Raw genomic sequence first — 46,113 nt, 5'->3', positions numbered from 1 at the left:
TCGGCGGGCCGATCGTGCTGATCTGGGACAACGTCAGCACCCACCTCGACGCCCGGATGCGCGCCCTGATCGAGGCGCGTCCGTGGCTGACGGTGTTCTACCTGCCGACCTACGCACCCGACCTCAACCCGGTGGAGATGGCGTGGTCGCACCTCAAACGCAGCCTGGGCAATCTGGCCCCCTGCACACTCGACGAACTCGCCAAGGTCATCCGCAGCCGACTCAAGCAGATGCAGTACCGCGCCAGCCTCCTGGACGCCTTCCTGGCACACACCGGCCTGATCACGAACCCGAGATCGACATGAAACCTCAAACTTTCAATCTCTGTAGTGCTTGGCTGTCGCCGGTATGACTGGGCGTTGGGTGCGATCTGTTGGAGTGGCGGCTCTGTGACGTTAGAACTCCCTATTTTGGTATTGGGTGGATGGTGCTTTGACTAAGTGCCCCCGATGGGGTCGGGGGCACTGGTTTCGGTTAAGAGTCGCCGTTTTCCAGCAGGCGGTCGAGTCTGATGCCCAGGTCGATCATCTCGCAGCGGAGTGAGTCGAGGGCTCGCACGAGGTCGGAGTGCGAAGTTTTGAGATAGTCGTTGAGCTGGCAGCGAACGCCGGCCACCTCGTCCCCCCACGCTGCGAAATCTTCGGCTACGTCGGCTCGGAGTTCGGCGATGTCCGTTCGGAGGGCGGTGATGATACTCACGGTTGCCGTGCGGTCCGTGTCGGCGATCAAGCACGCCTCCAGAGCCTCAACACGCAGTTTCAGACCGAGGATCTCCGTCTGCACGTCCACGCATTCCTACCTTTGCGGTAGTCGGGAGAGACACCGGCCTCTCATGTCCGGGTCTCGCTTGCTGTTGTCCATGGTCGCAAGCAGTTGGGGGTGCTGCGGCACGAGCGATCGGCGGCGGGAGTGGGTTTGTACTCCTGCGTGTTGAGCCGTTCATCCCGGAGCCCCAGCATGTCCGATTTGGCCAGAGTTTCGGGGGGAAGAAAACTGCCCCTGAGGACACCTGAGTCGTAGCCGTTTTGTCTGTTGTGTGTGGAATATGAATATAGGGGCGTGATTGGCGCGTTCGTCTGGTTTGGCTTTGATGTGGAGAACGGAGGTCGGGTCGATGCAAGGGGTTGCGAGGGCGGTTGTCGTCGTGGGGGGAGATTTCGTCGCCGTGAGAAGGGAATCTGTGGCTCGCGGTTTTGATGACAAATAGCGATGCTAGTTCCCTTGATGGCTCTTGGCGTGTTCGTTGGCTGGTTTCGGTTTACTGTGCACTGGTCGGTGTGTTCCCAGGCATTAGTGGGTGGCGTTCAAAGGTTCGGGGAATTATGGGAGAGTGGGATCTGGTATTCTCTCGGTTGGGGCTGGGTGAAGTCGCAGATAAATGTGGCTCCAGTTCGATGCTTCTGGTATCTGTGGATATGTGTCGATTGAATCTGGCTAAATCGGTCGATTCGGGTGATGCTGCTTAGTCTGCCCCGTATCGGGCAGAGGCGTCTGCTATGGCGATGACGATGAAGAAGGCGCTGCTGCGGACTGGTGTGGCCAGCGCTGTAACAGCGGTCGTGGGATCAGTCGGAACGAATCCTCACACTCGGTGGTATCGACGGCTGCGGAAGCCTGGCTGGCAGCCGCCGGCACAGGCGTTTCCGCTGGTGTGGACGCCGCTCTACGCGCTCATCGCCTTCGGGGGCGCGCGGGCGCTGTCGCAGGGGGACGGGCAGCAGCAGAAGGCCGTCGAGCGGACTCTGGCTGGAAATCTGGCACTTAACGCGACGTGGTCTGCGATCTTCTTCCGGGCGCGTTCGCCTCGATGGGCGTTGGCCGAGATCGCGGCGCTCAACGTCTCGAATGTCATGCTCGTCCGGCAGGCTATGAAGGTCGATCGTGTGGCAGGGGCTGTCCTGTTGCCCTACGCGGCGTGGACTCTGTTCGCGACGGCTCTCAACGCTTCCATCGTTCGGCGCAATCGCTGATCGTTGGGGTTGAGTTGGTGGTCTGACTCTGCATCAGGGCGTGATGTGTGGGGCCTTACGGCTCCAGAGGGGGTGCCGTTGGTGTGGCTGTGGTTGTCGACGGAGTCGCGCCTTGGGCGCGGGGGCTTGGGTTAGGTGAGCTGGCGTAGGGCCTCGGTCAGGGCTGCCAGGCGGGCCGGGGAGGCCAGGCCTGCGTGGTACAGGTGGAAGTCGGTGGCGCCGGCCTTGGCGTACGTTCTGAGATGGTCGGCCAGAATCGATGCGTCCGCTGGGCGTGGGGGGAGCGCGAGGACGTAGGCGCCTACGCGCTGGGTGGGCGTGGTCAGGGTGGTCAGGTGAGTCAGGCGGGATGCGTCCTGGCTGGGATCGCCCCAGCAACTGGCTATCAGGACGTCGGCGGCGGGGTCACCTGACGGGAGAGCGGCGAAGGCGCCGGTTGCCCAGGGGTCCGGGTTGGCGTGCAGGGCGATGGGGATGTTCGGGGCGATTTCGCGGATGGTTGTCAGGAGACGTCGGCGCAGGGTCGTGGAGAGTTCGACGCGGGTGGTGCGTACCTCGTCTGCGAGGGGACCGAGGGCTTCTTCCACGGTGAGGAGGCCGGAGGTCGGGAGGGTGCGGTCGAGGACCGCGCAGACTCTCGCCCTGGTGGGCTCCGGATAGCGAGGGGCGCAAGATGCGCAGAAGCAGAGGGAGAGCAGGTCGGAGTCCACGGTGGTCCAGTCGGCGCCGAACGTCTTTTCGTGGACGCTCTGGTGGCCGAAGCCCATCGGACCGCAAGCTTCCAGGATGAGACCGTCGGGCGCGGCGAGTGTGAGGGTTTCCCTGACGAGGTGGTCGCAGTAGTCGAGGACGTCGTCGTGGGCGGGGCACAGCGCGTACGGGTACGGGTCGCCGAAGGCGTTCCGGACGATCAGGTCCGGGTTCGCGGTGCCCAGTTGGGAGTTGTGGGTCAGGACCGTCCAGGCGTGAACCTGGAGGCCGACCGATTTGAGGGCGTCCCTCGCCTGCAGGTAGGCGTCGGCCGGTGTCCAGGTCGGGGACGCCGGGAGCAGCCGGGACCAGGCGGACGGGCGTACCGGGAGGTAGAAAGCGGGGTACGGGGCCTCCAGGACGCGGTGTGACGGGTGGTACGGAGTGGCGGCCCGGGTCGAGTGGTAGCTGGCGGCGAGGGCGATCGCGTCAACACCGAGCGCGGCGAGGCGGTCGGGTGCGGACGGGTCGCCGACCACGTCCCAGGGGTAGACGTAGGCGATTTTCATGGGACCCACTCGGCTCCTGAAGGGATTAGGCGGCTGTGATGGGCGGCTGTTGTGGGGTTGCGTTGGCTTGCTCTGTGATGGAGCGGCCCAGGTAGGGCGGCCGTGATGGGCGGCTGGGTTGGGAAGTGGAGCGGGTGGCTGGCGGTCGTGGTGCTGCTGTTCCAGGACGGCGACTGAGGGCTGCTGTGGAGCGGGGGTGGAGGGTTACCAGCGGCGCCAGAGTTGAGCGGGAGCGGGGAGGGGTTACCAGCGAGGGCGGGTGGGGGAGAAGGTTGGGTCGAAGCGTTGCATGTACGTCGTGTCGTCCCGTGCCACGATTCCGCACTTCTCGTACTGCTCGTGCATGCGGGCCAGGGCGTCGCGGTCGAGTTCCACGCCCAGGCCGGGGCCGGTGGGAACGGGGACGGCGCCGTTCGTGAAGCGGAGCGCGCCGGGCGTGATCACGTCCTGGCCGTCCTGCCAGGGGGTGTGGGTGTCGCAGGCGAACGTGAGGTTCGGCGTGGCGGCGGCGAGGTGGGTCATGGCGGCCAGGCTGATGCCGAGATGGGAGTTGGAGTGCATGGACAGCGACAGGCCGAACGTCTCGCACAGGTTGGCCACGTGGGAGGAGCGGACGAGGCCGCCCCAGTAGTGGTGGTCCAGCAGGAGTACGCCGATCGCGCCGGCGGCGATGGCGGGAGGCAGGTGGTCGGGGGTGACCACGCACATGTTCGTGGCCAGGGGCATGGGGACGGAGGCGGCGACCTCGGCCATGCCGGAGATGTCGGGAGTGGGGTCTTCCAGGTACTGGAGCATGCCGTCGAGTTCGCGCCCGACGCGGATGGAGGTCGCGACGGTCCAGGCGGCGTTCGGGTCGAGGCGGAGCGGCACGCCGGGGAACGCCTCGTACAGGGCCTTGATCGCGGCGATCTCCTCGTCCGGCGGGTGGACGCCGCCCTTGAGTTTGATCGACTTGAAGCCGTACTCCTGGATGAGGAGGGCGGCCTGCTCGACGACTCCCGCCGGGTCCAGTGCGGCGCCGAAGCGGTCCGGCTTGTCGCCGGGGTGGCCGGCCCACTTGTAGAACAGGTAGGCGCTGTACTCGACGGCGTCGCGGACGCGGCCGCCGAGCAGGTCGACGACGGGCACCCCGGCCGCCTTGCCGCGAATGTCCAGGCAGGCCACCTCGAAGGCGGCGAAGACCCGGTCGACGCTCTTCTCCTTGGTCGCGACGCCGGTCAGGCCGTGCAGGTCGGTGACCACGTCGCCGACGGTGGCGGCTACGCGGGCGTACATCGCGTTCATGGCGTGGACGTCCAGCCCGACCAGGGCCTGCGCGCACTCGCGCACCTTGCCGAGGTGGCCGAGGTCGCCGTAGGTCTCGCCCAGCCCGGTCAGGCCCTCGTCAGTGACGACCTCGACAATGGTACGGAGGGCCCATGGTTCGTGGACCCCGGCGGCGTTGAGGAGGGGTGGATCCCGGAATGCGACCGGTGTGACGTGGATCTCCCTGATGATCATCTCGACCGCCGTCCATGTATGTGAACAAGAGACAGATTTGTGGACAAGTATCCAGAACTGTAAGAATCGGGCTGAAGAAGTGTCAAGACTCCGAAGGGCCATTCGATGATCTACGGACACGACCCCAGGACCGGCCAGACCGTGGGCGACGCCCTGCCAGAGACCGACACCGCCGGGGTCGACTTGGTCGTTTCCGCCGCTGCGGCGGCCGGGCAGGCCTGGCGGGCCACCCCGGCGGCCGAGCGGGCACAGGCGCTGGAGGCCGTCGCCGACGCACTCGCCGCGCACGTGGACGAGCTGTGGCAGCTCGCCGACCAGGAGACCGCGCTCGGCGAGGCGCGCCTGCGCGGCGAGGTCGCGCGGACGGCGGGGCAGTTCCGGCTCTTCGCCGAGGTGATCAGGGATGGCGGTTACCTTGAGGCGATCATCGATCATGCCGACGGCTCCCTGACGCCGCCGCGGCCGGACGTGCGGCGGATGAAGCACGCGCTGCCGGGCGTGGTGGCGGTGTTCGCGGCGAGCAACTTCCCGTTCGCGTTCTCGGTGGCCGGCGGCGACACCGCCTCGGCGCTGGCGGCCGGATGCGCGGTGGTCGTCAAGGCGCACCCGGGGCATCCCAACACCTCCGAGCGCGTGGCGAAGATCGTACGGGAGGCGCTGCCGTACCCGGATCTGCTGGGGCTGGTCCAGGGCATGGGGGCCGGGGCGGACCTGGTCCAGCATCCGCTGGTGGTGGCGGCCGGGTTCACCGGGTCGGTGGCCGGGGGCAAGGCGATCCAGCAGCTGATCGACGAACGGGAGACGCCGATCCCGTTCTACGGCGAGCTCGGGAGTGTCAACCCTGTGGTCGTGCTGCCGTCCGCGCCTGTGGACAAGGTGGCGGCCGGGTTCGCGGGGTCGCTGACGCTGGGGGTCGGGCAGTTCTGTACGAACCCGGGGCTGATGTTCGTGCCCGAAGGTGACGGGCTGCGCAAGGCGATCGTGGAGGCGGTCGAGGGGACGAGCGGCGGGCCGATGCTGGCCGAGCGGATCAGGGACGGTTACCTGGGCGCGATCGAACGGCTCGGCGAGCTGCGGCTGCTGGCCGAGGGCAAGGCCGGAGAGGGGAGCTGGGCGGTGACGCCGAAGGTGTTCACCGCTGACCTGGACACCTTCGCGGAGAAGCTGCCGGAGATCGGGGAGGAGTGCTTCGGGCCGGCGTCGATCGTGGTGACGTACCGCGAGGTGGGGGAGCTGCGGGCGGTGCTCGAACGGCTGGACGGGTCGCTCACGGCCACTGTCCACGGCACCGATCCGGACGAGGCCGGCGAGGTTGCCGAGGTGCTCGGGCGCAAGGCGGGGCGGCTCATCTGGAACGGCTGGCCTACGGGGGTCGCGGTGTGCTGGGCGATGCACCACGGCGGGCCCTGGCCGTCGGCCACCACGGCGTCCACCTCGGTCGGGGCCACGGCGATCGAGCGGTGGCTGGCGCCGACGGCTTACCAGGACTGGCCGGAGGCGTTGCTGCCGGATGAGCTGAAGGAAGGCAACCCGCTGGGGATCCCGCGGCGGGTGGATGGGCGGCTGCAGCTCGGGGGCTGATGGCGGCTGGTGGCTGCTGATGGTGGACGGCGGCGCGCTGATGCCTGCTGATGGTGGACGGCGCGCTGGCTGCTGCCGATGGCGGGCGGCGCGCCGATGGCTCCTGGTGGCTCACGGCTCAGACCGGCTCGTGGTTCCTGGCTCGTGGTTCCTGGCTCGTGGCTCCTGGCTGGTGGCTCGTGGCTCCTGGCTCGTGGTTCCTGGCTCGTGGCTCGTGGCTCGTGGCTCCTGGCTCCTGGGTCGTGGCTCCTGGGTCGGGGCTCGTAGGTGGTGGGGCCGGGCTCACGGTGCACGGCTCATGGTCTGAGGGCTCGTGTCACAGGCTCGTGGTCGTGTCTCCTGGTTCACGCCTTCTGGCGAAGGGTCGTGGGTAGTGGCGGTTGGAGAGAGTGCTGGGGAAGAGGGGAAGCGGGTCAGGTGCCTGCTATTTCCAGTCCCGCCGCCACGATCCGCTCCAGCCGTTCCACATGCTCCGCCGTCGGGTCCACCAGCGGCGCCCGCACCCCGCCGACCTCCAGCCCGCGCAGCCGCACCCCAGCCTTGACCAGCGACACCGCGTACCCGGGCACCAGGTCGCGCAGCTCCACCAGCGGCAGGTAGAACCCGGTCAGCAGCCGCCGCACGAGCACCTCGTCCCCGGCGGTCAACGCCTTGTGGAACGCGATCGCGATCTCGGGCGCGAACGCGAACACCGCGCTCGAGTACAGCGTCACCCCGAGCCCCCGGTAGGCGGGCATGGTGAACTCGGCGGTCGGCAGCCCGTTGAAGAAGGTGAAGTCGCGGTGGCCGGCCTCCCGCACCCTCAGGATGATCCGCTGCAGCAGGTCGAAGTCGCCCAGGCCGTCCTTGAAGCCGATGATGTTCGGCACCTGGGCGAGTTCGGCGACGGCCTCGGGGGTGAAGCGGGCGTTGCCCCGCTGGTAGATGATCACCGGCAGTTCGGCGGCGGCGGCCACGTCGCGGACGTACCGGACGAGGCCGGCGGCGGGGGCGTTGACGAGGTAGGGGGGCATGAGCAGCAGTCCGTCGGCGCCGCGTGCGGCGGCCTCGCGGGCGATGGCGCGGGCGGCGGGCAGTGTGCCGCCGGCCCCGCCGAGCACGGGCACCCGCCCCCCGGCGGCGGTGACGGCGGCGGTGACGGCCCGCCCGTACTCGCCGGGGTCGAGGGCGTTGAACTCGCCGGTGCCGCACGCGGTGAACACTCCTCCCGCCCCGGCCGCGACCCCGTCGGCGACGTGCCGGGCGAGCACCGCCTCCGCGAGCTCGCCGGCGGCGTCGAACGGGGTCACCGGAAAGAAGAGAACGCCATCTAGCCGCATCAACGGTCCTTCCCTAGCGGATGCCCTCCCGGCGGAGGGTGGCAGCGAGCTTGCGGGTGTGCTTGATCACCGCTTCGGTGACCCGTTCGACGTCGGTGGGCGGCAGGGCGGCGGGCATCGAGCAGCTGATGGCGTCCGTGGCCGGGATGCGGTAGTCGACGGCCACGGCCACGCAGGCGACGCCGGGGGTGCCCTGTTCGCGTTCGCAGGACCAGCCCCGGGTGCGCACCTGGTCCAGCTCGCCGGTGAGTTTGCCCAGGTCGGTGATGGAGTGCTCGGTGAGTCCAACGAGGGGGTCGGGGAGCAGGGCCACGACCTCGTCGTCGGTGAGCTGGGCGAGCAGGACCTGGCCGAGCGCGGTGACGTGGGCGGGCAGCCGCCGGCCCACCCTGGGGATGACGTGCGCGGCCTCGCGCGACTCCCTGGTCGCCAGGTAGAGCACGTGCGCGCCGTCCCGGCGGGCGAAGTGCACGGTCTGCCCGATCTCGTCCCGCAGGTCCTCCAGGGTTTCCTGGGCGAAGGGCAGCGCAGGATCCTTGTCGAGGTACGCCGTCCCGGTGAGCAGCGCGTGCGGCCCGATCCCGAACGCCGAGCGGGCCGAGTCGGTCTCGACCCAGTTGAGCTCGACCAGCGTGCGCATGAGGGCGTGCAGGCTGCTGCGCGGGAAACCGGTGCGCTGCTGGAGCTCCGACAGCGTCAGGGTCTCGTGCGACTCCGCCAGCGCTTCCAGGATGCGTACGGTCCGCTCGGCGGACTTGACCAGCTGGGGCTCCATACTCGTCCCATCTCACTCCACAATGCCGACACATCCAGCATATGGGATAGCGTCCAGATACATGGACGCTATCCCTTGACCGCCCCGCTGGTGAGGCCGCGCATGAACTGCCGCTGGAGGGCCAGGAACGCGATGATCGACGGCAGCAGCGCCAGCAGCGAGGCCGCGAGCAGCACGCCGATGCCGACCTCCTCGTCCGAGCGGAGCGAGCGCAGCGCGATGGGCAGCGTCCACATGCTCGACTCGGTCGCGACGATCAGCGGCAGCAGATACTGGTCCCAGATCATGGTGAACCCGAACACGCCGATCACGCCGAGCGCCGGCCGGCACAGCGGCACGATGATGGTGGCGAAGATGCGCAGCTCGCCCGCCCCGTCGATGCGCGCGGCCTCCTCCAGCTCGACCGGCACCTCCTTCATGAACTCGGTCATCACCAGGATCGAGAACCCCCAGGCCCCGACGGGCAGGATCATCCCCGCGTAGGTGCCGATGAGGTTGAGGTGCAGCACCGGCAGGTCGGCGAGGACGAGCGAGAGCGGGATCGCGATGATCTCCTCGGGCAGCATCATCGTGGCCAGCATGAGCAGCATCACGACCGTCATGCCACGGAACTTCTTGCGGGCCAGCGCGTACGCCGCGAACACGCTCACCAGCATCTGCAGCAGCAGCCCGAAGCCGACGACCACGAACGAGTTCAGCAGGTAGAGGTAGACGTTCTTCTCCCCGGCCTGGACGAAGTTCTCCAGCGTGAACTCGTCCGGCCAGAGGGTGAACGACGTGGGGTCGAGGGTCTTGCTGAACGCGCTGACCAGCAGCCCCACCAGCGGCCCCGTGAAGGCCACGACCATGAGCCCGTAGACGACGAAGCGCGCGGCGGCGGCGAGCGGGCCCTTGCGCGACTCCAGCCCCAGTGCGCTGTCGAACCTCATGACGCCTGCCTCCTGCGCATCAGCTGCACGATCACCGTGAGCGCGAGTGTGGCGAGGAACAGCACGATCCCGCCGGCCGAGGCGACGCCCAGCTCGTTCTTCTGGAAGCCGAGCTTGTAGATGAGCGTCATCAGCACCTCGGAGGAGTTGTTCGGCCCGCCGTTGGTGAGCACGTAGACCTCGACGAAGACGCGCAGCCCGCGGATGGCCGCGAGCGTGAACAGGATCCAGAACACCGGGCGCAGCGCGGGCAGCGTGATGTGCCGCAGCCGCCGCCAGGTGGAGGCCCCGTCCACGGCCGCCGCCTCGTAGAGCGTGCGGTCCACGCCGACCAGCCCGGCCAGGAAGATCATCATGTCGTACGGGGTGCCGCGCCAGACGCTCATGAGCATGATCGACCAGAGCGAGGAGTGCTCGCTGGCCAGCCAGGGCTGCGGATCGACGCCTGCCCAGCCGATGATCACGTTGAGCATCCCGTTGTCGGCCGGGTGGAACATGATCCGCCACACCTCGGCCACCGCCGCCATCGTCGTCACGACCGGCAGGAACGCCGCCGTCCTGACGAACCACAGATAGCGCGCCGGCCCCTCGATGAGCAGCGCCAGCCCGAGCCCCAGCACGAGGGAGCCGATCGTGGTGCCGAGCGCCAGCACCACGCTGTGCCAGATCGCCGCGGCGAACAGGTCGTCGGTGATGATCGTGCGGTAGTTGTCGAGACCGACCCATTCGTCCCCTAGGAACGTCTGGACCTTGAACAAGCTCTTCCACAGGCCCACGAGCATGGGGATGAACTTGAAGTACAGGAACAGCAGCAGCGCGGGCGCCAGGAACAGCCAGGCGACCAGCGGCCCCCGCCACCGCACCCGGTGGGCGCGGCGGCGAGGGGGCGCGGTGGTGGCTCCCGCCCGGGTCACGGTCGAGGTCATGACGCTTTCTGGCTCTGGAGTTCCTGGGTGAGCTTGGTGTTCAGCCCGTCCATGGCCGTCTTGACGTCCGCCGAGCAGTCGGCCCAGACGGTGTTGATGGCGTCGGCGGAGGTCTGCCGGATCGGCGCCCAGTTCGGCACCGGCGGCGCGTAGACCGCGAAGTCGTAGGACTCCTGGAAGACCTTCCAGCGCGGGTCCTGGCGTTCGGCGGCCATGTCCACGGTCTTGTTGACCGGCAGGCGGACGATGGCGCCGTTGGCGTCCTTGTTCATGCCGATCCGCTGGCCCTCGGGGGAGATCGCGAACTCGGCGAACTTCTTCTGCGCGTCCTGCATCTGGGAGCCCGCCATGAGGTAGACGTTCTCGCCCTCGCCGAGGGTGCCGGGGCCGCCGGAGGGGCCCTTGGGCACGGGCAGGACCTCGATCTTGTCGGTGCCGAGGCTCTTGACGAAGCGCGCGAGCACGTACGGGCCGACGAGGTAGATGCCGCCCTGGCCCTTCTCGAACACCTCGTGCGTGACGGTCGTGTCGTTGCTGACGGCGCCCGGGTTGACGGTCTTCGTCTTGCAGAACTGGTCCTGGAGGTACTGGACGGCCTCCACGAACTTGGGGTCGTTGGCGGTGGCGACGTACTTGCCGGGGCCGTTGGCCTTGAGGAAGTCGGCGCCGTTGGCGTAGATGAGGGAGGAGGCGTACCAGGAGGCGTAGCCGCGCTTGGTGCCGGCGGGGGCGACGAGGCCGCTGGTGTCCTTCTGCCCGTTGCCGTCGGGGTCCTTCTCGGTGAAGGCGACGGCCAGCTTGGCCAGGTCCTCCCAGGTCGCGGGCGGCTCCATGCCGACCTTCTCGCGCCAGTCCTTGCGGACGATCAGCGCGAACGCCTGCGCGGAGAAGGGCGCGGCGTAGAACTTGCCGTCGCTGCCCGCGGCGGCCTGCCAGGCCCGGTCGGCGAGGTCGCCGGAGCCGGCCAGAGCCGCCTTGTCGACCTCCTGGAGCCAGCCCTGGCTGTGCATGTTGCCGAGTTGCGCGGTGTCGTTGATGACGATGTCGGGAAGCTGCCGCTGCGCGGCCTGCTGGTTGAGTTTGGTCTCGAAGTCGTCGAAAAGCGCGACGACCTTGGTTTTCACCCCGCTGGACTTGGTGAATGCGTCGGCGAGTTTCTGCGCCGTTTTGGCGGAGTCGGAATCGGGCACCTGCCGGATCCAGATCTCCAGAGTGTCGTCGGTTGAACTCGATCCCCCGGAGCCGCAGCCGGTCACCGTTGCGGCGAGGGCCGCGGCGACCGCGACCCCCAGCAGACGACGTGACATCAGACCGCCTCCCGTTCACATACATGGACATGAGTCGAAGACTTGAACTCGTGGCTGTGAACGTAACTAGGCCATGCTTCACGGTCAATATTCAAGTATGTGAATTTGGGTCAGAATCGTGTACACCATGAAGACATGCGCATTCTCATGACCGGTGCCGCGGGGAAAGTCGGCACGCTGCTCCGCCCGCGGCTCGCCCGCGAGGGCCGCGTCCTGCGGCTCTCCGATCTCCAGCCGGTCGAGCCCGGCCCGGGGGAGGAGCAGGTCGTCGCCGACCTGGCCGACCCGGCCGCCATGGCCGAGGCGGTCAAGGGCGTGGACGCGGTGCTCCACCTGGGCGGTCAGAGCCGCGAGCACCCCTGGGCCGACATCGTGCGGGCCAACATCGACGGCACGCAGGTGCTGCTGGAGGCCGCGCGCGAGGCGGGCGTACGCCAGCTCGTCCTCATGGGCAGCCACCATGCGGCGGGCTTCCACACCAGGCCGGCGGGCGGCGAGGACCTGCCGGACTACGCCTTCCCCCGCCCCGACACCTTCTACGGCGTCAGCAAGGTCGTCATGGAGGCCCTGGCCGGGCTGTACCACGACCGCTTCGGCATGAACATCACCGTTGTGCGGCTCGGCACCTGCAACGACGGCCCGCTCGACACCCGCGGCCTGGCCACCTGGATCTCACCCGACGACCTGGCCCGCCTGGTCGAGGCCGCGCTGGTCGCGCCCGGCCTCCACGTCGTGTGGGGCGTCTCGGACAACACCCGCCGCTGGTGGTCGCTGAAGGAGGCCGAGTCCATCGGCTACGTCTCGCGCGACGACTCGGAGACGCTGGCGGCGCCCCTGATCGCCGAGCACGGCGAGCCCGACCTGGCGGACCCGGTGCACGACCGCGCGGGCGGCGTCTTCACGCTGAAGGAGCTCGGCGGCCGCTGGTGATCGCCGGTCATGGCAACCGGTTGCACAAACCTTGACGGGCAGAGCGGTAAAGGTCAAGGTTTGATCTGGCAACCGTTTGCAAGGGAGGACGGCGATGGCGGCGACGATCAAGGACGTGGCGCGCGCCTGCGGCGTGCACGTGTCCACAGTCTCCCGCACCTTCTCCGCGCCGCACCTGGTCAATCCTGCCACCAGGAGCCGGGTGCTGGCCGCGGCCGACGACCTCGGCTACCGGCCCAACCGGGCGGCCCGCGCGCTCACGACCGGACGCACGTTCAACATGGGCCTCATCGTGGCCGACATCGCCAACCCGTTCTTCCCGCCGCTCATCAAGGCGGCCCAGGCGCAGGCCAGGGGCCGCGACTACCACGTGTTCGTGGCCGACACCGACGAGGACCCGCGGGTCGAGGAAGAGCTGATCAGGACGTTCACCAAGCAGGTGGACGGCGTCCTGCTGTGCAGCCCCCGCCTGTCCAACAAGATGATCGAGCGCCTGGCCGAGGACGTGCCGTTCGTGGTGGTCAACCGCCGCATCAAGGGCATGCCCGCGGTGCTCATGAACGTCGCCCAGGGCGCCAAGCTGGCCCTGGAGCACCTCGCAGAGCTCGGCCACCGCAGGATCGCGCTCGTGTCCGGCCCCATCGGGTCGTGGACCAGCAACGAGATGCAGGGCGTCGCCGCCGAGACGCCGGGGCTCGACCTCGTCTTCTTCGGCCCCAACCAGCCGACCGAGGGCGGCGGCCTGGCCGTGGCCGCCGACGTCGCGGCCTGCGGGGCGACCGCCGTGCTGGCCTACAACGATCTCGTCGCACTCGGCCTCGTCGAGGGGCTGGCCGCGATGGACATCGGGGTACCAGACCAGATAAGTGTCATCGGGTTCGACGACATCCTGCCCGGCCGGCTCAACCGGCCGAAGCTCACCACGGTGGCCATGCCCGCCGTGGCCGCGGGGCGGATGGCGGTGGACCTGTTGCTGCAATCGGGGGGCGAGGGCGCGACGGTGACCCTCGACACCGCCCTCATAGTCCGCGAGTCCACGGGAAGGGCACAAAGATGATTTTCGGAACGCTGCCGTCCGGCGAGCAGGTGGAACAGGTGGAGCTGTCGTCCGGACGGCTCCGCGCCGAGGTGCTGACCCTCGGCGCCGTCGTACGCTCGCTGGAGGTGTCGGGCCGCAACGTGGTGCTCGGGCTGGACACGCTGGAGGACTACCTCACCCGCAGCCGCTACTTCGGCGCGGTCGTCGGCCGCTACGGCAACCGCATCGCGGGCGGCCGCTTCACCCTCGACGGCGTCGAGTACACCCTGCCGGTCAACAACGGGCCCAACAGCCTGCACGGCGGCACCGAGGGCTTCGACTCCAAGGTGTGGACCGTCACCGACCGCTCGCCCGCCTCCGTCACGCTGACCCTGGTCAGCCCGGACGGCGACCAGGGCTACCCGGGCACGCTGACCGCCACGGTGACGTACACGCTGGAGGACGACGGCCTGCGCATCGACTACGCCGCGGAGACCGACAAGCCGACCGTGGTCAACCTCACCAACCACTCCTACTTCAACCTCAAGGGCCAGGGCGAGGGCGACGTGCGCGACCACGTCGTACGGATCGCCGCCGAGCACTACCTGCCGGTGGACGCCGACAAGATCCCGACCGGGGAGCTGGCGCCGGTCAAGGGCACCCCGTTCGACTTCACCGAGCCGCACGCGCTCGGCGAGCGCATCGACGGCGGCTACGACCACTGCTTCGTGCTCGACGGCGGCATGAGCGTCACCGCCGGCGGCCTGACCATGGACGTCACCACGACCGAGCCGGGCGTGCAGTTCTACTCCGGCAGCATGCTGGACGGCGCGGCCACGCCGTTCGGGCCGTTCGCGGGGCTGTGCCTGGAGACCCAGCACTTCCCCGACTCGCCCAACCAGCCGCAGTTCCCCTCCACGGTGCTGCGGCCGGGTGAGCGCCGGACCTCCACCACCACCTACAGGTTCGCCACCTGATCCTGGGGTCTTTGTACGGGTGTGCGGCGCGTCAGCGCGCGGAGTCCGGTGTCTCCGTCGTACCTTTGGCACCATGGCCACCCGTACGCCGAAAAGCGCATCCAAGGGGCCGGCGAAGCGGTCGACCCCGGCCCGCTCGACCTCCGCGAAGCGGACCACAGCGTCGGCCGGGCGCCCCAGGCCGAGGCCGGGCGCCTCCGGCCGCAAGTCCTCCGTCGCCCACCCCGACCCGATCAGCTGGGTCTTCACGATGATCGGCAAGTTGATCGTCGGGCTGTGGATGTTGTTCGCGGGCGGTGTCGGCAGCATGGCCCGCGCGCTGGGCAAGAACGCCCGCGACCTGGACCCGGCGCACCGGCGCGACGGGCTCGGGCTGGCCTGGTTCGCCGCCGCGATCGTGCTGGCCTCCATGACCTGGCGCAACGCCGACGGGGCCGTCTCCGGGGTGGTCAACGCGACCGTGCGCGGCGTGTTCGGCTCGCTGGCCTGGGCGCTGCCGCTGCTGCTCGGCCTGCTGGCCTGGCGTTACATGCGCCACCCCGACCAGAACGCCGACACCGGGCGCATGGTGATCGGCTGGGCGGCGCTGCTGGTCGGCGTGCTCGGCGTGATCCACGTGGCCAACGACACGCCGTACCCGGCCGGCGAGGGCCAGGGCATGGACAAGGTGTCGGCGGCCGGGGGCATGGTCGGCTTCATCGTCTCGGCGCCGCCGATGAGCATCCTGCCGTCGTGGATCACGATCCCGCTGCTGCTGCTCCTGTCGGCGTTCGGCGTCCTGGTGATCACCGCGACGCCGGTGCACCGCATCCCCGAGCGGCTGGCCGAGCTGCGGCACCTGCTCTTCGAGCGGCAGTCCGACCCGCTGCCGCGCGAGCCGAGCAGGAAGCGTCCCCGGACGAAGAAGCCCGCAGGCGAGGGCGGCGACGGCGTCAAGCCCTACGACACGCCGGTGCTGTCGGAGAAGGACAAGGAGCGCGCCGACCACTCGCCGGAGATCGTCCCCGGGCTCACCGACGAGGAGGACGCGGCGGTCGCCGCCGCCGCCGCGGAGGCCGAGGCCGAGCGCAGGCCGCCGGAGCCGCCGCTGCCGACGCCCGCGCCGCGCACGGTCGAACAGCTCGTGCTGTCGCCGCAGGCGGGGCCGTACGCGCTGCCCGACCTGCAGTTCCTCAAGCCGGGCACCGCGCCCAAGCCGCAGACCAAGGCCAACACCACCGTGGTCAACGCGCTGACCAGCGTGCTGGAGCAGTTCAGCATCGACGCGCAGGTGATCGGCTTCACCCGCGGCCCGACCGTGACCCGCTACGAGATCGAGCTCGGCCCGGCGGTGAAGGTCGAGAAGGTCACCGCGCTCACCAAGAACATCGCCTACGCGGTCAAGTCCGCCGACGTGCGCATCCTGTCGCCGATCCCCGGCAAGTCGGCCATCGGCGTGGAGATCCCCAACGCCGACAAGGACCTCGTGGCGCTGGGCGACGTGCTGCGCGCGCAGGTGGCGCAGGCCGACCACCACCCGATGATCGTCGGCCTGGGCAAGGACGTCGAGGGCCGCACCATCGTGGCCAACCTGGCCAAGATGCCCCACCTGCTCATCGCGGGCGCCACCGGCGCCGGCAAGTCGGTCTGCGTCAACGGCCTGATCACCTCCATCCTCATGCGGTCCACGCCCGACGAGGTGCGCATGGTGCTGGTCGACCCCAAGCGGGTCGAGCTCAGCGTGTACGAGGGCATCCCCCACCTCATCACCCCGATCATCACGAACCCGAAGAAGGCCGCGGAGGCCCTGGAATGGGTCGTGGGAGAGATGGACCGGCGCTACGACGACCTGGCGGCGTCGGGGTTCCGGCACGTGGACGAGTTCAACAAGGCGGTGCGGGCGGGCAAGCTGCAGCCGCCGCCCGGCAGTGAGCGGGTCTACCAGCCGTATCCGTACCTGCTGGTGATCGTGGACGAGCTGGCCGACCTCATGATGGTGGCGCCGCGCGACGTCGAGGACTCGATCGTGCGCATCACGCAGCTCGCCCGCGCGGCCGGCATCCACCTGGTGATCGCCACGCAGCGGCCGTCCGTCGACGTCGTCACCGGCCTGATCAAGGCCAACGTGCCCTCCCGCCTCGCCTTCGCCGTCTCCAGCCTCACCGACTCGCGGGTCATCCTCGACCAGCCCGGCGCCGACAAGCTGGTCGGCCAGGGTGACGCGCTGTTCCTGCCGATGGGCGCGAGCAAGCCCATCCGCATCCAGAACGCGTTCGTCTCGGAGAAGGAGATCGCCGAGATCGTCGCGCACTGCAAGGCGCAGATGCAGGTGGAATACCGCGAGGACGTGGCGGCGGCGCCGGTCAAGCGGGAGATCGACGAGGAGATCGGCGACGACCTCGACCTGCTGATCCAGGCGGCCGAGCTGATCGTGACCACCCAGTTCGGCTCGACCTCGATGCTCCAGCGCAAGCTGCGGGTCGGCTTCGCCAAGGCGGGGCGGCTCATGGACCTGCTGGAGAGCCGCAACGTGGTCGGCCCGAGCGAGGGCTCCAAGGCGCGCGAAGTGCTCGTGAAGCCCGACGATCTGCCGGGTCTGCTGGCCGACCTGCGTGGCGAATGACCCCAATGCGGGGGCGAGCGGCGTCAACTGGTTGAATAGGAACCACTACGGAGAGTCGTGGTGGGGGAACCAGACGCCATCGGGGAGGCGTTCGCCGTGCAGGAACAGCAGAGCATCGGGGCCATGCTGGCGGCAGCCAGGCAGTCGGCCGGGATGTCGGTCGCGCAGGTCAGCGCGGCCACGCGCATCCGCGAGACCATCGTCCATTGCATCGAGCAGGACCTCTACGACCAGTGCGGGGGCCCGTTCTACGCCAGGGGCCACGTCAAGGCCATCGCCGCGGCCGTCGGGCTCGATCCCGAGGCCGTGGTGCACCAATATGACCAGGAACACGGCGGGGCGCCGCAGCCGGTGCGCGCCTCGGCCGTCTTCCAGGCCGACAAGAAGATCAACCTGCCGGAGCGGCGCGGGCCCAACTGGTCGATGGCGCTGGGGGTGGCGCTGGCGATCGTGGTCGTGTTCGGCACGATGCGCATGCTCGGGGGAGCGGGCGACCAGGTGCAGGTGGCCGGGGTGCGGCAGTCGTCGGCCCGGCCGAGCGTGCCGCCCAACACGCCCATCACCGAGTCGCCCAAGGCGTCACCGTCGCGCAACGCGCGCTCCAAGGAGATGGTGACGCTGCGGATCAGGGCGAAGCGCTCGTCGTACGTCGGGGTGCACGACGGCGAGGGCCACCGCCTCTTCTCGGGCACGCTCACCGCGGGCAAGACCTCGGAGTGGCGGGCGCCGGGCAAGGTCACCCTGCTGCTGAGCGACGCCACGGCGGTGACGCTGCAGGTCAACGGCAAGAAAGTGAAGCGGCTCGGGGAGCGCGGCGAGATGGTGCGCACCTCGTTCGAGGCGCCGAAGGCACCGGTCAAGCAGAAGGCCCGCTAGCCATCTCCGGTGGGCCAGTGCATCGGGTGGTGGCCAACTCCCGATACCGTAGTGTTCACCATGTCATCCCGCCGCACCGCATCGCTGATCACCCTGGGCTGCGCCCGCAACGAGGTCGACTCCGAGGAGCTGGCCGCGCGACTTGAGGCTGCCGGTTGGCAGCTCGGCGACGACGACCCCGACGTCGTCGTCGTCAACACGTGTGGCTTCATCGACTCGGCCAAGAAGGACTCCATCGACACGCTGCTCGCCGCCGCGGACTCCGGCGCGAAGGTCGTCGCCGCGGGCTGCATGGCCGAGCGCTACGGAGGCGAGCTGGCCGAGGCGCTGCCCGAGGCCAGCGCCGTCATCTCCTTCGACGACTACGCCGAGATCGGCGACCGGCTCGACGACGTGCTCGCCGGCCGGTCGCTGAAGCCCCACACGCCGCGTGATCGGCGCACCCTGCTGCCCATCTCACCGGTCGAGCGCGCCGCCGCGCCCAAGGCCGGCATTCCCGGCCACGGCGACCTGCCGTCGGGCGTGGCCCCCGCCAGCGGGCCTCGCGTGCTGCGCAAGCGGCTCGACGAGAGCCCTGTGGCCTCGCTGAAACTCGCCTCCGGCTGCGACCGGCGCTGCACGTTCTGCGCCATCCCGTCCTTCCGCGGCTCCTACGTCTCGCGCGTCCCCGACGAGCTGCTGGCCGAGGCCGACTGGCTGGCGCACCGCGGGGTGCGCGAGCTGGTGCTGGTGAGCGAGAACTCCACCTCCTACGGCAAGGACCTCGGCGACCTCCGGGCGCTGGAGAAGCTGCTGCCGCGCCTGGCCGAGGTGTCGGGCGTCGAGCGGGTGCGGGTCAGCTACCTGCAGCCGGCCGAGCTGCGTCCCGGGCTCATCGACGTGATCTGCGGCACCGAGGGCATCGCCCCCTACTTCGACCTGTCCTTCCAGCACGCCAGCAACGGCGTGCTGCGCCGGATGCGCCGCTTCGGCGACCCCGAGCGCTTTCTCGCGCTGCTGGAGAGCGTGCGCGAGCGCGCTCCCGAGGCGGGCGTGCGCTCCAACTTCATCGTGGGCTTCCCCGGCGAGACCGAAGAGGAGTTCGGCGAGCTGGTGGGCTTCCTCGAAGCCGCGAGGCTCGACGTCATCGGCGTGTTCGGCTACTCCGACGAGGACGGCACCGAGGCGGCCGACCTGCCCGGCAAGCTGGCGCAGGAGGTCATCGACGAGCGGGTGCGGGTGCTCACCGAGCTGGCCGAGGAGCTGACCGCCCAGCGGGCGGAGGAGCGCATCGGCACCGAGGTCGATGTGCTGATCGAGGACGACCTGGGTGACGGCGGTTACGAGGGCCGGGCCGCCCACCAGGGTCCCGAGGTCGACGGCTCCGTGACCGTGCAGGGCATCGGCCTGGTCAAGGGCCAGGTCGTGCGGGCGGTCGTGGTCGACGCCGAAGGGGTCGACCTGATCGCGCGGATCAAGGCCGGTCCATGAAGAAGGACGAGCGCCGTGCGGTGAGTCCGTGGAACATCGCCAACATCCTCACGGTCCTCCGGTTGGTGCTCGTCCCTTTCTTCGTCGTCTGTCTTTTCCTGCCCGGCACCGGCTGGCGGATCACGGCGCTGGCAGTGTTCGGCGTGGCCTCACTCACCGATCATCTCGACGGTGAGCTGGCCCGCCGGTACGGTCTCATCACCGACTTCGGCAAGATCGCCGACCCGATCGCCGACAAGGCGCTGACGGGCGCGGCGCTGGTGTGCCTGTCGGTCCTGCAGGAGCTGCCGTGGTGGGTCACGGTGGTGATCCTGGGGCGGGAGCTGGGCATCACCGCGCTCAGGTTCGTGCTGCTGCGGCACGCGGTGATCCCCGCCAGCTACGGCGGCAAGGTCAAGACCGTGCTGCAGATCGCGGCGATCGTCCTCTACCTCCTGCCGATGGTGCCCGACGTGCTGCGGTCGGTGGTGATGGGGGCGGCACTGGTGGTGACGGTGCTCACCGGCGCCGATTACGTGTTCCGGGCGATCAGGCTGCGTAAGGTGGCCAGGCGGGCACGCGGGGAGTGATCGACGATGGATGTGGCGGGTGCGCTGGCGCTGCTGGAGCGGCAGGGGGCGACGCTGGCGGTGGCCGAGTCGCTGACCGGGGGGCTGATCGGGGCGACCGTCACGGCGGTGCCCGGGGCGTCGCGGGTCTTCCGGGGCGGGGTGATCTCCTACGCCACCGAGCTCAAGCGCGACCTGCTGGGCGTGCCGGGCGAGCTGCTGGAGCGTGAGGGGGCCGTGCATCCCGAGGTGGCGGCGGCCATGGCGCGGGGCGTGGCGCGGGTGTGCGGGGCCCGCTACGGGATGGCCGTGACCGGGGTGGCCGGCCCGGAGCCGCAGGACGGCAGGCCCGTCGGCACCGTGTTCGTGGCCGTCTCCGGCCCCGGCGGGCAGGTTTGGGGGCGGGAGTTGAGACTTGAGGGGTCACGCGAACGTATAAGGGTAGAGACGGTGCACGAGGCAGTTGATCTCCTCTCAAGTGTGCTACAGGCGAACATAGGGGAACATTCCGGATGATTACCGTGTTACGTCCCGAGCGAACATGCCTTACGCGGTCTGACGCGGTGTCGGTGGATACGGGTACGGTGGGACTGTGAGTGAGGTCCGTGAGCCAACTGCAAGCACCGAGCGCCCGGCAGGCGGGCCCGATGAGTCGCGCGGCGAGGCACAAGCGGCGAGCAAGGGGCGGCGACGCCCGGTAATGACGGCGAGGAGTATGTACGAAGCGAAGAAGACCAATGTGCGGCACGATCCGATCGCGCGGGGCGTGGTGAAGACATCCGCGCCGGGGAGGGAGCGACAGATGATTCTGCTGCGTCAGCTGCTCGGCGATGTGCTGAGGCGGTTGCGCGTGCGCCAGGGACGCACGCTTCGCGAGGTTTCCACGCTGGCCCGTGTATCGCTCGGCTATCTGTCCGAGGTGGAGCGGGGGCAGAAAGAGGCTTCGTCGGAGCTGCTCGCGTCGATCTGCGGTGCGCTCGGAGTGCCACTCTCGCAGGTGCTGCGTGAGGTGTCCGACCAGTTCGCGCTGGCCGAGCTCCAGGCTGCTCCCGTGCTCGCCGATGTTCCCGAGCACGAGCGACTGCCTCTCGCGGAGACGGTTCCCGGATCGATCTCCGATTCCGTGTTCCCCGAAGTCAAGGACATGGTGGCTGCCTAACGAGGCTGGCAGCCCGCACACCACAGGATCAGCCGTTCCTGTGGCTGCGATCCCATCTCCCCTCGGCTGATGCGGGTGCCGCATCGGCGACAGGGTCTTCCTGCCCTGCCGTAGACCCACGTCGCGTTCGACGGGCGGCGATCACCTGTGGTCACCGTGCCCGCATGTTCGAGATTGGCCGCCAGCAGGCGCTGTGCCAACGACACGAGCCCGCTCAGGTCCTCGATCTCCCCGACCTTCCTCCACGGCCAGATCCCCCGCAGGAACAAGGTCTCGGCGCGATAGATCGTGCCGATCCCCGCCAGGTTGCGCTGGTCGAGCAGCGCCTCCCCGATGGTCCTGTCGGGCGCCTCGCGCAGCCTCCGCACGGCCTCGTCCGGGTCCCAGTCCGGCCCGAGCAGATCCGGCCCCAGGTGGCCGACCAGCCGCGCCTCGTCCTCCGTCCGTACGAGGTCCACCATCCCCAGCTTGCGGCCGAGCGCCGTGCAGTCCCGGTTGGCCAGGATCAGCCGCACCTGGTCGCCGGGCGGCACCCGGGCCCCCGGCGCGACGATGCGCCAGCTCCCGTCCATCCGCAGGTGCGTGTGCACGGTCAGGCCGCCCTCGACGCGGGTGAGCAGGTGCTTGCCGCGCGAGAGCGTGGTCAGCACCTCGCGGCCGGTCAGGTCCGCGGTGGCGTGCCTCGGCACTCGGAAGTCGGACCTCGTGAGCACCCGTCCGTCGAGCGCGGAACGCAGGCGGGCGGCCGTGCGGTGGACGGCGTCTCCCTCGGGCATCCTTCCAGTCTAGGAACCCGTTCCCGGCGGCTCGGCCGCGGACGTCGCGCCAACGGTGTTCCCTGACGGGGCGGCCCGTACGGTCTTCGCCACGACCTGCCCGAAGCGGACGGGCCGCGTGTGCTACTGGGACGTCCGGAGCGGCGCGGCGAGGGGTGAGACGCGGCTGCCCGAGGGCGGCGGGTTCAACGGACTTTGGCGGAGGGGCCCGCCGACGAGATCGAGGACGTCGTGCTCTGGTGCACCAGGCGCTGAGCCGGGAGGTCAGTCCCAGGCGGCGGGGTCGGCGGCGAGCTGGCGGACGCGGTCGGGCAGCGTGCCGGCGGCGACCTGCTCCAGCGTGACCTCCTCCAGGATCGCGCGCTCGGTGGCGCGCAGCGCGATCCACACCTGCTGCAGCGACTCGGCCGGCCCCCGGTAGCCGACGTGCTCGGGCCGCTCGCCGCGTACGTTGGCGAGCGGGCCGTCCACCGCCCGGATCACGTCGGCGAGGGAGATCTCGCCGGCGGGCCGGGCCAGGACGTAGCCGCCCTCGGGGCCTCGCTGCCCGCGGACCAGCCCGGCGCGGCGCATCTGGAGCAGGATGTTCTCCAGGTATTTGGGAGGCATGTCCTGTTCCTTGGCGAGCTCGCCCACGGTGGTCGGGCCGGCACCCGCGGCGGCGAGTTCGGCGGCGGCTCGGAGGGCGTAGTCGACACGAGCGGAGAGGCGCATGTTCTCGATTATCCCTCCTGGTCAACACTGGTTAGCCGCACGGTCGCCAGATGGGGCAAGTGATCCGGAGCCCGGAGCCGTCCCGCGCAGGGCCCTCCGATACGGTGATCATGAAGAAATCTCGCGTTCACCTGCGACGTCTCTCGGGAACACGAGCGCTAAACTTCCAACAATCTTTGCGATTTCGCAGGGGACCGATTCGCAGTGGACCGACGGTGGGGATTCAGTGTGGTGGAGCGACGCCCGGGTGTGCCCAGGCTGCTGAGGGAGATCAACGACCGGGCCGCGCTCGAACTGCTGCTGGCCACCGGTCCCATGACCCGCGGCCAGATCGGCGACCTGACCGGCCTGTCCAAGGTCACGGCCTCGCAGACGCTGTCCAGGCTGGAGGAGCGCGGCCTGGTCGAGGTCGTCGGCACCCAGGCCGGCGGGCGGGGGCCCAACGCGGCCCTCTACTCGGTGATCGCCTCCAGCGCGTACGTCGCCGGCCTGGAGGTCGGCCCCGAACGCATCTCCTCGGCCGTCGCCGACATCCACGGCCACACGATCGCCGAGATCACCGTCGATCCGAAGGGCCACGAGGACCCGGTCGCCGCCGTGCACGAGGCCATCGTCAAGGCCTGTCGCGGCGCCAAGGTGGGGCTGAGCAGGCTGCGCGGCGTGGTGATCGGCACCCCCGGCGTGGTCGATCCGCGCAGCGGCGACGTGCGTTTCTCCTTCGACCTGCCCGGCTGGCACGAGGGCATCCACGGGGCGCTCGCCGGCGACCTGCGGCGCGAGGTGACGATCGAGAACGACGTCAACCTCGCCGCCATCGCCGAGCGCGCCGACGGTGCCGCCCAGGGCGTGGACGACTTCGTGCTGCTGTGGGCCAGCCGCGGCCTCGGCCTGGCGGTCATGCTCGGCGGCCGGCTGCACCGGGGGCGTTCCGGCAGCGCGGGCGAGATCGGCTACCTGCCGGTGCCCGGGGTGCCGCTGCCTGAGGACATCCGTAGCGAGCCGGGGCGGCTGCCGTCGCTGGCGGGCGGCCTGCAGTCGCTGGTCAGCGCCGAGGCGGTGGCCGAGCTGGCCCAGGGCTACGGCTTCGCGGCCAGCAGCGCCGGCGAGTGCGTGAGCGTCGCGATGGCCGCGGGCGAGCGGGGCGAGCCGCTGCTCGACGAGATCGCCCAGCGGCTCGCGCTCGGCGTGGCCGCCGTGTGCGTGATCCTCGACCCCGGCCTCGTGGTGCTGGCCGGGGAGGTGGGGCGGGCGGGCGGCCACGCCCTGGCGTCGCGGGTGGAGGAGGCCGTGGCCCGGATCTGCCCGGTCCGGCCCCAGGTCGGCACCACCACGGTCAACGAGCGCAACCCGGTGCTGCGCGGCGCCGTGCTCGCCGCGCTCGACCAGGCCCGCGAGGAGCTCCTGGCCCCCTGAGCGGCCGTCCTTGGAGTCAGGCGGTCTTGAGCAGCTCCACGGCCGCTTGGGCGTTGGCGCGGGCGGCCCCGTACGTCGCGATGTAGGCGGCGCTGTCCGGCCGCCACACCGGCAGCCCCATCTCGATGACGGTCGTGTCCGGCCGGGCCGCCACCAGCGCCGAGACGAGGTCCCGGCTGGCGGGGTGGCGGTGGGCGTCCTTGACCACGACGACCAGGGACCGTCCGGCGGCCTTGGCCAGCAGCGCGGACGCGTCGGCGGCCGACGGCTCGACGCGGACGACCTCCGCCTCGGGCAGCCACGGCCCCACGCCCCACGGCACGTCGCCCACGGCGATCGTCGGCGGGGTGTCCACCTCGACCACCAGAGGCTCGACCAGGGGCTCCGGGACGCCGCTCAGCCGTACGGCGCGGCGGGCGGCGTGCAGGCCCACGACGTTGCGCTCGGCCGGCACCTCGCGGTCCCCGCCGAACCACTCCCGCAGCGCGGCCACCCGCGCCGCGGCCTCCTCCAGTCGCTCGCCCGCCAGCCGGCCCTCGCGCACCGCCGAGACGATCTCCGTGATGATCGCCTGGACGTCGTCGTAGGAGGGCAGCGGCCCGAGGCAGAGCAGGTCGGCCCCGGCCTCAAGGGTCAGCACCGCGCCGCCGGCGAGGCCGACGCTGCGGGTGATGGCGTGCATGTCCAGGGCGTCGGTGATGACGACGCCGCCGAAACCGAGCTCGCCCCTGAGGAGCCCGGTCAGCGCCGCGCCGGACAACGTGGCGGGCGTGTCGCCCGTCACGGCCGGCACGGCGACGTGCGCGGTCATCACCGACTTCGCCCCCGCCGCCACGGCCGCGCGGAACGGGGCGAGCTCCCGCTCGCGCAGCACGTCGAGGCCCACGTCCACGACCGGGATCGCCAGGTGCGAGTCCACGCGGGTGGCGCCGTGGCCGGGGAAGTGCTTGACGCAGGCGGCCACGCGCAGCGACTGCAGGCCCTCCACGGCGGCGACGGTGTGCCGGGCCACCAGGGCGGCGTCCGCGCCGAACGAGCGGGTGCCGATCACCGGGTTGTCGGCCTCGGTGTTGACGTCCGCGCTCGGGGCCATGTCCAGGTTGATGCCGCAGGAGGCCAGCTCGGCGGCGATGGCCCGGTAGACGCTGCGGGTCAGCCCGGGGTCGTCCACCGCCCCCAGCGCCGCGTTGCCCGGGTACGGGCTGCCGACGTGGTACGCGAGCCGCGTGACGTCGCCGCCCTCCTCGTCCAGCGAGATGACGGGCTCACCGGCTCCCCGCAGCGCGGTGGTCAGCTCCTTCACCTGGCCGTGGTCGGCCACGTTGAAGCCGAAGAGCGTCACGCCGCCCAGGCCGTGCTCCAGCTCGCGCAGCACCCAGCCGGGTGCCTCGGTGCCCTGGAAGGCGACGAGCAGTGTGCCGGCCGCCAGGCGGCGCAGCCCCCGATCACTCTGACTCATGGCTCCTCATCAAGTGGAAGATGGGCAGGGTTGTGCACGGCGCCGGCGGCGCCGTGCGGGAAGGTGCCGCGTCAGCCCTTGACGGCCCCGGCGACCAGGCCGGAGACCATGCGGCGCTGCACGAGCAGGAAGAAGACGACGACCGGGATCGTCATCAGGGTGGATCCGGCCATGATCGCCCCCCAGTCGACGCCCTTCTGGCCGATGAAGTACTGCAGGGCGACCGGCATCGTGTATCCCTCCGACTGCGACATCAGGTAGAGGGCGAAGACCAGGTCGTTCCACGCGGTGATGAACGAGAAGATGCTCGTCGCCACCAGACCGGGCGCGACCAACGGGAAGAGCACCCGCCAGAAGGTCTGCATGCGCCCCGCGCCGTCGATCCAGGCCGCCTCCTCCAGCGACTTGGGGACCGCCGCGACGAACGTGCGGAGCATCCACACGCCGAACGGCAGCGTGAGCGCGACCTGGGTGACGATCAGCCCGATGAAGTTGTCGCCGAGCCCCACCCGCTTGACCATCATGTAGAGCGGGATGAGCAGCCCCTCGGCCGGCAGCATCTGCACGACCAGCAGCACGACGAGGAACATGCCGCGGCCCTTGAAGCGGAAGCGGGCGATGGCGGTGGCCGACAGCAGGGCGAAGGCCGAGCCGATGAGCACCGTCCCGAGCGCCACGATGGCGCTGTTGCGCATGTAGAGCCAGATGGAGTTGTTCGCGACGCCCTCGGTCAGCACCCGCGCGAAGTGATCGAAGGTGAAATGCGTCGGGAACGGCACGAACTCCGTGGTGAAGATCTGGTCGTTCTCCTTGAAGCCGGTCGACACCATCCAGTAGACGGGGAAGACGGCGTAGAGGAAGACCAGGACACCGGCCGTGTTGAGGAGGATCTTGCCGAGCCTCTTGCGGGCGAGGGGGGTCACATCTCCTCCTGCTTCACGATCTGCCTGACGTACACGACGGTGATGACGAGCAGGATGATCGTCAGGACGACGGAGATCGCCGCGCCCATGCCCAGCTTCTGCGGGGGCTTGAACGCCTCGGCGACCGCGTACATGGACAGGTTGTAGCCCTCGCGGTTGGTGTGCCCGTTCATCAGCGTGTAGAGCTGGCTGAAGACCTTGAAGTCCCAGATGATCGACAGGACCGTCAGGACGGCGAAGACGGGCTTCAGCATCGGCAGGGTGATCTTGGTGAAGGTGCGCCACGGCCCCGAGCCGTCGACCCTGGCCGCCTCGTACAGCTCGGCGGGGATGCCCTTGAGCCCGGCCAGCACCGACACCGCGATGAACGGGAAGCCGGCCCACACCACACAGAAGACCAGCGCGATGTAGAGGGGCAGGGTGTCGGTGAGCCAGGGGGTGCCGACCCAGCTCCGCGCCCCGTCGGGCGGCGCGGCCAGCCAGTTGGGCAGCAGGTCGAGCGCCCAGTTGACGATGCCGGCCTCGGCGTCGAAGAGCGAGCGCCAGATGACGCCCTGCGCCACCGGCGGCACCGCCCAGGCGAACATGCACCCGATCACCACGAACAGCGACATCTTCCTGCCGAGCCGGTGCAGGAGCACCCCGACGGCGGTGCCGACGATCAGCGTGAGGCTGACCGCGACGAAGGCGAAGGCCACGGTGTTGCGGAGCGCCGACCAGAAGATGTCGTTGGACAGGATCTTCTCGAAGTTCTCCAGGCCCACCCACTCGGCCGGCCTGGTGCCCCGGATCTGGGCCAGGCCCACCTTCTGGAAGGCCATGACCGCGAGCTGGAACATCGGGTAGAGCAGCAGCCCCGCGATCACCAGCAGGCCGGGCACGAGCAGCACGTACGGGATGCTCCACGCCGGCAGCCCGCTCGCCCGCGCGCGGCCGCTCTCCTTCCTGCGCCGGTGACCCGGGGAGGGGGAGGAGCCCCCGCCCCGGGCGACCGTAGTCGGGTTCGCCATGCTCACTGGTTCAGGATCTCTTCGAGTTCCTTGTTGGCGTCGGCGAGGGCGGTGCCGGCGTCCTTCTTGCCCTCGATGACGGCCCGCGCGGCGTTCTGCAGCACCATCTTGGTGGCGTCGGCCTCGGACCAGTTGGGGTCGGCGGGGAAGGCGCGGGCCTTGGCGAACGCCTGCGCGAACGCGCCCTGCGCCGGGTCCTCCTCAAGCTTGGCCAGGGTGTCCGGGTAGACCGGGAGCAGGCCGCCCTCGCTGGCGTAGCGGTCGGCCCAGGTCTTGCTGGTGGCCAGCTTGATGTACTCCTTGCCGAGGTCGGCCTCCTTGGTGCCGCCCCACAGCGCGATGTCGTTGCCGCCGAAGAAGGAGGGGGCGACGCCGCCGGTCTTGGCGGGCAGCGGGAAGAAGGCGAGCTTGTCGCTCTTCAGCTTGCCCTTCGAGTCCTCCTCGATGCCGGGGAGGTCCCAGCCCGCGGTGAGGTACATCGCGACCTTGTTGTTGGCGAAGCGCTTACGGATGTCGACCGTGTTGAGCGTGAGGTTCGCCTTGCCGGACAGGCCGCTCGTCACCAGGCCGGTGTAGGTCTCGAAGCCCTTGGTGAAGCCGGGCTCGGTGAGCTTGCCGACCCACTTGTCGCCCTCCTTGACGGCGAACTCGCCGCCCTCGGACCAGGCGAACGCGGCCAGCAGGTGGTTGGCGTCGGAGCCGCCGTTGAAGGCGAAGCCGTCCACCCCCTCGCCCTTCTCCTTCTGGATCTTCTTGGCGGCGGCGACGAGCTCGTCCCAGGTCTTCGGGACCTCGATCTTGAGGTCCTCGAACCAGTCCTTGCGGTAGAGGACGGCGCGGGCGCCGGCACCCCACGGCACGGCGTAGATCTCGCCGTCCACGGTCTCGTAGCCGTAGAGGTTCTCGGGGATCTGCGCGCGGTCGCCCTCGCGGGCGATGTCCGTGATCGGGGTGAGCGCGTCCTGGCTCTGCCACATGGGGACCTGGTCGTTGCCGATCTCGGTCACGTCAGGGCCTGAGCCGGTGGCGGCGGCCGCGAACTTGTCGGCGACCTGCGGCCACGGGATCCACTCGAGCTTGACCTCAGCGCCGGTCTGCTGCTTGAACTCGGCGTTCAGCTCCTCCATGTACTTGGCCGCGGCCGGGTTGCTGTCGCCGAGGCGCCAGACGCTCAGCGTCTTGCCGGCGAACTTGGGGCCGCTGGCGGAGGCCGCGGCGCTGGGTGAGGAGGAGGGCGCCTCACCGGAGCCACACGCGGCCAGGCCCAGGGCCAGGGCGGCCGTGGTGACCGTAGTGGCTGTGATCTTCGCGATCCTCACAGGGTTCTCCCTTCCCGGGTGCTGGCCTACGGTCCGCACCAGGCTGATCGTCAAATGCCGAACGACGCTGCTAAACTAACAAGAAACTTTCTTAAAAAAAACGCCCGTTAGCCATTCGTGACGAGAGGGGTGCGGTAATGAGTCGAAGCCCGGGGGTTCCCCGGCTGCTGCGGCGGCTGAACGATCGCGCGGCACTCGAGCTCCTCCTCGTGGACGGCCCGCTCACCCGGGCCGAGCTGGGCGAGCGGACCGGGCTCTCCAAGGTAACCGCAGGTCAGCTCCTTGCTCGACTGGAGGAGCGGGGGCTGGTCGAGGTCGCGGGAGAGCGGGCGGGCGGCAGGGGACCGCACGCCGCACTGTACGGGGTGGTCCCCTCCAGCGCGTACGTCGCCGGCCTGGAGGTGCTGCCCGACAGCCTCAAGGTGGGTGTGGCCGACATCACAGGCCGGATCGTGGTCGAGATCACCGTCAACCCCGCCGACGGCGGCGACCCGGTCCGCACGGTCCACGCCGCCGTGCAGCGCGCCTGCGACACCGCCGGCATCGGGCTGGAGCGGCTGAAGTCGTTCGTCATCGGCACCCGGGGCGTCGTGGACCCGGTCAGCGGGGACGTGCGCTGGTCGTACGACCTGCCCGCCTGGCACGTCGGCGTGCTCGCCAGCCTCCGCCGCACCCTCGGCGCCTCCGTCACCATAGAGAACGACGTCAACCTGGTCGCCCTCGCCGAGCACACCTACGGCGCCGCCGTCGGCCACGACGACTTCGTGGTCATCTGGGCGGGCGTCGGCCAGGGCCTCGGCGTCATGCTGGACGGCCGGCTGCACCGCGGCATCACCGGCGGCGCGGGCGAGATCGGCTGGCTGCCGGTGCCCGGCGAGCCGCTGCCCGCCGACGTCTCCCAGCCGCAGTCCGGGTCGTTCCAGCGGCTGGTCGGCCACGACGCGCTGCGCGGCCTCGCCCGCGAGCACGGCGTGCAGGGGGTGACCGTCCCCGACCTGGTGCGCGGCGGCGGCGAGGACTTCCTCGACGCGGTCGCGGCGCGGCTAGCGGTGGGCGCGGCGGCCATCACCGTCGTGCTCGACCCCGGCCTGATCGTGCTGAGCGGCGACGTCGGCCGCGCGGGCGGCGAGCGGCTGGCCGCCAAGGTGCAGGAGGCCGTGGCCCGCGTCTGCCCGAGCCGGCCCCCCGTGGTCACCACCACCGTGGCCGGGAACCCCGTGCTGCGCGGGGCCCTGGTCGCGGCCCTGGACCAGGCCCGGGAGCAGGTCTTCTCCGACACTGTGTGAAAATCGTTGCCCATGTGGCAGTCCCCGAACGACCCCAGGAACGACGTCGTGCTCATCTCGGACCCCCGGGTGGCCGCGATCCCGGTGCGCGAGACGGACGAGCCGCTGGCCGAGGTGCGCGGCCGGCTGCGGGTGGACGAGCGGCTCGCCGACCCCGACGGCGCCTGGGCGCACCTGCGCGCCGGGCTGCTGGAGCGGCTGGAGCGCGCCGAGGCCGGGCTGCCCGACGGCTACCACCTGCTCATCGTGGAGGGCTACCGGCCCATCGCCACCCAGTCCCTCTACTTCACCAGCTACCGCGACGAGCTGCTGGCCGCCAACCCCGGCATGACGGTCGAGGAGGCCCACGTGGCCGCCAGCCGGTACGTCTCCCCGGTCAGCGTCGCCCCGCACACCGCCGGTGCGGCCGTCGACCTCACCCTGTGCGACCCCGAGGGCGTCGAGTACGACATGGGCACCCAGGTCAACGACAACCCCGAGGAGAGCGACGGCGCCTGCTACACCGCCGCCCCCGGCATCTCGGCCGACGCCCGCGCCCACCGCGACCTCCTCGCCGCCGTCCTGGAGCCGGCCGGCCTGGTCAACTACCCCACCGAGTGGTGGCACTGGTCCTACGGCGACCGCTACTGGGCGCTCGCCACAGGAGCGCCTCACGCCCTCTACGGCCCCACAGGTTTCACCGCCTGACACCCTCAGGTCGGGAAGGTTTTCCGCGAGCTGTCGCCGGGGCACAACTCCTTGCGGAACTCACTCCCCCCAACGAGGTGCAGGCATGATTCCGCTGATCGGGATCGAAGAGGAATACCTCATCGTCGATCCCCGCACCCGCCACGTCTCTCCCCGGGCGACCGACGTACTGGCCGCCACCACCGGGATGACCGACGTGGTTCATGAGATCACCCGTTTCCAGGTGGAGGCCCGCACGCCTCCCTCCACCGACCTGAGCGAACTCGGCTCGCAACTGCGCGCCGTACGAAAGGAGGTGGCCGACGCCGCGCGGGCGTGCGGCCTCGCGATCGTCGCCAGCGGTATCCCCGTGCTCGGCGACGTGAGCTCGCCGCCGCTGACCGACGTGCCCCGCTACCTGCAGAGCAGGGTGGCCTACCGGGCGCTCCAGGACGAGATCACCATCTGCGCGCTGCACGTCCACGTGGACGTGCCCGACCGCGAGCACGCCGTCTACGTCGGCAACCACGTGCGCTGCTGGCTGCCGACGCTGATCGCACTGGCCGCCAACTCGCCGTTCTTCGCCGGCCGCGACACCGGGTACGCCTCCTGGAGAGTGATCTCCTGGGGCCGGTGGCCGGTGGCGGGCGCGCCGCCCTATTTCGCCTCCTACGCCGACTACGAGCTGGCGGTGCGGGCCCTCGACGACACGGGGGCGCTGATCGACCCCAAGACGGTCTACTGGGACACCCGTCCCTCGCCCAGCCTGCCCACGGTCGAGATCAGGGCGGCCGACGTGCCGCTCGACGTGAGCGACAGCCTCACACTGATCGGGCTCGTCCGCGCCCTGGTGGTGACCTCACTGGAAGCGGTGCGGCGCGGCGACCACGGGCTGCCCGTCTCCTCCGAGGTGCTGCGCGCCGCCTACTGGCGGGCGGCCAGGGACGGCCTCGCGGGCGAGGGTGTGGACGTGCGCGACGGCACCCGCCTGCCCGCGAACGTGCTGGCCTGGCGGCTGCTCGAACACGTACGCCCGGCGCTGGCCGAGGCGGGCGACCTGGCCTTCGTACAGGAGGGCCTGGACCGGCTGCTGCGCAAGGGGTCGGGCGCGATGCGCCAGCGGCGGGTGCACGCCCGCGGCCACGACCTGAACGACGTGGTGGACGACCTCATCGAGGCCACCGTCGCCTGAACCCAGGCTTTCACTGGAGTGCGAGCGCCACGGCCACACCCAGGCCGAAGACGACCACCACGCCACGCAGGACCTTCGCCGACAGCAGTCTGGCCACGCGGGTGCCGAGGAAGCCACCCGCGAGGCTGGCCGGGGCGATCACCGCGACCGCCGCCCACCGTACGTCGGCGAAGAGCGAGAACGCCACCGCCGACACCGAGGTGATCACCAGCGCCAGCACGGCCCGTACGGCGTTGACCCGGTGCAGGCCGTCGTGCAGGAACAGACCGAGCACGGCCAGCAGCAGCACGCCCATGCCGCCGTTGAAGTACGCCCCGTAGCACCCGCCGAGGAACACCCCGGCGTACACCCGGCGGCTCGGCGGCCCGCCGGCCGCGCCCCCGACACGGGCGCGCAACCACGGCTGGGCCAGCAGCGCGAGACTGGCGAGACCCACCAGCCACGGCACGATCGACTCGAACACCCGGCCGGGCGTGACCAGCAGCAGCGCGCTGCCCGCCACCGCGCCCGTCACCGCCGTGGCCCCGAGCGTCACCGCCCTGCGCCGCTGCCCGCGCAGCTCGGCGCGGTAGCCCAGCACGCCCCCGAGATAGCCCGGCCACAGCGCCACCGCGTTGGTCACGGACGCGGTCAGGCCCGGGTACCCCATCGCCAGCAGGGCGGGGAACGAGACGAGCGTGCCGCCGCCGGCCAGGGCGTTCACCACCCCGGCCAGCAGGCCGGCCGCCGCGAGGAAGAGCAGCTCCGCCGGGCTCATCGGCCGGCGGCGTAGCCCTGCGCGCCACGCGGGTTGGCGGCGGCCTTGAGGAAACCGCCGTCACGGGCCACCGCGCTGAGCCGGCCCAGCGACCACGGCCCCTGCACCTCGACCTCGTGCCCGCGCCGCCGCAGCTCGGCCACCACGCCGGCGTCCAGCCGCTCCTCCACGTGCAGCACGCCCGGCCGCGAGCCGCGCGGGAAGAACGAGCTGGGGAAGTGCTCGGAGTGGAACATGGGGGCGTCGATGGCCTCCTGCAGGTTGAGCCCGCCGTGGACGAGCGCCAGGAAGAAGTTCAGGCTCCACTGGTCCTGCTGGTCGCCGCCCGGCGTGCCGAACGCCAGCCACGGCCGCCCGTCCTTCAGCGCGAACGACGGCGACAGCGTGGTGCGCGGGCGCGCCCCCGGCCGCAGCGACGAGGGCAGGCCCTCCTGCAGCCAGAACATCTGGGCCCGGGTGCCCAGGCAGAAGCCCAGGGCGGGGACGGTGGGGGAGCTCTGCAGCCAGCCGCCGCTCGGCGTGGCCGAGACCATGTTGCCCCAGCGGTCGACGACGTCCACGTGGCAGGTGTCGCCGCGGACCTGGCCGTCGGGCAGCGTCCGCTCCAGCCCGGCCGTGTCCACGGTGGGCTCGCCCACGCCCTCCGGGGCCGGCACCTTGCTCCCGGGCAGGACGGGCAGCCGGGGCTCGCGCCCGCCGGGGGAACCGGGCAGCAGATCCAGGCTGGCCCGGGGCCCGATGAGCGCGCGCCGGGCCGCGTTGTAGGCCGGGTCGAGCAGGCCGGCGAGCGGCACGTCGGCGTCGCCGTACCAGGCCTCGCGGTCGGCGAAGGCGAGCTTGGCGGCCTCGGTCACCGTGTGGACGTAGTCGGCGCTCAGGTAGCCCATCGCGTCCAGGTTCACGCCGTCGAGCAGGGCGAGCTGCTGCAGGAACACCGGCCCCTGGCCCCACGGGCCGGTCTTGAACACCGTGTGGCCGCGGTAGTCGAAGCTGACCGGCTCCTCGGTCGTGGCGCTCCAGCCCGCGAGGTCGTCGCCGGTCAGCAGGCCGCCGTGCACCTCTCCGGAGCTGTCGCGCCAGGCGGTCGTGGCGCTGAAGTCGGCGATCGCCTCGGCGACGAAGCCCTCGTACCAGGTGTGGCGGGCGGCGGCGAGCTGGCCCTCGCGGGTGCCGGAGGCGGCCTCGGCCTCGGCGACGATCCGCCGGTAGGTGGCGGCGAGCACGGGGTTGGCCAGCCGCGAGCCCGGCTCCGGCACCCGGCCGCCGGGCAGCCACGTGGCCGCCGAGGTGGGCCAGTCGGCGGTGAACATGCCCTCGACCGCGGTGATCGTGGCCGAGACGCGCTCCAGCACGGGGACGCCGTGCTCGGCGTAGTGGATGGCGGGCGCGAGCACGTCGGCCAGCCGCCAGGTGCCCCACCGCTCCAACAGGCGCATCCACCCGCCGAACGCCCCCGGAACGGTGGCGGCGAGCAGGCCGGTGCCGGGGACGACGTCCAGGCCCAGCTCGCGGAACCGCTCGATGGTCGCGGCGGCCGGGGCGACGCCCTGCCCGCACACGACGTGCGTCTTCTGCTCGGCCTCGCTCCACAGCAGGATGGGCACCTCGCCGCCGGGGCCGTTCAGGTGCGGCTCGGCGACCTGCAGCACGAAGCCGGCGGCGACGGCCGCGTCGAAGGCGTTACCGCCCCGCTCCAGGACGCTCATGCCGGTGGCCGAGGCCAGCCAGTGGGTGCCGGCGACCATGCCGAAGTCGCCCGTCAGCTCGGGCCTGGTGGTGAACAACGTCTCTCCCTCTTCCCGCTCCCCGGCCGACGGCCCGGAGACTGTGTACGACGGGGCCATCTCGATCGTCGGGGTGCTCGACCGTCCGGTTGCTCTGCCGTCCGGGTGCTTCGCGTCCGGCCGACAGCGGCCGGGAACGGGGCCGACCCGCGAGGATCGCCCGACATCGGCGCCATCATCAGATGCGGGTAGGAGTCGGCCGAAGGGCCGCGCCCAGCGTCAGATCGGTCATATCGGGCTTATCGTATACAAGATTGTCAGCCGTCCTGATCCGGCTCCCACTTCCTGGACACCTCCCACAAGCGGTCGAACTCCGCCGTGAAATGCTCGAACCAGAAGTGGTCGCGGCGGCGCGTCACCGTGAAGACCGGATCGCGGCCCGCCGTGCTGTGCGTGCCCAGCTCCACGTACGCGACGCCGTCGTCGTCCGCCGGATCCAGCAGCACCACCCCGAACGCGGGCACGAACGGCATGAACCGCACCTCGATCGCCCCGCTCAACCCCGCCAGCAGGTGAAGCGTGGAGGTGACCCGGTGCTCGAAGACCTCGCCGCGCCCGGCGATCGTGCTGCGCCGCGCCGCCTCCTCGGGCACCCCGCCGGACGGATCGATGAGCAGCACCTTGACCGTCGCCCCCCGCTCCAGCGCCTTGCGCAGCTCCTCGACGTGCCCCCGCACGGTACGGCTCAGCGTCACCCCCGCCAGGCGCAGGTCACGCGCCCGGCCCACCTGCTCGGCGAGGCCCTTCCGCTCGGTGCCCAGGAACGTGTCGCCGGCGAGCCTGGTCTCGACCAGGCGGTTGAGCTCGGCGACCCGTGCCTCCAGGTCGGTCACCTGGTGGCGGGGGCCGAGCGCGTTGACCGCGACGAGGGCGAGCGTGGCCAGCGTCGCCGCGCCCACCACCTTGGCGTCCACGACGTCGAAGACGCCGAGCACGCCCACCGCCAGCGCGATCAGCGCCGTGAGGTAGATCTCCAGGTTTTTGCCGGTGAGGAGGTCGGCGCGTAAACGGCGGAAGGAGCTCATCCGGCTATTGTGATCGCTTCCCGGCCCGCCGCGGAGCCACGGCCAGGTCAGGCACGCAGGCGAAGGCCGCGCGGGGTCGGATGGAACCCGGCCGCCTCCAGGGCCGCCGCCAGCGGCGACTCCCCGATCGAGGCCCCGTCGGCGCGCTCGACGGTGAGCTTGCCGAGCGCGCCGTCGCGTACGGCGAGGGCCAGGGCGTCCACGGCCGGCTGCAGCCGCTCGTCGTCGGCGAACGACAGCAGCGTCTTGCCGCCGCGCTCCACGTAGAGGACGAGATGGCCGTCGACCAGCACCACCAGCGCGCCCGCCTTGCGGCCCGGCTTGTGGCCGGCGTCGCCGGGACGCTGCGGCCAGGGCAGGGCGGCGCCGTACGGGTTGGCCGGATCGGCCGCCGCCAGCACCACGGCCCGCCTCCCACTCTCCCGCCCGCCCCTCGACCCGAACGCTCCGGCCCTCGGCCCGAACTCCGCCGCCCCCGGCCCGAGCCCAGCGGCCCCTGGGCCTGGTTCGGGGGGCGGGGCGCCGGCGGCCGTCGGGGCGATGCCGGGCGCCATGGCGCGCATCCGGTCCACGGCCCCCGGCAGCGCGAACTGCGCGCCCCCGAGCCCTTCGACGAAGTAGCCCCGCCGGCACCGCCCGCTCTCCTCGTACGCCCGCAGCACCTGGTAGACCGGCGTGAACCCGCCGGGCAGCCGCTCCGAGGTGACCGCCCCCCGCGTCACCACGCCGTGCCGTTCGAGCAGCGCCTCGGCCTGGGCCTGGGCCCGCTGGGTGGCGTCGGCCGCGGGCGCGGGCAGCAGCCACCACCGCCCCGCCACCGTCGGCGGCCCGCTGCGGGTGGGCAGCACCGCCCGCCGCCGCCGGGTCGTCGCCGGCCGGTGCGCGGGACGTCCGGTGCCGAGCGTGGCCCGCAGCGGCGCCAGCGTGTCGCCGGAGATCCGCCCCGACCACACGAGGTCCCACAGCGCCGACACCAGCGTCTGGTCGTCCTGGGAGCCGAGCTGGTCGGAGATGCCGCGGAAGAACAGTGCGCCCCCGCCGCCCAGCAGCTCCAGCACGCGCTCGTGCACCTCCGTCATCGTGATCTCGGCGGGCTCGGGCAGCAGCAGCGGCGCGGTGTCGGCGAAGTAGAGCGACACCCAGCCGTCGCCGCCGGGCAGCGACCCCTGCCCCACCCACATCACCTCGCCGGACGAGGTCAGCTCGTCCAGCAACGACGGGTGATAGCCGGGCACCCGCGCGGGCAGCACCAGGCTCTCCAGCGCCGACGCGGGCACGGCCGCCCCCTGGAGCTGCTCGATCGCCCGGACCAGCGCGTCCATGGCCCGCGCCGTCCCGCCGCCGCCTCGCCGGTCACCGCCCGCCCCCGGCTCGGCGGCGGAGGCGCCGGTGATGCCGTGCCAGGCGGGCAGGAACAGGGCGAGCGTCTCCGGCGCGACCGGCTCCACCTCCTTGCGCAGCCGGGCCAGCGACCGCCGCCGCAACATCCGCAGCACGCCGGCGTCGCACCACTCCTCGCCCCGGCCGCCCGGCCGGAACTCCCCGCTGACCACCCGCCCGGACGCGGCCAGCCGCCGCAGGGCGTCGGTCACCACGGCCACGCCGAGCCCGAACCTGGCGGCGGCGGTGCCGGCGTGGAACGGGCCGCGGGTGCGGGCGTGCCGCGCCACCAGGTCGGCCAGCGGATCGGGCACCGGCTCCAGGAACACGTGCGGCACCCCCACCGGCAGCGGCACGCCCAGCGCGTCACGCAGCCGGCCGGCGTCCTCGACGGCCGCCCACTGCTCCTCGCCCGCGACGCGCACCCGGATGGCCCGCCGCGTCCGCTCCAGCTCCTCCAGCCAGGCCGGATCGCCGCCGCGTACGCTCACGTCGGGCACCAGCAGCGGCCCGTGTGAGCGCAGCAGGTCGGCGAGGTCCTCGGCGTCGCGCAGCGGCCGGTCGAGCCGGGCCAGCTCGCGCTCGGCGTCGGAGATGACGTCGGGGTCGAGCAGCTCACGCAGGTCGGCCTGGCCCAGCAGCTCCGCCAGCAGGGACGTGTCCAGGGCCAGCGCCTGCGCCCGCCGCTCGGCCAGCGGGGCGTCGCCCTCGTACATGAACGCGCCCACGTAGTGGAACAGCAGCGACGCCGCGAACGGCGAGGCCTGCGAGGTCTCCACCTCCACCACCCGCACCCGGCGGGCGGCGATGTCACGCATGAGCCGCACCAGCCCCGGCACGTCGAACACGTCCTGCAGACACTCGCGCATCGTCTCCAGCACGATCGGGAACGAGGCGTACTGCGAGGCCACCCCCAGCAGATGGGCCGCCCGCTGCCGCTGCTGCCACAGCGGGCTGCGCCGCCCCGGCGTGCGGCGCGGCAGCAGCAGCGCCCGCCCCGCGCACTCGCGGAAGCGGGAGGCGAACAGCGCCGAGCCGCCCAGCTCCTCGGTGACGATCTGCTCGATCTCGTCGGCGTCGAAGGCCGCCACGTCGGCGGGCGGCTCGGCCAGCGTGTCGGGGACGCGCAGCACGATGCCGTCGTCGGAGTGGAGCGCCTGCACGTCGACGCCGTAGCGCTCGCGCAGCCGCCGGTTGATCGCCAGGGCCCACGGCGCGTGCACCCGCGCGCCGTAAGGCGAGTGGATCACTATCCGCCAGTCGCCCAGCTCGTCGTGGAACCGCTCGACGAGCAGCGTGCGGTCGTCGGGCACGTAGCCGGTGGCCTGGCGCTGCTCCTCCAGATAGGCGAGGAGGTTGCCCGCGGCGAACTCGTCGAGCCCGGCCGCCCGCAGCCGTTCGGCCGCGCCGCCCTTGGCCTGCTCGCGCAGGAACTCCCCGATGGCCCGCCCCAGCTCGGCCGGCCGCCCCGGCGCGTCGCCGTGCCAGAACGGCAGCTTGCCCGGCTGCCCCGGCGCGGGGGAGACCAGCACCCGGTCGGCGGTGATGTCCTCGATCCGCCACGAGGTCGCGCCCAGCACGAACACGTCGCCCACGCGCGACTCGTAGACCATCTCCTCGTCCAGCTCGCCGACCCGGGAGGCCCGCTCGCCCACCAGGAACACGCCGAACAGGCCGCGGTCGGGGATCGTGCCGCCGTTGGTGACCGCGAGCCGCTGCGCGCCCGGCCGGCCCTGGAGCGTGCCGGTGACGCGGTCCCAGACGACGCGCGGGCGCAGCTCGGCGAACTCCTCGCTCGGGTAGCGGCCGGCCAGCATGTCGAGCGTGGCCTCCAGCGCGGTGCGCGGCAGCGTGGTGTAGGGGGCGGCCCGCTTGACCACCGACTCCAGCTCGTCGACCGTCCACTCGTCCATCGCCGTCATGGCCACGATCTGCTGGGCCAGCACGTCGAGCGGGTTGCGCGGATAGCGCATCTCCTCGATGTGGCCGGCCTGCATGCGCTCGGCCACCACGGCGGTCTGCACCAGGTCGCCGCGGTATTTCGGGAAGATCACGCCCTTGGACACCGCGCCGACCTGGTGCCCGGCCCTGCCGATGCGCTGCAGGCCGCTCGCCACGCTCGGCGGCGCCTCCACGCACGCGACGAGATCGACCGAGCCCATGTCGATGCCCAGCTCCAGGCTGGAGGTGGCGACCACGGCCGGCAGCCGGCCGGACTTCAGCGCCTCCTCGATCTGCGCCCGCTCCTCCTTGGACACCGAGCCGTGGTGGGCGCGTACGACCTCCGTCACGACGCCCTTGGTGCCGCCCGCCTGCGCCATGACCTCGGCCGGCATGCGCCGCGGCAGGTCGGACGGCGTCTCCCAGATCGACAGGTCGACGGCCTCCATGCCCTGGGAACGTTCGTAGGCCAGCTCGTTGAGCCGCGAGCACAGCCGCTCGGCCAGCCGGCGGGAGTTGGCGAACACGATCGTCGAGCTGTGGGCCTCGATGAGGTCGAACAACCGGTCCTCGACGTGCGGCCAGATCGACCTGCCCCGAGGCTCCTCGCCGTCGCCGCCCGCCTCGGGGCCGGCGGCGGTCTCGGTCATGTCCTCGACCGGGACCACGACCTCGACCTCGATCTGCTTGTCGGCGGGCGGCTGCACCACCGTGGCCGGCCGCGCCCCGCCCAGGAACGCCGCCACCTCGCTCACCGGCCGCACCGTCGCCGACAGGCCGACGCGCTGCGCGGGCCGCTCCAGCAGCACGTCCAGCCGCTCCAGGGTGAGCGCCAGGTGGGCGCCCCGCTTGGTGGCGGCGACCGCGTGCACCTCGTCCACGATGACCGTCTCGACCCCACGCAGCGCCTCCCGCGCCTGGCTTGTGAGCAGCAGGAACAGCGACTCCGGCGTGGTGATGAGGATGTCGGACGGCTTGGCCGCGAACCTCCTGCGCTCCTCCGCGGGCGTGTCGCCCGAGCGGATCGCCACCGAGATCTCCGGCACCGGCAGCCCGAGCCGCCGCGCCGTCTGCTTCAGCCCGGCCAGCGGCGCGCGCAGGTTGCGCTCGACGTCGACGGCGAGGGCCTTGAGCGGCGAGACGTAAAGGACCCGCGTGCCCCCGCCCGCACCGGGATCACGGGGCCGGGCGGCCAGCCGGTCGAGTGACCACAGGAACGCCGCCAGCGTCTTGCCCGAGCCCGTGGGCGCGACGACCAACGTGTTGTCGCCGCGCGCGATCGACTCCCACGCCCCCTCCTGGGCGGCCGTGGGCGCCTCGAACGCCCCCGTGAACCACTGCTGGGTCATCGGGCTGAACTGGGCTAGCGTGCTCACGAGCCCATATTGCCTCGCTCCACCGACAGAAAACGCATTGCCCGGACGGCGGGTGGTTGAGCGGGCCTCCTGGCGGACATACAGCGACCGTGACCATTGACCACGCGGCCATCGAAGCCCGCCGTGCCGAGATCAGGCGCCGTCACGTGTTAGCGCGCCGGCCGTCGAGCAGCGCCCGTGGTCTGCACCACGTAGCCCTGTTGTCGTCGGACGTGGAGCGCACCATCCACTTCTACCAGGACCTGCTGGAGTTCCCGCTCACCGAGATCATCGAGAACCGGGACTACAAGGGCTCCAGCCACTTCTTCTTCGACCTCGGCAACGGCAACCTGCTCGCCTTCTTCGACTTCCCCGGCCTCGACCTCGGGCCGTACCAGGAGGTGCTGGGAGGGCTGCACCACATCGCGATCTCCGTGGACCCGGCCACGTGGGAGCGCCTGCGCGGGAAACTGGAGATGGCCGGCGTGCCGCACCAGATCGAGAGCGGCGCCTCCATTTACTTCAAGGACCCCGACGGCGCGCGGCTGGAGCTGCTCGCCGACCATCTCGGTGAGATGTACGGCGCGCGGGTGCTGTGACCCCGCACGTGTCCGGGCTAGCGCCGCGAGGGCCGGCGGGCGCGCGGCCTGCCCGCTCGGGGCGCCTGGCTGATGCCGGCGTGCCGCTCGGCGCGCTCCGCCTTCTCCTTTTTGACGGCGTCACGTAACGCCGACAGCAGCCGGCGGCGTCTGGCCCTGTTGGCCTTCGTCGTGGGTGTCTTCGGGGGTGAAGACTTGTGGGTCTTTGGCATGGGGATGTCCTACCCACCCCCTGGGCGCTTCCATACTTGATGGCATGCGGCTTACGGAATTCTGGCGGCGTATGAACGCGCACTTCGGCGAGACGTACGCCGAGTCGTGGGCCCGCGACTACGTGCTCGCCCCCCTGGGCGGGCGCACCGTGATGCAGGCCCTGGCCGAGGGCGAGAGCGCCAAGACGGTCTGGCGGGCGGTGTGCCAGGTCGAGGACGTCTCGTCCAAGCTGCGCTGACGCGCTCACTCCCGGCCCTGGGGCGCGTCCAGGGTCTGCCGGAGCGCGTCCGCCGTACGGTCGAGGTCGTCCGCGCCGCCCTGGCCCCTCGGCGACCACAGGAACACCCAGCCGCCGGACGACGGGGTGGCGAAGACGAGCGTCTGACGGCCCGTACGCGGGTGCCACGCCCACAGCACCGGCTCGTCGCCGCCGACCATGCGGCTCACCAGTCCGTGGTCCGGCAGCAGCTCCGCGAGCGCCTGCAGATGGGCGCGCCGTTCACCGGTGTAGCCGCTCGCCACGTCACCGCCTCCAACCGTCGCCCCTCCACTGAGTCTCCCCAGCTCACCACGCATGACAACACGCCGTCGCGAACGGTCGTGAACATCATCAGGGGCCTGCTCCCGCGGTGCTCCGGGTGGCCTTCCTGCTCCCGTGTGTTCCTGCTGTGATCGAACAGCCGTTCGGCTACCATGGAGAACGCCGGGCCACGTCTTCCCCGGCAGTCGCAGAAAATGTCGGTGGCAGGCCGTAGCTTTCACTCGACTGATCGGACCACGACCCTCCAGGGGGAGTTCCCATGGCAATCAACGACCGCGAGAAGGCCCTCGAGACCGCACTCGCTCAGATCGAGCGGCAGTTCGGCAAGGGCTCTGTGATGCGCCTGGGCGACGACGCCCGAGCTCCCATCGAGGTGATCCCCACCGGGTCGATCTCCCTCGACGTGGCGCTCGGCATCGGCGGCCTCCCGCGCGGCCGCATCGTCGAGATCTACGGTCCTGAGTCGTCAGGTAAGACCACGATCGCCCTGCACGCGGTCGCCAACGCCCAGCGGGCCGGGGGCATCGCGGCGTTCATCGACGCCGAGCACGCGCTCGACCCCGAATACGCCAAGAAGCTGGGGGTCGACACCGACGCCCTGCTGGTCTCCCAGCCCGACACCGGTGAGCAGGCGCTGGAGATCGCCGACATGCTGATCCGGTCCGGCGCCGTCGACATCATCGTCATCGACTCGGTGGCCGCCCTGGTGCCCAAGGCCGAGATCGAGGGCGAGATGGGCGACAGCCACGTCGGCCTCCAGGCCCGCCTCATGTCGCAGGCCCTGCGCAAGGTCGCCGGCGCACTCAACAGCACCGGCACCACCGCCATCTTCATCAACCAGCTGCGCGAGAAGATCGGCGTCATGTTCGGCAGCCCCGAGACCACGACCGGTGGCAAGGCGCTCAAATTCTACGCCTCGGTGCGCATGGACATCCGCCGCATCGAGACGCTCAAGGACGGCACGGAGGCGGTCGGCAACCGCACCCGGGTCAAGGTCGTCAAGAACAAGATGGCCCCGCCCTTCCGGGTCGCCGACTTCGACATCCTCTACGGCGTGGGCATCTCCCGTGAGGGCGGCCTGATCGACATGGGCGTGGAGCACGGCTTCGTGCGCAAGTCGGGAGCCTGGTACACCTACGAGGGCGACCAGCTCGGCCAGGGCAAGGAAAACGCCCGCAACTTCCTGCGCAACCACCCCGACATGGCCAACGAGATCGAGAAGAAGATCAAGGACAAGCTGGGCGTGGGCCCGCGCCTCGACGCCCCGGCCGAGCCCGCCGCCGCCCCGGCCCCGGCCCCGGCCACCTCGGGCCGCGGCTCGAAGTCCACTCCGAAGCCGGGTGACGTCTGATCGTCGCCCATGAGTGACACGCCTTGGCCACAGGCGCCCCGGCCGCGGGGCGCCTGGCCCGACCACCCCTGCACCACCGTGGGCCTGACCCGTGACTGACTCACCAACCCCTCCCAGTTCCCGTTCCAGCGCCAGTTCCCGGGCCAGTTCCCGTTCCCGCGACCTGGCCCGCTCCGCCGCGGACGGCTGGCCCTCCGTGGAGGAGTGGCGCGCCCAACGCCTCTCCCAACGCGCCTCCGACTCCTCCGACGCCCTCAACCACCCAGGCGAGGAGCAGCCCGAACCCCCCACGACTTCTGGCATCGATGGCCCCGTCGCCCCCTCCGGCGCCGATGGTCCCGCCGCCTACGGATCCGACGACCAGCACACCTTCCAGCAGACAGCCCTCGCAGCCGGCGCCGAAGCCACCAAGCCTCGCCGTCGCGCCAAGCGACGATCGGGCGAGACCGAAGGTCACAAGCCCACCACCCGCACCGGTGCCCCCGGCGCCATCTCCGGCACCGGCACCGGTGACTCGGGCACCGGTGGCTCCGCCACCACCTCCGGCAGCGGTGACCCCGGCGCCGGTGGCCCTGCCGCCACCTTCAGCACAGACGACCCCAGTTCCGCCGCCCCCATCGAGAACTGGTCACCCTCCACCATTGCCGGGGCATGGTCATCAGCCATCGTGGACGAACCACACCCGTCCGCCTCCTACAAGGACCGCGCGGCGGCCGCTGCCACGTCCTTCTTCGGTGACGCTTCAAGCCACAATCCCGGCGAAGCCTCAAGCACCCACCCCTTCTTCGTCAACACACCCGCAGCACCTTCCACCGGCTCTTCCGATGGAGAGCCTGCGCTCCCTGGCAGGTCTCCTGTCGATGCCGTGGCGTCCGACGCGGGCTCTTCGGGGGGAGATGCCGCCTCGGGTGGTAGCGATTCTGCTGGGCGTTCGCCTGAGGCCAGCGGCGTCATGCCCATGCCCTCCGACGACCTGCGCGAGGTTTCGCAGGAGGGCTCAGCCGGCGCGTCTGTCGGTGAGCCTCGCGAGATACCGTCCAGCCGTCCCCCTGAGGGGTTGCTGGACGGCACGCCCGGCATGGCGCTGAGTGGTCCCCACGACGCGACCACAGACAGCCCGGAACCCTCCGCTCTTGGGGGTGCTGGCTCGGCTGACGGGGCGCAGGAGCTTGAGAGCCGTTCCAGCGCATCCGACGCCACTGACGTTCTCAACGTGCCGATCGGCGGCTCTCCGGATGCGCCCACGAGCGGCCCTTCCAACCTCCCCACAGGTGACTCTTCCGATGTGGGCGGTTTTCAGGGGCAGGCTGCAGACGGAGGCGTTCCTCTGGAGGAGGGAAGCGCCGACTACTCCAGCGACGAGGTACACGCCACAGCGGAGCCCGCCGAAGTGGACGCATCGGCGGACCAAGACGTGCCCGCCCAGAGCGTGCCCGCCCAGAGCATGCCCGCCCAGAGCATGCCCGCCCAGGGCGAGACCGCCCAAGATGTCACCCCCCACGGCGTGACTGCTCAGGGCGTCCCCACCGAGAGTGTGGCTGGGGATGGTGGCACTTCGGATGGTGTCAACGCTGAGAGTGCGGCTGGGGGCGGTGGCTCCACGGAGGGGGGCGCTGCTGGGGGCGTTGTGGCGGAGCCTCCTGAAGGGGCTTCGGGGTATCGGCGTGGCGAAGGTGCTTCTGCTGACAGTTCCAGTGCCCTGGACTGGGGTGGGAGTCTTCTGGATGGCGGGGCCGAGGACGGACAGCGAAGTGGTGGGAGGAAGGGGCGGCGTGGCGGGCGTCGTACCGGGGGGAAGGGGCGGCGGAGCTCCGGGCGGTCGTGGTTGCCGGACGGGCCTGATGAGGAGAGTCCGGCCGCGTCCGCGCCTCCGGCGGATCCGGAGTCGGTGGCTCGGGCCATCGTTCTTCGGCTCCTGACGATGGCGCCCAAGACGCGGGCTCAGCTCTCCGAGGCGCTTCGCAAGCGGGACGTGCCGGAGGCGGCGGCCGACGCGGTTCTCGACCGGTTCTCCGAGTTGGGGCTGATCAACGATGAGGCGTTCGCCGAGGCGTGGGTCGATTCCCGGCATCACGGGCGCGGGCTGGCCAAGCGTGCGCTGGCCGCCGAGTTGCGCCATCGGGGCGTGGACAACGACACGGTCAAGGAGGCTGTGGAGCGCCTGGATTCCGATCAGGAGGCGGAGACGGCCCGGCGGCTGGTGGATCGGAAGCTGGCGTCCACCCGCTCGCTTGATCCGCAGACCCGTACCCGCCGCCTGGCCGGCATGCTCGCCCGCAAGGGGTACTCGTCGGGGCTGGCGTACCGGGTGATTCGGGAGGCGCTGGATGAGGAGGGCATCGAGTTGGAGGGCGACGGCTTTCCGTAGAACGTCTGGGGGTTTCAGGGTGGGTGGGGAGCGGTGACGGGTGGTTGCGGCGTCGGTGGGGATCTTGGGCTTCATGTGGGGTCGCGAGCCCGTAAGACACGCTTGACGACTCGTTTGCTTGCTCGTGACCAGTTCGACGCATAACCTCGACGGCAGTGAGGAGTTACTCCGCGCAGTGCGGATTGCCATACCGGTGAGCGACGGACGAACGAGCGTGGTTGATGAAGGCGGGCGAGGTGTCGGCTGTGCGGGTCGACGCCCGGTCAGTCTTGGCTTGATATCGATCCCGGCACCGTACGGGCTTCGCGTGGCGTGCTTGTGACCCCTCCCATGGTCTGGGTCCGCGTTATGGGGTGTTGACGACGCGAGGAGGGCGGGGCGCACATGGGGCCGCTGGTCGTGGTGCTGATGGTGGCGGTGCTCGTGCTCGCGTTCGGGATGATCGTCGCGCTGCTCGTCGTCATACGCCGCACTTCCGGCACCGCACCCAAAGGGGTGGCGCGGCCGAGTCCCGAGCAGGTGCAGGTGGTGCACGAGGAGCTCGAACAGGCGCGTGAGGAGGCTCGGGAGATCCGCCAGAAGGCGGAGGTCGACGCCGAGGAGATGCTGCGCAGGTCCGAGGCGGCCGCCGAGAGCGCCGCGCGGATGCGGCAGGAGGTCGAGGCGGAGACCCGCGTGCTCAAGACCGAGCTCAAGGAGCTGCGCGCCGACCTCGAACGCCGTGAGGCCCGCCTGGCCGAGCGCGAGCAGCGGCTGGACGAGGAGGCCCGCCGCCAGTCCGAGCGTGACAGGAAGCTGGCGGAGACGGAGGTCGAGCTGGCCGACCGGCGCGAGGAACTGCTGCAGGTGGAGGACGAGCGGCGGCTCATCCTGGAGCGGGTGACCGGGCTGACGG

41 protein-coding genes (1 of these 41 cut by a window edge) are annotated in these 46,113 nt (G+C 70.9%); 21 read left to right on the top strand and 20 right to left on the bottom strand.

Going from position 1 to position 46,113, the window contains the following annotated elements; translation table 11 throughout:
* Positions 1-305: transposase (locus tag BMW85_RS21580; RefSeq protein WP_091084162.1), on the top strand; the 305-nt coding region annotated here is incomplete at its 5' end.
* Positions 306-474: 169 nt separating this feature from the next.
* Here BMW85_RS21580 and BMW85_RS21575 read toward each other — a convergent pair.
* On the bottom strand, positions 475-789 hold the full coding sequence (locus BMW85_RS21575; RefSeq protein WP_143082357.1) for a hypothetical protein: 315 nt from the start codon (positions 787-789) through the stop codon (positions 475-477).
* A 713-nt stretch (positions 790-1,502) separates the two neighbouring features.
* On the opposite strand from BMW85_RS21575, the gene BMW85_RS21570 reads away from it, so the two are divergent.
* Positions 1,503-1,970 carry a TspO/MBR family protein gene (locus BMW85_RS21570; protein WP_218155866.1) on the top strand — a complete coding sequence of 156 codons (468 nt, stop codon included), beginning with the start codon at positions 1,503-1,505 and terminating at the stop codon, positions 1,968-1,970.
* 131 nt (positions 1,971-2,101) lie between these two features.
* Here the strand turns inward: BMW85_RS21570 and BMW85_RS21565 are convergent, their stop codons facing one another.
* Together BMW85_RS21565 and BMW85_RS21560 are read right to left on the bottom strand one after the other, a co-directional pair.
* Complete coding sequence (locus tag BMW85_RS21565; RefSeq protein ID WP_091084007.1) at positions 2,102-3,229, bottom strand: hypothetical protein; 1,128 nt, start codon at positions 3,227-3,229, stop codon at positions 2,102-2,104.
* 243 nt (positions 3,230-3,472) lie between these two features.
* A complete protein-coding gene (locus tag BMW85_RS21560) occupies positions 3,473-4,729 on the bottom strand; it encodes a glucarate dehydratase family protein (protein WP_091084005.1) in 1,257 nt (418 codons plus the stop codon).
* A 105-nt stretch (positions 4,730-4,834) separates the two neighbouring features.
* Here BMW85_RS21560 and BMW85_RS21555 point away from each other — a divergent pair, with 105 nt between their 5' ends.
* A complete protein-coding gene (locus tag BMW85_RS21555; protein WP_091084003.1) occupies positions 4,835-6,310 on the top strand; it encodes an aldehyde dehydrogenase (NADP(+)) in 1,476 nt (491 codons plus the stop codon).
* A gap of 413 nt (positions 6,311-6,723) precedes the next feature.
* On the opposite strand, the gene BMW85_RS21545 is transcribed toward BMW85_RS21555, so the two are convergent.
* The 5 genes from BMW85_RS21545 to BMW85_RS21525 form a co-directional block, all read right to left on the bottom strand.
* Positions 6,724-7,629 (bottom strand): 5-dehydro-4-deoxyglucarate dehydratase, encoded by a 906-nt coding sequence (locus BMW85_RS21545; RefSeq protein WP_091083999.1) that lies wholly within the window; start codon positions 7,627-7,629, stop codon positions 6,724-6,726.
* Between the two features lie 13 nt (positions 7,630-7,642).
* Positions 7,643-8,404 (bottom strand): IclR family transcriptional regulator, encoded by a 762-nt coding sequence (locus BMW85_RS21540; protein ID WP_091083997.1) that lies wholly within the window; start codon positions 8,402-8,404, stop codon positions 7,643-7,645.
* Positions 8,405-8,472: 68 nt separating this feature from the next.
* A complete protein-coding gene (locus BMW85_RS21535) occupies positions 8,473-9,333 on the bottom strand; it encodes a carbohydrate ABC transporter permease (protein ID WP_091083995.1) in 861 nt (286 codons plus the stop codon).
* Positions 9,330-10,259, bottom strand: coding sequence for a carbohydrate ABC transporter permease (locus BMW85_RS21530; RefSeq protein ID WP_091083992.1), 930 nt, complete (start codon positions 10,257-10,259; stop codon positions 9,330-9,332). The genes BMW85_RS21535 and BMW85_RS21530 overlap by 4 nt, the downstream gene beginning before the upstream one ends.
* Positions 10,256-11,566 carry a sugar ABC transporter substrate-binding protein gene (locus tag BMW85_RS21525; RefSeq protein WP_091083989.1) on the bottom strand — a complete coding sequence of 437 codons (1,311 nt, stop codon included), beginning with the start codon at positions 11,564-11,566 and terminating at the stop codon, positions 10,256-10,258. Before BMW85_RS21525 ends, BMW85_RS21530 begins: the two co-directional genes overlap by 4 nt.
* A 135-nt stretch (positions 11,567-11,701) precedes the next feature.
* Here BMW85_RS21525 and BMW85_RS21520 point away from each other — a divergent pair, with 135 nt between their 5' ends.
* The 9 genes from BMW85_RS21520 (at position 11,702) to BMW85_RS21480 (ending at position 21,146) form a co-directional block, all read left to right on the top strand.
* Complete coding sequence (locus BMW85_RS21520; RefSeq protein WP_245774976.1) at positions 11,702-12,496, top strand: NAD-dependent epimerase/dehydratase family protein; 795 nt, start codon at positions 11,702-11,704, stop codon at positions 12,494-12,496.
* A gap of 94 nt (positions 12,497-12,590) precedes the next feature.
* Positions 12,591-13,553, top strand: coding sequence for a LacI family DNA-binding transcriptional regulator (locus BMW85_RS21515; RefSeq protein ID WP_091083984.1), 963 nt, complete (start codon positions 12,591-12,593; stop codon positions 13,551-13,553).
* On the top strand, positions 13,550-14,491 hold the full coding sequence (locus tag BMW85_RS21510; RefSeq protein WP_091083981.1) for an aldose epimerase family protein: 942 nt from the start codon (positions 13,550-13,552) through the stop codon (positions 14,489-14,491). Before BMW85_RS21515 ends, BMW85_RS21510 begins: the two co-directional genes overlap by 4 nt.
* Positions 14,492-14,564: 73 nt before the next feature.
* The gene (locus BMW85_RS21505; RefSeq protein WP_091083979.1) at positions 14,565-17,093 is read left to right on the top strand and encodes a DNA translocase FtsK; all 2,529 of its coding nucleotides are present in this window, start codon (positions 14,565-14,567) and stop codon (positions 17,091-17,093) included.
* A 60-nt stretch (positions 17,094-17,153) separates the two neighbouring features.
* The gene (locus BMW85_RS21500; RefSeq protein WP_143082356.1) at positions 17,154-17,969 is read left to right on the top strand and encodes a helix-turn-helix domain-containing protein; all 816 of its coding nucleotides are present in this window, start codon (positions 17,154-17,156) and stop codon (positions 17,967-17,969) included.
* A gap of 60 nt (positions 17,970-18,029) precedes the next feature.
* Positions 18,030-19,439, top strand: a complete 1,410-nt coding sequence (rimO, locus tag BMW85_RS21495; RefSeq protein WP_091084157.1) for a 30S ribosomal protein S12 methylthiotransferase RimO — start codon at positions 18,030-18,032, stop codon at positions 19,437-19,439.
* Entirely contained in the window at positions 19,436-20,008 is a 573-nt protein-coding gene (gene pgsA / locus BMW85_RS21490) for a CDP-diacylglycerol--glycerol-3-phosphate 3-phosphatidyltransferase (protein ID WP_091083974.1), read from the top strand. The genes rimO and pgsA overlap by 4 nt, the downstream gene beginning before the upstream one ends.
* A 6-nt stretch (positions 20,009-20,014) precedes the next feature.
* Entirely contained in the window at positions 20,015-20,503 is a 489-nt protein-coding gene (locus BMW85_RS21485; RefSeq protein WP_091083971.1) for a CinA family protein, read from the top strand.
* Positions 20,504-20,789: 286 nt separating this feature from the next.
* Complete coding sequence (locus BMW85_RS21480; RefSeq protein ID WP_091084154.1) at positions 20,790-21,146, top strand: helix-turn-helix domain-containing protein; 357 nt, start codon at positions 20,790-20,792, stop codon at positions 21,144-21,146.
* On the opposite strand, the gene BMW85_RS21475 is transcribed toward BMW85_RS21480, so the two are convergent.
* The gene (locus BMW85_RS21475; RefSeq protein WP_091083970.1) at positions 21,143-21,922 is read right to left on the bottom strand and encodes a DNA-formamidopyrimidine glycosylase family protein; all 780 of its coding nucleotides are present in this window, start codon (positions 21,920-21,922) and stop codon (positions 21,143-21,145) included. The genes BMW85_RS21480 and BMW85_RS21475 overlap by 4 nt on opposite strands.
* A 264-nt stretch (positions 21,923-22,186) precedes the next feature.
* Positions 22,187-22,636 (bottom strand): RrF2 family transcriptional regulator, encoded by a 450-nt coding sequence (locus tag BMW85_RS21470; RefSeq protein ID WP_091083967.1) that lies wholly within the window; start codon positions 22,634-22,636, stop codon positions 22,187-22,189.
* A 231-nt stretch (positions 22,637-22,867) separates the two neighbouring features.
* On the opposite strand from BMW85_RS21470, the gene BMW85_RS21465 reads away from it, so the two are divergent.
* Positions 22,868-24,049: an ROK family transcriptional regulator gene (locus BMW85_RS21465; RefSeq protein WP_091084152.1), complete on the top strand. Its 1,182-nt coding sequence runs from the start codon at positions 22,868-22,870 to the stop codon at positions 24,047-24,049.
* A gap of 16 nt (positions 24,050-24,065) precedes the next feature.
* Here the strand turns inward: BMW85_RS21465 and BMW85_RS21460 are convergent, their stop codons facing one another.
* The 4 genes from BMW85_RS21460 to BMW85_RS21445 all read right to left on the bottom strand — a co-directional run bounded on the left by BMW85_RS21460 (position 24,066) and on the right by BMW85_RS21445 (position 28,760).
* Positions 24,066-25,508 (bottom strand): glycoside hydrolase family 3 protein, encoded by a 1,443-nt coding sequence (locus tag BMW85_RS21460; RefSeq protein WP_091083965.1) that lies wholly within the window; start codon positions 25,506-25,508, stop codon positions 24,066-24,068.
* A gap of 71 nt (positions 25,509-25,579) precedes the next feature.
* The gene (locus BMW85_RS21455; RefSeq protein ID WP_091083962.1) at positions 25,580-26,431 is read right to left on the bottom strand and encodes a carbohydrate ABC transporter permease; all 852 of its coding nucleotides are present in this window, start codon (positions 26,429-26,431) and stop codon (positions 25,580-25,582) included.
* Entirely contained in the window at positions 26,428-27,441 is a 1,014-nt protein-coding gene (locus BMW85_RS21450; protein ID WP_177240801.1) for a carbohydrate ABC transporter permease, read from the bottom strand. The genes BMW85_RS21455 and BMW85_RS21450 overlap by 4 nt, the downstream gene beginning before the upstream one ends.
* A gap of 2 nt (positions 27,442-27,443) precedes the next feature.
* Positions 27,444-28,760 (bottom strand): extracellular solute-binding protein, encoded by a 1,317-nt coding sequence (locus tag BMW85_RS21445; protein ID WP_091083957.1) that lies wholly within the window; start codon positions 28,758-28,760, stop codon positions 27,444-27,446.
* A gap of 137 nt (positions 28,761-28,897) precedes the next feature.
* Between BMW85_RS21445 and BMW85_RS21440 the strand changes: the two genes are divergently transcribed.
* From BMW85_RS21440 to BMW85_RS21430, 3 genes are all read left to right on the top strand, one after another.
* Positions 28,898-30,046 carry an ROK family transcriptional regulator gene (locus tag BMW85_RS21440; protein ID WP_091083955.1) on the top strand — a complete coding sequence of 383 codons (1,149 nt, stop codon included), beginning with the start codon at positions 28,898-28,900 and terminating at the stop codon, positions 30,044-30,046.
* A 12-nt stretch (positions 30,047-30,058) separates the two neighbouring features.
* Entirely contained in the window at positions 30,059-30,733 is a 675-nt protein-coding gene (locus tag BMW85_RS21435) for a M15 family metallopeptidase (protein ID WP_091083953.1), read from the top strand.
* Positions 30,734-30,818: 85 nt separating this feature from the next.
* A complete protein-coding gene (locus BMW85_RS21430; RefSeq protein ID WP_091083951.1) occupies positions 30,819-31,904 on the top strand; it encodes a carboxylate-amine ligase in 1,086 nt (361 codons plus the stop codon).
* Between the two features lie 10 nt (positions 31,905-31,914).
* Here BMW85_RS21430 and BMW85_RS21425 read toward each other — a convergent pair whose 3' ends face one another.
* The 4 genes from BMW85_RS21425 to BMW85_RS21410 all read right to left on the bottom strand — a co-directional run bounded on the left by BMW85_RS21425 (position 31,915) and on the right by BMW85_RS21410 (position 40,140).
* The gene (locus BMW85_RS21425) at positions 31,915-32,661 is read right to left on the bottom strand and encodes a sulfite exporter TauE/SafE family protein (RefSeq protein ID WP_091083948.1); all 747 of its coding nucleotides are present in this window, start codon (positions 32,659-32,661) and stop codon (positions 31,915-31,917) included.
* The gene (locus BMW85_RS21420) at positions 32,658-34,406 is read right to left on the bottom strand and encodes a gamma-glutamyltransferase family protein (protein WP_218155878.1); all 1,749 of its coding nucleotides are present in this window, start codon (positions 34,404-34,406) and stop codon (positions 32,658-32,660) included. Before BMW85_RS21420 ends, BMW85_RS21425 begins: the two co-directional genes overlap by 4 nt.
* A 296-nt stretch (positions 34,407-34,702) precedes the next feature.
* Complete coding sequence (locus BMW85_RS21415) at positions 34,703-35,470, bottom strand: hypothetical protein (RefSeq protein ID WP_091083944.1); 768 nt, start codon at positions 35,468-35,470, stop codon at positions 34,703-34,705.
* Between the two features lie 47 nt (positions 35,471-35,517).
* Entirely contained in the window at positions 35,518-40,140 is a 4,623-nt protein-coding gene (locus BMW85_RS21410) for an ATP-dependent helicase (RefSeq protein WP_091083941.1), read from the bottom strand.
* Between the two features lie 116 nt (positions 40,141-40,256).
* Between BMW85_RS21410 and BMW85_RS21405 the strand changes: the two genes are divergently transcribed.
* Entirely contained in the window at positions 40,257-40,745 is a 489-nt protein-coding gene (locus BMW85_RS21405) for a VOC family protein (RefSeq protein WP_091083939.1), read from the top strand.
* Positions 40,746-40,762: 17 nt separating this feature from the next.
* On the opposite strand, the gene BMW85_RS48535 is transcribed toward BMW85_RS21405, so the two are convergent.
* The gene (locus tag BMW85_RS48535; RefSeq protein ID WP_143082355.1) at positions 40,763-40,957 is read right to left on the bottom strand and encodes a hypothetical protein; all 195 of its coding nucleotides are present in this window, start codon (positions 40,955-40,957) and stop codon (positions 40,763-40,765) included.
* Positions 40,958-41,001: 44 nt separating this feature from the next.
* Between BMW85_RS48535 and BMW85_RS21400 the strand changes: the two genes are divergently transcribed.
* The gene (locus BMW85_RS21400; RefSeq protein ID WP_091083936.1) at positions 41,002-41,196 is read left to right on the top strand and encodes a DUF3046 domain-containing protein; all 195 of its coding nucleotides are present in this window, start codon (positions 41,002-41,004) and stop codon (positions 41,194-41,196) included.
* A gap of 5 nt (positions 41,197-41,201) precedes the next feature.
* Here the strand turns inward: BMW85_RS21400 and BMW85_RS21395 are convergent, their stop codons facing one another.
* Complete coding sequence (locus tag BMW85_RS21395) at positions 41,202-41,480, bottom strand: hypothetical protein (RefSeq protein ID WP_091083934.1); 279 nt, start codon at positions 41,478-41,480, stop codon at positions 41,202-41,204.
* Between the two features lie 278 nt (positions 41,481-41,758).
* Between BMW85_RS21395 and recA the strand changes: the two genes are divergently transcribed.
* The 3 genes from recA to rny all read left to right on the top strand — a co-directional run.
* A complete protein-coding gene (recA, locus tag BMW85_RS21390) occupies positions 41,759-42,850 on the top strand; it encodes a recombinase RecA (RefSeq protein WP_091083932.1) in 1,092 nt (363 codons plus the stop codon).
* A 1,888-nt stretch (positions 42,851-44,738) separates the two neighbouring features.
* The gene (locus BMW85_RS51270; protein ID WP_397027279.1) at positions 44,739-45,218 is read left to right on the top strand and encodes a regulatory protein RecX; all 480 of its coding nucleotides are present in this window, start codon (positions 44,739-44,741) and stop codon (positions 45,216-45,218) included.
* A gap of 384 nt (positions 45,219-45,602) precedes the next feature.
* Positions 45,603-46,113: the 5' portion of a ribonuclease Y gene (rny, locus tag BMW85_RS21375; RefSeq protein ID WP_091083928.1), read on the top strand. It continues 1,109 nt past the right edge of the window; 511 of the gene's 1,620 nt are visible here — the first part of the coding sequence; the start codon lies at positions 45,603-45,605; its stop codon lies beyond the right edge, outside the window.

The organism is Nonomuraea wenchangensis, assembly GCF_900111685.1.
GTDB classification, from domain to species: Bacteria; Actinomycetota; Actinomycetes; order Streptosporangiales; family Streptosporangiaceae; genus Nonomuraea; species Nonomuraea wenchangensis.
This window is presented reverse-complemented; position numbering and strand designations above follow the sequence as displayed.

Excerpts from the sequence above, each read along its gene's own strand:
- BMW85_RS21570 (WP_218155866.1), top strand. The coding sequence starts at position 1,503 with ATGACGATGAAGAAGGCGCTGCTGCGGACTGGTGTGGCCAGCGCTGTA.
- BMW85_RS21565 (WP_091084007.1), bottom strand. The coding sequence starts at position 3,229 with ATGAAAATCGCCTACGTCTACCCCTGGGACGTGGTCGGCGACCCGTCC.
- BMW85_RS21560 (WP_091084005.1), bottom strand. The coding sequence starts at position 4,729 with ATGATCATCAGGGAGATCCACGTCACACCGGTCGCATTCCGGGATCCA.
- BMW85_RS21555 (WP_091084003.1), top strand. The coding sequence starts at position 4,835 with ATGATCTACGGACACGACCCCAGGACCGGCCAGACCGTGGGCGACGCC.
- BMW85_RS21545 (WP_091083999.1), bottom strand. The coding sequence starts at position 7,629 with ATGCGGCTAGATGGCGTTCTCTTCTTTCCGGTGACCCCGTTCGACGCC.
- BMW85_RS21540 (WP_091083997.1), bottom strand. The coding sequence starts at position 8,404 with ATGGAGCCCCAGCTGGTCAAGTCCGCCGAGCGGACCGTACGCATCCTG.
- BMW85_RS21535 (WP_091083995.1), bottom strand. The coding sequence starts at position 9,333 with ATGAGGTTCGACAGCGCACTGGGGCTGGAGTCGCGCAAGGGCCCGCTC.
- BMW85_RS21530 (WP_091083992.1), bottom strand. The coding sequence starts at position 10,259 with ATGACCTCGACCGTGACCCGGGCGGGAGCCACCACCGCGCCCCCTCGC.
- BMW85_RS21525 (WP_091083989.1), bottom strand. The coding sequence starts at position 11,566 with ATGTCACGTCGTCTGCTGGGGGTCGCGGTCGCCGCGGCCCTCGCCGCA.
- BMW85_RS21520 (WP_245774976.1), top strand. The coding sequence starts at position 11,702 with ATGCGCATTCTCATGACCGGTGCCGCGGGGAAAGTCGGCACGCTGCTC.
- BMW85_RS21515 (WP_091083984.1), top strand. The coding sequence starts at position 12,591 with ATGGCGGCGACGATCAAGGACGTGGCGCGCGCCTGCGGCGTGCACGTG.
- BMW85_RS21510 (WP_091083981.1), top strand. The coding sequence starts at position 13,550 with ATGATTTTCGGAACGCTGCCGTCCGGCGAGCAGGTGGAACAGGTGGAG.
- BMW85_RS21505 (WP_091083979.1), top strand. The coding sequence starts at position 14,565 with ATGGCCACCCGTACGCCGAAAAGCGCATCCAAGGGGCCGGCGAAGCGG.
- rimO (WP_091084157.1), top strand. The coding sequence starts at position 18,030 with ATGTCATCCCGCCGCACCGCATCGCTGATCACCCTGGGCTGCGCCCGC.
- pgsA (WP_091083974.1), top strand. The coding sequence starts at position 19,436 with ATGAAGAAGGACGAGCGCCGTGCGGTGAGTCCGTGGAACATCGCCAAC.
- BMW85_RS21485 (WP_091083971.1), top strand. The coding sequence starts at position 20,015 with ATGGATGTGGCGGGTGCGCTGGCGCTGCTGGAGCGGCAGGGGGCGACG.
- BMW85_RS21480 (WP_091084154.1), top strand. The coding sequence starts at position 20,790 with ATGATTCTGCTGCGTCAGCTGCTCGGCGATGTGCTGAGGCGGTTGCGC.
- BMW85_RS21475 (WP_091083970.1), bottom strand. The coding sequence starts at position 21,922 with ATGCCCGAGGGAGACGCCGTCCACCGCACGGCCGCCCGCCTGCGTTCC.
- BMW85_RS21470 (WP_091083967.1), bottom strand. The coding sequence starts at position 22,636 with ATGCGCCTCTCCGCTCGTGTCGACTACGCCCTCCGAGCCGCCGCCGAA.
- BMW85_RS21460 (WP_091083965.1), bottom strand. The coding sequence starts at position 25,508 with ATGAGTCAGAGTGATCGGGGGCTGCGCCGCCTGGCGGCCGGCACACTG.
- BMW85_RS21450 (WP_177240801.1), bottom strand. The coding sequence starts at position 27,441 with ATGGCGAACCCGACTACGGTCGCCCGGGGCGGGGGCTCCTCCCCCTCC.
- BMW85_RS21440 (WP_091083955.1), top strand. The coding sequence starts at position 28,898 with ATGAGTCGAAGCCCGGGGGTTCCCCGGCTGCTGCGGCGGCTGAACGAT.
- BMW85_RS21435 (WP_091083953.1), top strand. The coding sequence starts at position 30,059 with ATGTGGCAGTCCCCGAACGACCCCAGGAACGACGTCGTGCTCATCTCG.
- BMW85_RS21430 (WP_091083951.1), top strand. The coding sequence starts at position 30,819 with ATGATTCCGCTGATCGGGATCGAAGAGGAATACCTCATCGTCGATCCC.
- BMW85_RS21425 (WP_091083948.1), bottom strand. The coding sequence starts at position 32,661 with ATGAGCCCGGCGGAGCTGCTCTTCCTCGCGGCGGCCGGCCTGCTGGCC.
- BMW85_RS21420 (WP_218155878.1), bottom strand. The coding sequence starts at position 34,406 with ATGGTCGCCGGCACCCACTGGCTGGCCTCGGCCACCGGCATGAGCGTC.
- BMW85_RS21415 (WP_091083944.1), bottom strand. The coding sequence starts at position 35,470 with ATGAGCTCCTTCCGCCGTTTACGCGCCGACCTCCTCACCGGCAAAAAC.
- BMW85_RS21410 (WP_091083941.1), bottom strand. The coding sequence starts at position 40,140 with ATGACCCAGCAGTGGTTCACGGGGGCGTTCGAGGCGCCCACGGCCGCC.
- BMW85_RS48535 (WP_143082355.1), bottom strand. The coding sequence starts at position 40,957 with ATGCCAAAGACCCACAAGTCTTCACCCCCGAAGACACCCACGACGAAG.
- BMW85_RS21400 (WP_091083936.1), top strand. The coding sequence starts at position 41,002 with ATGCGGCTTACGGAATTCTGGCGGCGTATGAACGCGCACTTCGGCGAG.
- recA (WP_091083932.1), top strand. The coding sequence starts at position 41,759 with ATGGCAATCAACGACCGCGAGAAGGCCCTCGAGACCGCACTCGCTCAG.